The following is a 57,033-nucleotide window of genomic DNA, read 5'->3' on the forward strand; positions in this document are numbered from 1 at the left end:
AGTAAACCTCACATGGACTCCATGGCCGCGGTATAGGCGTACGAAATTGCCGTTGGACTTAGCCTCAGGGTCGAACGGGTCATCAGTACTGGCAAAGGCCACCGCTGCATAGCTCCCCTTCTTCGCCACTTTCTCCAACTGAGAGCGGACTTGTTGAAGAATAGTGGGTTTGACAGGGTCAGACGGATAACGGGAAGCACTCACCATGACCCACTCGGGGCCATCCTTGCCGATAAACCAAATAGAGGGATTGACGTCTGGATTCCCATTCCATGACATCAATTGGAAACCTTCTTTTTTAAGGTGCTGCCGAACGACCTGAACAGCAAAGTCTCGCAACTCCCAATCCGTCATTTCGATGAGTTCTTCGCTCACGAGTTGTGCCGGATTTAGGACTTTACCAGTTCTGGCATCAAACAGACCCCAACCAGAGTGCACTGGGGCCCATCCGCCGAGCGTCTTCTTCATCGACATGATGCACGCATGTCCCTTGCAACCAGTTGCAATGCTAAACAATCCATTGAGGCTACCTGGTGACGGGACTCGGCCATCTGCATCTTCAATTCGAATAAAATAAAGCTGGTTGCCTAACCTGAACGAAAGATGCTCCAGGAATGGAGGTCTGAGGTCGGCTTTTAGCCAGTCGTTCAATCCTCCTCGAGCTTGAACTTCGAGGTGCTGGCCAGCAGCTTGCCAGCACTTTACGAATTCCGCGGTCGTTTCTTGCATCTCGACATGGTGCATCTTCTTTCCCCGTTGAAGACGAGTTGGTTGGCGAATGCGAATTTTTTGACACAGGGGATTGCTTAGTCGTCGAATTTCCAGGAGTCGTTTAAGAAATCCTGTACGTGGCCTGATGCTATGCGCATCGCCTGTTCGATAACGAACTGCGCAATACTAGGGGCACATTTTTCGGCAACGAGGATTGAAGGATGAATTCCTTGTCTCGCCGCTATCTTGCTAGGTCGACAGCAGCATCGGTCAATCTTCATAGAAGAAGGATGAATGCGTTTTCCCTCTAGGTATTGTAGAAGATGTTGAAGCTCCAGCTCCGGCTTCTGCACATTCTCTGTTGGGGCGAGCACGGTTCGCTGTATCGCATAAAGATTTACATGCGAGCTTGGCCTGTTTGAAGCGTTTTCCGCATACTCGGTGTTTCCAAGGCTACGGTCGGGATGCCATCGCACTGCCGCTCTCCGATAAGCGGCTCTCAATTCTTCTGGCGACGCTGACTCAGAAACCCACGATGCCTCGTATAAGCTCCCATCACTGTCCCGATTTTTTCCGATTCTTATCCTAAATTTAGCACCGTTCGAATTCGGTGCAGTGAATCACTGACGTAGATTCACCAAGAGATGCCCTCGACAGGTGACTGGCCCCGTCCCACAACCATTCTAGATGAAATAGAGGGAGCTCCGATTGATTTAGAACAATCGGAGCCTCATAGGCTTTCATGACGGTCCCCTTAAATAATGCGTTGCAACAGGCCCGCTGGCGTCAAACGAATACCCGCGCAAGCGCCTCATCAACGGTGGCGCCGCCGGTACCTGACGACCTTTCCCGCGACATCCCCAAATCGCCGGCCCGTAGGTACATTGACTGGAGCAACCAATGAATTGTGGGAAAAGCGAATTGCAGAAAGCGCTCCACGCACGTAACGAGCGTTTTGTCAGTTCACTCGGCTCGAGTGATAGCTTTACTTCTCCAATGGTGCACGCACACAGTTTAGGATTTATGCGCTGGTGTCAACGCTGAAATGTTCACAGCCGCTGGCGGACCGTGCTGCTGTAGCGCAGATATCGGGAGCGCTGGCAGCGCAGCGCTTAACAATAGCTATACTCGACAAAATCCCGGCACAAATCGAAAAGGCACGGGCGGACGCACTCATCGCGAAGCAGTCGACAGGCGTCATCGAGAAGATTCGTGACCTGATGTCAAAGCACGGCCTGACGACTGCCGACATCGATGACCAGGTCGTCGGTAAGAAGAGCGGACGAAAGCTCTGCTAAGTGAGGTAACCGACTTACGTTTCCAAAACGGCGCTCGGCAAGCAAATGCAAGGAACAAAACGGTAATCCGCTGTTGCCGTGCACCGTTGCCCGCACTTGTGGCTAGCTGCGGAGTTCGAGCTTGTAGAAGAAGTTTTCGATGGCATAGCGCGACTTGTTGAACGAGGCCAAGTCCGTCACCCGGTTTTTTACGTAGACATAGTGGCGACAGTTTTTGTCCTTGCTCACGCGGTCGATACCCTGCATTGCAGACGAGAATTCTTCTCGGGACAATGATGTCCCTCCGCTAAAGCGCGCCATTCCCGGCAGGTTCATGGCGTCAGCTTGTCGCTTTTCGGGCCACGCCGGCGTGACGCGGAGACCGGCCGGCAATATTTCGACAGTGAAAAGAAACTCGACTTTGCCGGTTTGCTCATCTGCCCAGCAAGGCGGGTAGTCGCGGCCGCCGCGCGCCTCAAGACGCGCTTTTCAGGAAGGCGAGCTGGCCCCGAAGGTCAGCGTTTTCCTTCGAAACACCCACGAGCCCACCAGATGTGCTTGCGACGTTTTTGACTTCGTTACGAGCGGCCACGAGTTCTTGCGCGAGCGATTTCTCATCGCCTGCGAAGTAAGGCTCGTGTAACTGGGCGCGCAGTTGTTTTGTCACCTGTTCCTTGAGAGTCAGACCCGCCAATGCTTCTGCGGCGACATCACGCCGTTCAGGTTTCGCTGTCGGGGCGGTGGGCTGTATTCCAGTTGGGGGGCGATTGAACTCGAACAGGAAGCGCAAGTGTCCCCACAGTGGATAGTTGCGCAGAATCGCGTGGCGCTGCTGCGTCAGATCGAACAGGCCGAGCGCGACGAGCGCGAGCGGCACGATGAGCCAGAACCACGCGAGGTGATGCGTGACGGCGAGCGCCGCGCAGACGGCGAGCAGCACGGCTGCGCACCACATGGCGAGATAACGTCGAGAAAACATGGGGACTCCAGTGCAGTGAAGGTCGTCGCGGAGGGATCGCCGGCGCCGTCTGCGCAGACGGAATCCACCGCGAGGGAAAACTGACGGCTGCCTGTTATGGTGATCAGCGTGAAGCTCGCGTCGGCTGTGTGAGCCGGCAGCGTGGCTGCGGTGTGACGGCCGCAACGTTCGGGCGCGACCTGAAGATGACGCATGAAGACGCAGCGCACGGCGCAAGCGTGAAAGTGAAGCAGGCGCGACGGGGAGTGTGGCTGCGTGCACGGCGCCCGCGCCTGTCGCTTAGCGCGCGCTCAGCAGCGCCGCCTTTTGCGGTTGGCGTGCGGCCGGTTGCCCGGTCACCGCATGTTCGATGATGCCACCGCCGAGACACACGTCGCCATCGTAGAGCACCGCTGATTGCCCTGGCGTGACAGCCCATTGCGCGGTGTCGAAAGTCAGTTCGAAGAGGCCTTCGCCCGCCGCACCGTTGCCCGCCGCACTAAACGTGCATGCGGCATCCGCTTGCCGGTATCGCGTTTTCGCGCCGCACGCGAAGCCTTCCGCCGGCGGCTCGCCCGCGACCCAGCTCGTATTGCCCGCGCTCAGCGTATGGCTGAGCAGCCACGGATGATCATGGCCCTGCGCGACACACAGCGTGTTCGACGGAATATCCTTGCCGGCAACGAACCACGGTTCGCCGCTGCCGTCCTTGCTGCCACCGAGGCCGATGCCCTTGCGCTGGCCGAACGTGTAGAACGCGAGGCCGATGTGTTCGCCGATCACCTTGCCGTCGGTGGTCTTCATCGGGCCGGGTTTGGTCGGTAGATAGCGGTTCAGAAAATCGCGGAACGGCCGCTCGCCGATGAAGCAGATACCGGTCGAATCTTTCTTCTTCGCGTTCGGCAGCGCGATCTGCTCAGCGATTTCGCGCACCTTCGTTTTGGGAATCTCGCCCAGCGGAAACAGCGTCTTCGACAGTTGCGCCTGGTTCAGCCGATGCAGGAAGTAAGACTGGTCCTTCGTATGGTCGAACGCCTTCAGCAATTCGAAGCGGCCGTTGTTTTCGCGCACCCGCGCATAGTGGCCGGTCGCGATGGTTTCCGCGCCGAGCGACATCGCGTGGTCGAGGAAAGCCTTGAACTTGATTTCGGCGTTGCACAGCACGTCCGGGTTCGGCGTGCGGCCGGCCGAGTATTCGCGCAGGAATTCGGCGAACACGCGGTCCTTGTATTCCGACGCGAAGTTGACCGCCTCGACGTCGATGCCGATCAGGTCCGCTACCGACACCACGTCGATCCAGTCCTGGCGCGTCGAGCAGTACTCGCTGTCGTCGTCGTCTTCCCAGTTCTTCATGAACAGGCCGACCACGTCGTAGCCCTGTTCCTTCAGCAGCCACGCGGTGACCGACGAATCGACGCCGCCCGACATGCCTACTACGACTTTCTGCTTGCTCATAAGGTGCTCACTGGGTGCTGCATCACTGCATGGATCATTGAATCGTGAAATAGCCGCTCGTGACGGCTACCGCGATATTTACCGTTTGGGCCCGACCGAATGCGTATGCACGAAGTCGAGCGGGAAACGCCGGCCCGCGAGGTAATCGTCGACACATTGCATGACGAGTGGCGTGCGGTGCCGTTCGGGGCAGGCGCGCAATTCGTCGGCGCTCATCCACAGCGTGCGGACGATATCGGGGTCGAGCGCGCGGGCCGCGTCGGGCGCGCCGCTCGTGCCGCAATAGGTGAAGCGCAGGTAGGTGACACCCGCAGTCACGCCCTCATCGCCGGGCCGCTCGAAGTGGGTCATGTACATGCCGACCAGCGCTTCGGGCGCGAACGGATGGGCGGTTTCTTCGAGCGTTTCGCGGATCACCGCTTGCAGAAGCGTTTCGCCCGCCTCCAGGTGGCCGGCGGGCTGATTCAGGCGCAAGCCGTTGGCGGTATGTTCCTCGACCACGAGAAAGCGCCCGTCACGCTCGACGATCGCCGCGACGGTGACGTGCGGCAGCCAGGTTTCCGGTTTCATGGCTGCGCATTTTACCGGTTATGGGCCTGGGCTGCCGGGGAAGGGCCCGCTGCGGGCCCATCGCGGCCCGCACGGGTACCCCCGGATTGTCCCCGATTATTGCGCCCCCCCTGGTTTCGGTTAAAGTGAGGCGTTAGCCGTTGCAGTTGCAGTTGCAAGCCGGCGGGCCTCGTCGGCCAATCTGTCGTCAAACAGGAAGTCGAGGAGGAAAAACGATGCACATCGGAGTGCCAGCCGAGACGCGCGCGCACGAAACCCGCGTTGCCGCCACGCCCGAAACGGTCAAGAAGTACGTGACCCAGGGCCACCGGGTCACGATCCAGAGCGGTGCCGGCGCCGGCGCGAGCTTTCCTGACGAGGCCTTTACGGGCGCCGGCGCGGAGATCGTCGACGCGGCCACCGCCTTTGGCGCCGATCTGGTCCTCAAAGTCCAGTCCCCCACCGACGCCGAGCTGCCGCTTCTGAAGCGCGGCACGACGCTGGTCGGCATGCTCGATCCGTTCAACGCCGACAACGCGCAGAAGCTGGCCGAGGCCGGCGTCACCGCGTTCGCGCTCGAAGCCGCGCCGCGCACCACGCGCGCGCAGAGCCTCGACGTGCTGTCGTCGCAGGCGAACATCGCCGGCTACAAGGCGGTGCTGCTCGCGGCGACCCTCTATCCGCGCTTCATGCCGATGCTGATGACCGCGGCCGGTACCGTGAAAGCTGCCCGAGTACTGATTCTCGGTGCGGGCGTGGCCGGCCTGCAGGCAATCGCGACCGCCAAGCGCCTGGGCGCGGTGATCGAGGCGTCGGACGTGCGCCCGGCCGTGAAAGAGCAGATCGAATCGCTCGGCGCGAAGTTTCTCGACGTGCCCTACGAAACCGATGAGGAGCGCGAAGCCGCGCAAGGCGTCGGCGGCTATGCGCGGCCGATGCCGCCGTCGTGGCTCACGCGCCAGTCGGCGCTGGTCCATGAGCGCGCGAAACAGGCGGACGTGGTGATCTCCACCGCGCTGATTCCTGGCAGGCCTGCGCCGACGCTGATCTCGGTCGAAACCGTGCAGGCGATGAAACCGGGCTCGGTGCTGGTGGACCTCGCGGCGGGCCGCGGCCCGGAGTACGAAGGCCAGCGCGGCGGCAACTGTCCGCTGACCGAAGCGGACAAGGTGGTCGTCAAGCATGGCGTGCAGATCGTCGGCTATACGAACCTGGCTTCAATGGTGCCAGCTGACGCGTCGTCGCTCTACGCGCGCAACCTGCTCGACTTCCTCAAGCTGATCATCACGAAGGAAGGCGCGTTGAACATCGATCTCGCGGACGACATCGTCGCGGCCACGCTGCTGGCCCGTGACGGCGCAGTCACGCGCAAGACCTGAGCAATTAATTGCATGGGACCAGAGTAAGCGCTGAAGCGCTTACTCTGGCCGACATCGAATCAATACATAGGAGAGCGGCGATGGAAGTCATCAACCACACCGTCATCAACCTGATCATCTTCGTGCTGGCGATCTACGTCGGCTACCACGTCGTCTGGAACGTCACGCCCGCCTTGCACACGCCGCTGATGGCCGTGACCAACGCGATTTCGGCGATCGTGATCGTCGGCGCGATGCTCGCGGCCGGGCTCACGCTCGGCGGCCCCGGCAAGTTCTTCGGCACATTGGCCGTCGCGCTCGCGGCGGTTAACGTGTTCGGCGGCTTTCTCGTCACCAGACGAATGCTGGAGATGTTCCGCAAGAAAGAACCGAAGAAGCTCCCCGCAGCTGCCAAGGAGAACGCGTAATGAGTCTGAACGTCGTCACGCTGCTTTATCTGGTCGCGTCGGTCTGTTTCATTCAGGCGCTCAAGGGGCTCTCGAATCCGAAGACGGCGCGCGTCGGCAATACCTTCGGCATGGTCGGGATGGCGATTGCGATCCTCACGACCATCGCGCTGATCGCCAAACAGGCTTCGGCGCTGGGCTCGAACCTCGGTCTGGGACTCGGCCTGCTGCTGGTTGCGCTGGTGATCGGCGGGGCGGTCGGCGCGTTCGTTGCCGCGCGCGTCGAGATGACCAAGATGCCCGAACTGGTCGCGGCGATGCACTCGCTGATCGGTCTCGCCGCAGTCTGCATCGCGTATGCGGTGGTGTCGGAGCCGGCCGCGTTCGGCCTCGTCGATCCCGAATATCCGATTCCGGGCTTTTTGCCTTTCGGCAATCGCATCGAGCTGTTCATCGGCACGTTCGTCGGCGCAATCACGTTCTCGGGTTCGGTGATCGCGTTCGGCAAGCTCTCGGGCAAGTACAAGTTCCGCCTCTTCCAGGGCGCGCCGGTGGTGTACGGCGGCCAGCATCTGATCAACCTGATGCTGGCGATCGCGATGCTCGGCTTCGGCATCATCTTCTTTCTCACGCAGGCGTGGCTGCCGTTCATCATCATGACGATCATCGCGTTCGTGCTCGGCGTGCTGATCATCATCCCGATCGGTGGCGCCGACATGCCGGTGGTGGTGTCGATGCTGAACTCGTACTCGGGCTGGGCGGCGGCGGGCATCGGCTTCTCGCTGAACAATCCGATGCTGATCATCGCGGGCTCGCTGGTGGGTTCTTCGGGTGCGATCCTGTCGTACATCATGTGCCGCGCGATGAACCGTTCGTTCTTCAACGTGATTCTCGGCGGCTTCGGCAACGAGCCGGGCGCGGCGGCCGCAGGCGGCTCGGCGGAGCAGCGTCCGGTGAAATCCGGTTCGGCGGATGACGCGTCGTTCATGCTCGGCAATGCGGAAACCGTGGTGATCGTGCCGGGTTACGGGCTGGCCGTGGCGCGCGCGCAGCATGCGTTGAAGGAGCTGACCGACAAGCTGGTCGAGAAGGGCATCGAGGTGAAGTATGCGATTCACCCGGTGGCCGGACGGATGCCGGGGCACATGAACGTGCTGCTCGCCGAAGCCGAAGTGCCGTACGACATGGTGTTCGAAATGGACGACATCAACGGCGAGTTCGGCCAGGTCGACGTGGTGCTGGTGCTCGGCGCGAACGACGTGGTGAATCCAGCTGCGAAGAACGATCCGAAGTCGCCGATCGCCGGGATGCCGATCATCGAGGCGTATAAGGCGAGGACGGTGATCGTCAACAAGCGTTCGATGGCGGCGGGCTATGCCGGGCTCGACAACGACCTGTTCTACATGGACAAGACGATGATGGTGTTCGGCGACGCGAAGAAGGTGATCGAGGATATGGTGAAGGCGGTGGAGTGATCGCGCGAGGATCGCGGGTCGCGCGACGGCGCGGCCGCGATTTTCGCTTTCTTCATCCGCTGCGCTTCGGCTTCGGGTTCACATGCCGCAGCAGGTCCGCGAGCCGCCGGCCTTCCTGATCGGGATACGGTTCGAGCACCTGAAGATTCTCGATTTTCTCCAGCCCGAAATTGCGGAAGTCGCCGCGCAACTCGCACCACGCGCCAAGCGTCCAGCGCGCGCCCCAATAGGCTAGCGCGAGCGGCCAGACTCGGCGCTCGCTCGCCGCGCCGTTGGCGTCGGTGTAGGCGAAGTGCACCACGTGCCGCGTGTCGATCGCGCGATGCAGCGCATCCAGTTGCGCCGAAAAATTCCCTTTGATATGAAACGACGGCGCGAAGATCGCCAGCTTTTCGAGCGTCGCGCGCTTGTCGGCGGGCATCGCCGAGGCGATTTTCGCGAGCGCGCCACGTGCGCCGCTCGCGAAGCCCGCGCCGCCCCACGATTCGAGCATGCGCGCGCCCGCGGCGAGCGCGGCCAGTTCGTCGGCGGTGAAAGTGAGCGGCGGCAGGCTCGCGGTGCGGCTCAGCCGGTAGCCGATCCCGGCCTCGCCTTCGATTGGGACCCCTGACAATTGCAGATCGCGCACGTCGCGATAGACGGTGCGCAGTGAAATGTTCAGCCAGTCGGCGAGTTGTTGCGCGGTGGTCAGACGCCGTCCGCGCAGCAGTTCGGCGATCTGGAACAGGCGGTCGGCGCGGCGCGTCATCGTGGGCGTCTTGTAGAAGAGGACGGGAACGGTCCCGCGATGATAGCGCCGCATGCCGCGCTCCGCTCGAGGTTCGCCGTGGCGCGCGCTGCCGTGCCGCGCGCCGCGTTGCGAAGTGTTACGTAGAAGTGTTGCTTTGATGTTGCGCGGGTGTTGTGTTGGGTCGGGCCTCAGCCGTTCGTGCGCGAATGTAGGCCGAGGCGATTGCCTTCCGTATCGGTGAAGAACGCGATGTAGCCGATGTCCTCCGGCAGCTTGATGACGGGGCCATCGACCTTGCCGCCGGCTTGCTCGACGCGGGCGAGAGTGGCATCGACGGTCGGCTGCGCGGTCAGATAGACGAGCACGCCGTCGCCGGTCGGCGTCATCGACGGGCTGTGGACGATCGCGCCGCCAGTGGCCGGTTCTTCGTAGCCGAATATGGCAATCTGCTGGCCGCCGATTTCCTGGCGATTGAGTTTGACGTCGAGCGCGGCCTCATAAAAGCGGACGGCGCGATCGAAGTCGACGGACGGAATCTCGAACCATGCAACAACCTTGGATGACGTGGACATGACACTCTCCTGTGGATGCCGGGTAAGCCGTGTAAAGCGCCGGATGGCGTGAGAAGGAGTGTGCGGGGATGCTGCTGACAGCGTGGTGTCAGTAGGGTGTGGCAGTAGCGGGACAACAAACGGCCGGCGCGCGAGCCGCAACGGCGAAAAAAAACCGCGCAACCCAAAGGTTCGCGGTTTTCATTGCAGTGATACGGCGCGTATCAATCGCTCACTCAACCCGCCGGCGTATCGCTCTGCTGTGGCCGCTGACGTACGCTGCCCGCGATCAGATCGAAGCGGAACAGCCGGCATTCGAGCGCGCCGTTAAAGAGCGGTGTCTTGGTCGACTCGCGCAGCCGCAACTGCCCCGGCAGCTTGCGATCCGATGTCAGGATGAACGCATGCCAGCCGGTGAAGCGCTGCTTCAACGCATCGCCGAGCGACTGGAAAAATTCGCTGTCCGGCGTTTCTTCCTGCGCGCGGCGGAAACCATCGTCGTCGCGGCTGTCGCGATTGCCGCGGCCTTCGCGCAGCTCACCGCGCGCGTTGCGGCCGCGCACTTCGATCCGCTCGCCATACGGTGGATTCGCGACGAGGATGCCCGCAGCGGACGTCGGCGGCGTCATACCGCGCGCGTCGACCTGCTTGAGCGGGATCGACGGTAATCCGGCGCGCTGGAAGTTCGCGCGCGCCTTGTCGAGCATGTCGCCTGAAATGTCGCTGCCGAAAATTTGCAGATCGGCGCGCGAGTTGCGCGCGGCGTGCTTTGCGTCGAGCGCGGCCGCCTTCAGCGTCTGCCAGGTCTTGGCGTCGAATTGCTTGAGCTTCTCGAAGCCGAAGCGGCGTTCCGCGCCCGGCGCGATATTCAGCGCCACTTGCGCGGCTTCCGCGAGGAACGTGCCGCTACCGCACATCGGGTCGTACAGCGGCGTGCCGGCGCTCCAGCCGGTCAGGCGCAGAATGCCCGCCGCCAGATTCTCGCGCAGCGGCGCCGCGCCTTTGTCGAGGCGCCAGCCGCGCTTGAACAGCGGGTCGCCGGAGGTGTCGAGGTAGAGCGTGCAGTCGGTGGCGGTGAGAAACGCGAACACGCGCACATCGGGCATGGCGGTGTCGATGTTCGGCCGCGCGCCGCTGACTTCGCGCAGACGGTCGCAGATCGCGTCTTTCACACGCAGCGTCGTGAATTCGAGGCTGCGCAGCGGCGACTTGATCGCGGTGACATCCCCACGCAGCGTTTCGTTCGCCGAAAACCACTGCTCCCAACGCTGTTCGACCGCGAGCGCGTAAATGTCCTGCTCGCTCCGATATGGCCGATGCGCGATCTTCAGCAGCACGCGGCTCGCGAGGCGCGAATGCAGATTGGCGGCCATGCCGGCGGCCCAGCCTCCGCGAAAATGCACGCCGCCCGGCACTTGTGCGCCGGCCGTGAACGGCGCGCCGTTCAGGTGTTTGGCGGCAATTTCGGCGAGTTCGGCCGCGAGCGAGGCTTCAAGGCCGCGTGGGCAAGGGAGGAAGAAATCGAAGGACATTGAGGTTGCCGGAAGGCGTTGGATAAGGCGCTATTGTACGCGGTCGGTGTGGGCCGCCCTGCGCGATTGCATGGCGGCTCCGGCCGCGCGCGCTGACAGGCTCGCGCGGCGAGCCGCCGTTAGCTGCCGCTAGCTGGTTTCGCGCGACGTTTTCGCCGGCCACACCAGTTCGAGCGGATGGCGGCGCACGCGCTGCCAGATCGCGCCGCGCAGCGAGCGCACCGCGTTGCGCCGCAAGTCGCGTGACTTCACGGCCATGTAGAACGCGAGCGCGAAACTCACGGTGACATTGAGTATCGCCATGCTGCCGACCCCCGCCACCGCCCACCACAACTCCGGCCATTTCAGCGCGCTCTCGCCGAGCACGCCGAGCGCGATGCCGATCGAGCCGGCGCTGAGCGTCACGTGACGAACTTCGAACGAAAACGCCAGCGCGCTGACGATTGCCGGCACGAGGCCGAGCATCAGCCCGAGCGTCACATTGCCGACCACCCCGGCGACGTTCGAGCGGCACCAGTGCGCGAGCCGGTTGGCGGCCGCCGCGCCGAGCGTGAGGCGCAGGCGGCGGTTATAGGCGAGCGCGTCGGCCACGCGATGCAGCACGAACCAGTTGTCCGCCCAACCCGCCAGCAGGCTCGACGACCACAGCAGCACACCGGTCAACGCGGCGTAGAACGGCGTCGGTCCCAGCAGCGAGAACGAGACCAGCGTCGCGTGCGCCTTCTGCGGCGAAATGATGTCGGCGTGAAACAGCGTGCGCCACAGCAGCTGCACGCCGAGGCACACCGGCAACACCAGCAGAACGTTGCCGAGCACGGCGGCGGCCTGGGTGCGCATCAGCGCGGTCACCGAACTCACGAAACTGTCGACGCCCGCAGGCGTGCCGACGCCGTCGAGTTCGCGTGCGAGGGTCGGCGCGGTCATCGCCGGCTGCTTGGTGGCGAGCGAGAAGTGCAGGAAGTGCATCAGCAGGAAACTGGCCGCGTAGTTGATGCCGGCCAGCACGCCTTCGAGCATCGCTTGCAGATGCGCGCCCGTGATCGCGAACTTCACGCAGACCGTGACGACGGTGACGAGTCCGCCGCCGGCCGCCATGCGCAGCATCTTCAGATATTCGGCGCGATCGCGGGCGATGTAGTGCTCGCCGGTATCCGCGCTGTACTCGACGACCTTGCGCGCCAGCAGCGAGAAATTGCTGTGCATCAGATGCGCGACGCTCTGGCTGGCGTGATTCGCGCGCACGAGTTCAGCGGTCAGACGCGCGGCGGCGTGCGGATCGTCGTGCGACATCCAGGCGTTCAGCAGATTTTCGGCGCGCACGATGCGCATGCGCATCCGCTCGACCTGGAACACGATGTCGACGCTCACGCCGTTGCGGTAGAGGTGCGCGAACACGTTGTCGGTGGCGGCGCGGCAATCGTCGAGCAGGAGCCGCAGATAGTTGACTTCGCGCAGCAACTGATCTTGCGGCGCGCCAGTCTCGAACGCGTGATGCGCGGCTTCGACGGCCAGCATTGCGCGCGTGAGCCGGTAGAACGGCTGCTTTTCCATCGCGACGCGCACGTCGCTGGTGTCGTGGATGCCGCTGTCGCCGTCGTCGTCGGAACCGGCGCCGCCGAGGCGGCTGCGCACCGTTTGCGACAGGCCCGTCGAGCTGATCTGGCAAGTGAGGTTGTGCAGCGCGGCCAGCAGGTCGAGCGAGAACGGCGTGCTGTCGCGCGGCTGGTCTTCGTGAGCGGTGTAGTCGAACAGCGCGTGGATGCGGATCAGCAGATCGGTGGGCAGTGTGGCGATCCAGTCGGCGTCGCGCTCCGCGTTGAACATCAGCGTGACGATCGCGGTGAGGTCGCGCCGGTTCGGCGCGGGCGGGATGAACGACGCTTCGATGCGCTCGAACAGCGCGCCGAAGAAGCCTGAATGCACCGGCATGCCGGCGTCGCACAGCAGCGAGAGGCCGTCGCTTTCACGCAGCAGCGCGCGCAGGATGCCGGCGACGTCGGCCTTCCACGCGGGGTTGCGATCCAGCACGTGCAGCAGATAGCGGATTCGCTTATGCGCCGCAGGCGAGTGGGATGCAGCGGGTTCGGCGCCTGGGTCGCCAGGGCCGGGCGCGCCGGGCTGCACCGTGCGGCCACGGCGAATCCAGTGCGCGAGTTCGATCAGCCATTCGCTGCGCTCCGGATACGGGGCACTCTGGTCGGCAATGGCGAGCAACGCGTCGAGCTGATGGCCGCCGTCGCGTGATGCGCGCCATTTCTTGATGAATCGTTTGAGCGAGTCGAACATTTTTATCCTGCGTGACGTGTGCGACGTGTCAAAGAATCGCTTAGTTTTCCCTGGCTTTCCCTGATAACGCCAGTCTGAGTGTTGATTATGACTGGGGGCCGGTTTCGCGAAAGGGGTCGTCGTTTGAGAGGAAGAGGAAAGTGGTCAGTATGAGAGTCGGGAAGTTCGTCGATGGCAGGCGCGAAACATCGTTCAGCTTGCCGGTTGTCGTTCTGCGAATTGCCAACGCGGTTTTGCCTGGCGCGGCGCTTGAGCCGCTGGCGACACGTGGTTTGAATGTGCGCCAGGTTATGGAAGCGCAACGCAAAGGATCAAGCTATACGGCGAAGATGAACGTACGAGAGCGCGGCATGGGAAACGAGGTCGTGGTGTCGCTGGAATGATCGCGCGGGCCAGGCGGCGGGTTCGCGAGGCTGCGGGTTTGTCGCTTGCTCGTGTTATCGACGATGGGCGCGCGCGGACGATCGGATACGTTAGCGATACGCGATGCCGGACTCATCGACTCCCCCGTTTCGCGCGTCATTGCTCCTGCTGTTTGCTGCGTGGAGGCGGGCGCGTCGTCTGTCCGCCGCTACTCAACCCGCCTCAGTCCCTTCAGCCGCCAGCCGCCGCCGTCGTTGCAGGCGCAGAAGGACACGCCGGCACAACCGCGCTGGCGCCCTTGCCCGAACTGCCATCCGTCGTACTGCGGGGGGCCGCCGCCATCGCCTGCACCGCCGACGCAATCTGCGCGGAAATCTGCGCCAACGCCCGCCGATGCCCTTCGACCAGCGCGTCATACCCACCGCCGACCGGCTCGCTCACCACGCTGCGGCATGTCATCACCGCGTTGCTGCGCACGGCCCGCACGCTCCACACCGCATCCATCAGCGCATGCGAGCCGGGCCACGACTCGAAGCGCTGCACGTTCATGCTGACGCGATACACCGGCGTCGCATCCGGATGCGCGGTGCCGTACACGTCGATGGTACGGAGCTGCTGCGTCAGACTGGTCGACAGCGCGCGGCGGATTTCGTCGCCGGGCAGCGACGCCCAGCGTTCCTCTTCGAGCACCTTGACCTGGGTCGGACCCGTCTGCACGACCAGCTGATTCTTCGCCACTTGCGGCGGCACGTCGATCGGTGCGACCTCGATCAGCCAGGTCGGCGCCGCCGTGCTCGCGCTGACCGGCGCGGCGGACGCGGCCGCATCGGCGCCCAGCGTATAGAAGCGGCTCGGCGGCGACGCACACGCCGCGAGCACCACTGCCGCGGCCAGCGCGCCGGCGTACACGACGCCGCGCACGAGCGCGCGCGGCGGGCGGGGGAGCCGGGCAAACATCATGGTTTATCTCCTGATTTACCGCGCAACAGCGATTCGGGATGACGTTCCAGATAATCCGACAGCGCGTTCAACGACTGCAACGTGCGCGTCAGTTCCTGCAACGCCTGATGAACATCCGACTGCAACGGCGAGTCCTGCTGCAGCGTCGCCTCGGCCGAGCCGAAGGTCTGCTTCGCCGCCGCGAGCGTGTCGCGCGCCTGCGGCACGACTTCCTTGTCGAGACGCGTGAACAGCTGATCGGCGTTCTTCAGCGCGCTGTTCAGGTTGTCGCCGATCTGGTCGAACGGCACCTTGTCGAGCTTCCTCGCGATGTCGGCGACCTGCACCTGCAACTCGTCGAGCGTGTTCGGGATCGTCGGCAGTTCGAGCGGATCGCTCGAAACGTCGACGGTGGCCGGCGGCGCCTTCGGGAAGATATCCAGCGCGACGTACAACTGGCTCGTGATCAGATTGCCGGTGCGCAACTGGCCGCGCAGTCCATGCTTGACCAGTTGCTGCAACAGGGTCTGGCCGGCGAGGCTGCCCGGCTGCGGCGCGGTTTCGCGGAAGCGCTTGCCAAGGCGGTCCGGGTACAGGTTCATCGTCACCGGCATCGTGAAGCTGCGCGTCTTCGGGTCGTAGTCGATGCCGATATTGGTCACCTGGCCTAGCACGATGCCACGGAAATCAATCGGCGCGCCGATCGACAGCCCGCGCAGCGACTGATTGAAGTTCATCACCACGCGCAGCGGCACGCCGTCCGGGTCGCGCATCGCGTCCGCTTCATCCGACGCGAGGCGGAACGTCATGTTGTTCGGCGCCTGTGCGCCCACGCCCTGGCCGGGCGGCGACTGGAACGACAGGCCGCCCACGATCACCGTCGCGAGCGACTGCGTGTTCAGCTTGAAGCCGCTCGAATCGAGCCGCAGGTCGACGCCGCTCGCATGCCACCAGCGCGAGTTGGTGCCCACGTACTGGTCGAACGGCGCGGACACGAACACCTGCATGGTCACGCCGGTACCGTCCTTGTCGAGCGAGAAGCCGACCACCTGGCCGACCTGCACGCGCCGGTAGAAGATCGGCGAGCCGATGTCGATCGAGCCGAGCGAGTCGCCGTGCAGGACGAACTGATGGCCCTTCTGGTCGCCGGTGATGGGCGGCGGCGTTTCGAGACCGACGAAGTCCTTCTCGGTGTCCGTCGAGCGGCCGGCGTCCGCGCCGATGTACGCGCCGGAGAGCAGCGTGGTCAGACCCGACACGCCGCTCGCGCCGACGCGCGGCCGCACCACCCAGAAGCGCGAATCCTTGACCGCGAATTTTCCGCCTTCCTTGGTCAACTGCACCTGAACCAGCACGTGCGAAAGATCCTGCGACAGCGTGATGGTCTTCACCGAACCGACGTCGACATCCTTGTACTTGACCTTGGTCTTGCCTGGCTCAAGCCCTTCGGCGCTGATGAAGGTGATCGTGATGATCGGGCCTTTCTCGGTCACCGACTTGATCACGAGCGCGAGGCCGATCAGCGCGGCGATGATCGGAATCACCCAGACGAGCGAAGGCAGCCAGCGGCTGCGCGGCTCGATCTCGGGGTCGGGGAGTTGCGGCGGGAGTCTGGGTCCGTTCGAATCGTTGCGCGGCGCATCTTCGGAAGCGGGCGTCGGTCCTTGCGGGCTAGTCATGTTCAAGATCCTGAGGTTTTTGAGTGTTCCCGTCCACGGGGTCCCAGATGAGCCGTGGATCGAATTGCATCGACGCCATCATGGTCAGAATCACCACCGAGCCGAACGCGATCGCGCCCGGTCCGGCCGTGATCACGGCAAGCGATTTGAAACGCACCAGCGCAACTGTCAGCGTGACGACGAACACGTCGAGCATCGACCAGCGGCCGATCCGCTCGACCATCCGGTACAGCGTGATGCGCTGGTCGGGCCGCCAGCGCGAGCGGCGCTGCGCGGTGACGGTGAGCAGCACGAGCACGCTCAGTTTGAGCATCGGCACCATGATGCTGGCGATGAACACGATCACCGCCAGCGGCCAGTCGCCCGAGGTCCAGAAGTACACGACGCCGCTCATGATGGTGTCGTCTTCGGAGCCGAGCAGCGAGGAGGTGTGCATCACCGGCAGCAGGTTCGCGGGAATATACAGCAGCGCGGCGGCGATCAGCAGCGCCCACGTGCGCATCAGACTGTCGGGGTGGCGCGAGTGAAGCCGCGCGCCGCAGCGTCCGCAGTGCTGCGGCGTGATCGAACGGATGCGCGGCTCGACGCGGCCGCACGCATGGCAGGAGACGAGACCCGCGCGTTTCGCGGTGACGTATTTCATCGTCGGCTCATCCCTGACGCGACGCGGGCGGCACGCCCGGCGGCAACGCCGCTTGCACGTCGGCCGGCGTGGGCGGGCCGGCTTGCGAGCCGACGGCCGCCGCCGCGCTATCGGCGGACGTGCGCGGCAGCGGCCGCTGGTCGAGGCCGCTGAGTTCGTCGGCGAGGTCCCACAGCACGCGCGGATCGAACGTGACGACCACCGCGAACATCAGCGTCAGCGTGCCGAACGCGAACAGCGCGGCTTCGGGAATCACGCGCGCGAGGCTGACCATCTTCACGATCGTGATCAGCACGCCGAGCATGAACACTTCGATCATCCCCCACGGGCGCACGAACTGGATCGCGCGCATGACGCGGTTGAACGCAACCGGCACGTAGCCGGCGCGCAGCGGCACCAGCACGTAGAGCAGCGCGACCAGCTCGGTCAACGGGAACAGGATGGTCGAACAAAACACCATCACCGCGACGATCTGCATGTCTTCGTCCCAAAGTGCGACGAGCGCGCCGAACAGCGTGGTCTGCGACGTGATGCCGTTGGTTTCGAGTTCGACGATCGGAAAGCCCTGCGCGATCACGAAGGTGATCAGCGCCGCGAGCGTCATCGCGCAAATGTTGTCGAGCTTGCGCGACACGCCGCGATAGAGCGTCGCGCGGCAGCGCGGACAGCGCGCCGCTGTGCGCCCGACAAGCCGTGGCTTGCGGAACAGCGTATCGCATTCATGGCACGCGATCAGATTGTCATGTTCCATACGGCAGAAGGGCTAACGGAGTGAGAGGCGGCGGGCAACGTCGAATCTTGGGCCGGTCCGGCGATGTGGAGCAATAGTACCAAACGCGGCTTCGCGGCCGCGCCGGCCAGCGCAGGGGGGCGCGGAGCGCGGACCGCGAGCGCCGATCTGGACGGTCTCGGCATTCGGAAGTCTTACACGACTCCGCATGGCTCTGACAGTCTCCGTCCCTTATTGATCAACGGCGGCCGGGCAATGTCGCAAAATTCGGACCCGCCTTGCTCAACACCACTGCAGCCAGCTTTTTGCGCATGGGGTAGCATGGCGGCCTTGGCGTGTACCGCAGCGGACATGTCCTGGCCAGAAGGAGCGATGCCGGTCGCATCGAGGCCCGGGAATAGCAGGGCAAGCTGCGCCGTTAACCTCTCTTAGCTTGCGTTGATCTGTCATGGCACTCAATTCTTCGTTTGGCAGTCGGGAGTCGTACACGCGCACCGCGATCGCGTTTCACTGGCTGATCGCGCTTTTGATCGTGTGCGGCTTCGCGCTCGGCTGGGTGATGACCGATATCCCGGGCTTCACGCCCACCAAGCTGCGCTATTTCTCCTGGCACAAATGGATCGGCGTGACGGTGTTCGCGCTCGCGATCCTGCGCATTCTGTGGCGCGCGACTCACACGGCCCCAACGCTGCCGCGCCGCATGCCGGCCTGGCAGCGCGGCGCCGCGCATCTCGTGCATCTGCTGCTGTACGTGCTGATGATCGCGATTCCCGCTTCCGGCTACCTCTATAGTTCGGCGGCGAATGTGCCGGTGGTGTACCTCGGGCTGATCCCGCTGCCGCGTCTGATCGCGCCGGACCCGCACCTCAAGGAACTGCTGAAGAACCTGCATATCGTGCTGAATTACACGTTGCTCGTGCTGGTCGCGCTGCATGTGGCCGGTGCGCTCAAGCATCAATGGCTGGACCGCGACGGCCTGCTGTCGCGCATGCTCCCTTTCCTCAAATAAGGACAAACATGAAGGTCTCGTTTTATCGCTACATGCTCGCCGCGTTCGCCGCGGCCTCGCTGACCGCGGCCGGCAGCGCGCTCGCGCAGGTGGACGTCGCGAAGAGTTCGGTGACGGCCACTTCGAAGCAGATGAACGTGCCGGTGGAAGGCAAATTCGGCAAATTCACCGCCCAGGTCAAGTTCGATCCGGCCAAACCCGCCGATGGCAGCGCGCAACTCAGCATCGACGTGGCGAGTTACGATCTCGGCGACGAGAGCTACAACGATCAGGTGCGCGGCAAGGAATGGTTCGACGCGAAGACCTATCCGAGCGCCACCTTCGTGTCTAGCGCGATCGCGCCGGCCGGCGGCAATCAGTTCAAGGTGACCGGCAAGCTGACCATCAAAGGCAAATCGCAGACGGTGGTGGTGCCGGTCACGGTGAGCCAGCAGGGTGCGACACAGACCTTCGACGGCTCGTTGCCGATCAAGCGCTCGCAATTCGACATCGGCACCGGCGAATGGAAAGACACGTCTGTGGTCGCCGATGACGTCGTGATCAAGTTTCATATCGTCGCCGCGCACAAGTGACACGTGCGGCGCGCTTGATGTCCGCTGCGCCGCCTGGGCGCGGCCATATTTTCACCGGAACTAGGAGCATGAATTGAAAACATCCATGTTGATCGCGGTTGGCGCACTGGCTTCTTCCTTCTCGCTCGGCGCGTTTGCCGCCGACACCTATCAGCTCGACCCGACCCACACGTATCCGAGCTTCGAGGCGGATCACTTCGGCGGCCTGTCGACGTGGCGCGGCAAGTTCACGAAAAGCTCCGGCACGGTGACGCTCGACCGCGCGGCGAAGACCGGCACCGTGGACGTGACGGTCGATCCCGCTTCGGTCCAGACGGGCAACAGCAAGCTGGACGACCATCTGAAGACGGATGCGTTCTTCGACGTCGCCAAGTACCCGGCGGTGACCTACAAGGGCACTGACATCAAATTCGACGGCGATAAGCCGGTGGAAGTGATCGGCAACCTGACGCTGCGCGGCGTGACCAAGCCGCTGAATCTGAAGATCGAGTCGTTCAAGTGCATGCAGCATCCGGTGCTCAAGCGCGAAGTGTGCGGCGTCGAAGCGAGCGCGCAATTCAACCGCGCCGACTACGGGATGGATTTCGGCACCAAGTACGGCTTCAGCATGGAGACGAAGCTGCATATTCAGTCCGAGGGCATCAAGCAATAAGCGCTTTCAGTGCTTCTCGCGTCTTTGAGTATCGGTATCGAATAGCGTAAGGGCGTTGCGCCGCAACGCAACGCAACGCCAAAAAACCGCTTCGTTCGCTTTGCGACGAAGCGGTTTTTTCTTGTCTGCATGGCGCGCCGGACGCCTTATGCGGCACCGCATCCAATTTGCCGCTCGCGTCGAATTATTTTTCCAGTTAAATAGAGCGCTGGCATCGTACCGGCTATGCGCGTATCCGGTCCGGCAATATCGGGCGCACCAGGCCCGCATCGATAATATTTCGCGCGAACCGGAGATCTGGATGAACGCAACGACAGCAACAGGCATCGTGGGAAGCCGGCGCAATTCATGGCGCGCGGTGATCGCCGCGTCGATCGGCAATGCGCTCGAATGGTTCGACCTGGTGGTGTACGGCTTTTTCGCGGTGACCATCGCGAGGCTGTTTTTTCCGGCTGGCAACGACACGGTCTCGCTGCTGCTGACGCTCGGCACCTTCGGCGTGTCGTTCTTCATGCGGCCGCTCGGGGCGATCGTGATCGGCGCGTATGCGGACCGCGCGGGGCGCAAGGCCGCGCTCACGCTGTCGATCCTGCTGATGATGAGCGGCACGCTGATCATCGCGATCTTGCCGACTTATCAAAGCATCGGCCTCGCCGCGCCGGTGATCCTCGTGATCGCGCGTCTGATGCAGGGCTTTTCGGCCGGCGGCGAGTTCGGCAGCGCGACCGCTTTTCTGGCGGAACACGTGCCGGGGCGGCGCGGCTTCTTCGCGAGCTGGCAGGTGGCGAGCCAAGGTCTGACGACGCTTCTCGCCGCCGGCTTCGGCGTACTGCTCACCGGAAGCCTCGCGCCCGAACAGATGGCGGCCTGGGGCTGGCGCGTGCCGTTCGTCTTCGGTCTGCTGATCGGGCCGGTCGCCTGGTACATTCGCACGAAGCTCGACGAGACGCCTGAGTTCCTCGCTGCGGAAACGACCACGACGCCGTTGCGCGACACCTTCGCGAGCCAGAAGCTGCGGCTGCTGATCGCCATCGGTGTGGTGGTGCTCGGCACCGTATCGACGTATCTGGTGCTGTTCATGCCGACCTATGGCGTGAAGCAGTTGGGGCTCTCGCCGTCGGTGTCGTTCGCCGCGATTGCGCTGACCGGCGTGATCCAGATGATGTTCTCGCCGATGATCGGCCACCTGTCGGACCGGCATGGGCGCACCACGATCATGCTGGTCCCGGCGCTGCTGCTGCTCGTGCTGATCTACCCGGCGTTTCTTTATCTGATCGCGCATCCGAGCTTTGGCACCCTGATCGCGCTGCAGATCGTGTTCGGCTTTCTGATGACCGGCTACTTCGCGGCGCTGCCGGGTTTGCTCTCCGAGATGTTCCCGGTGCAGACGCGTACGACCGGCATGTCGCTCGCGTATAACATCGCCGTGACGATCTTCGGCGGCTTCGGGCCGTTCATTATCGCTTGGCTGATCAGTGCCACGGGTTCGAAGGCTGCGCCGAGCTACTACCTGATTTTTGCCGCGGCGGTGAGTCTCACGGCATTAATGGCGGCGCGTCGCAAGCTGGGGTTTCGCTGACGCAAGGCCACGGCGGCGGTAAACGCAAAAGGCCGGTTCCGAAGAACCGGCCTTTTGCATCAGCGAAATCCGCTGCTACAGCAGAATCAAACTTGCGCACCCGCGTTCGGATCGTTCGGATCGGTGCGGTCCTTCTTGTCCTTCAGCAGATCTTCGCGCTTCACGCCGAGCCACATCGCGAGCGCGGCAGCCACGAACACCGACGAATAGATACCGAACAGAATACCGACCGTCAGTGCCAGAGCGAAGTAGTGCAGCGTCGGGCCGCCGAACAGGAACATCGACAGCACCATCATCTGCGTACAGCCGTGCGTGATGATGGTTCGCGACATCGTGCTGGTGATCGCGTGGTTGATCACCTCGATCACGGTCAGCTTGCGCTCGCGGCGGAAGGTCTCGCGAATCCGGTCGAAGATAACGACCGACTCGTTCACCGAATAGCCGAGCACCGCGAGCACCGCGGCCAGCACCGACAGCGAGAACTCCCACTGGAAGAACGCGAAGAAGCCGAGAATGATTACCACGTCGTGCAAGTTCGCGATCACGCCGGCCACCGCGTACTTCCATTCGAAGCGGAACGACAGGTAGATCACGATGCCGATCACCACGCACGCGAGCGCGAGCAGGCCGTCGGTGGCGAGTTCCTTGCCGACCTGCGGGCCGACGAACTCTACGCGCTGCAACTGCACCTGCGGGGTGTCGGCCTTCAGCGCGCTCATTACCTGGTCGCTCTGTTGCGCGGACGTGTAGCCCTGCTTGAGCGGCAGACGGATCAGCACGTCGCGCGAGGTGCCGAAGTTCTGCACCTGGGCATCAGCGTAACCGAGCTTGGCGAGCGTGCCGCGCACCGGGTCCAGCGGCGCCGCGCCCGGATACTGCACTTCGATCACGGTGCCGCCGGTGAACTCCACCGACAGATGCAGCCCGCGATGTACGAGGAAGAACACAGCGGCAAGGAACGTCAGCAGCGAGATTGCGTTGAAGATCAACGCACGCTGCATGAACGGAATGTCTTTGCGAAAACGGAAAAATTCCATGGTCTTGTTCTCCGGGACTCAGCGGGATGAACCCGGTTTCTGCGGCGTGTTCGACGAACCCGACCCATTGCGGCGACGCACGGTCGGCTTGCCGGCACGCGCCTGCGCGCCGGCCGGGGCCTTCGGCTTCGCCGTGGCCGCAGCGATGGCTTGCGCGGTGTCGGTTGCGGCGTCGTTGTTGCCGAGGTAGGCGGAGGAGCCCGCGGGCGCCGTTTCCGGACGCCATACCTGGCCGATCGCCAGCGTTTTCAGCTTCTTCTTGCCGCCGTACCACCAGTTGACCAAGCCGCGCGAGAAGAACACCGCCGAGAACATCGACGTCAGAATGCCGATACAGTGGACCATCGCGAAGCCGCGCACCGGGCCGGAGCCGAACGCGAGCAGCGCGAGACCGGCGATCAGCGTGGTGACGTTGGAGTCGAGAATCGTCGCCCAGGCATGCGCGTAGCCGTTCTGGATCGCCAACTGCGGCGGCGCGCCGTGGCGCAGCTCTTCACGCACGCGTTCGTTGATCAGCACGTTCGCGTCGATCGCCATACCGAGCGCGAGCGCGATAGCGGCGATACCCGGCAGCGTCAGCGTGGCCTGCAGCATCGACAGCACCGCGATCAGCAGCAGCAGGTTCACGGACAGGCCGATCATCGAGATCACGCCGAACAGCATGTAGTACGCGATCATGAACACGGCGATCGCCGCGAAGCCCCACACCACCGAGTGAAAGCCCTTCTTGATGTTGTCGGCGCCCAGGCTCGGGCCGATCGTGCGTTCTTCGATGATTTCCATCGGCGCGGCGAGCGAACCGGCGCGCAGCAGCAGCGCGAGGTCGGCGGCGGCTTGCGGTGTGGGCTGGCCGGTGATCTGGAAGCGGTCGCCCAGTTCCGACTGGATGGTCGCCACCGTCAGCACTTCGCCCTTGCCGCGCTCGAACAGCACCATCGCCATCGGCTTGCCGATGTTGTCGCGCGACACGCTGCGCAGCGCGCGGCCACCGGCCGAGTCGAGGCGCAGGCTGACCGAGGGACGCTGATGTTCGTCGAAGCCCGCCGACGCGTCGATGATCCGGTCGCCCGTGAAGATGACCTGCTTGCGCAGCAGCACCGGCGTCTGGTTGCCTTGCGTGAACAGCTCGTCGCCCGGCGGCACCGGGTCGGACGGATTCGGATGCGTGTTGACCGGATCGGCGAGGCGCGCTTCGAGCGTCGCCGTGCGGCCGATGATGTCCTTCGCCTTGGCCGTGTCCTGCACGCCCGGCAGCTCGACCACGATGCGGTCCGCGCCTTGCTGCTGGATCACCGGCTCGGCCACGCCGAGTTCGTTCACGCGGTTATGCAGCGTGGTGATGTTCTGCTTGAGCGCGGCGTCCTGTACGGCTCGCTGCACCGCCGGCGTGAACGTGCCGACCAGTTGCAGACCGCCATCCTGGCCAGGTTCCGTGGCCCACTGGAGTTCGCTGATGCTACGGTTGAGCAGCTTGAGCGCCGCGTCTGCCGTGGCCTGATCGGCCAGATTGACCACCACCGACTGGCCCACGCGATTCACGCCGCCGTCGCGCACGTTGTTGTCGCGCAGCATCGTGCGCACGTCCGACGCGTCCGAGTCGAGCTTCTTGTTGAGCGCGCCGGCCATGTCCACTTGCAGCAGGAAGTGCACGCCGCCGCGCAGATCGAGACCGAGGTACATCGGCAGCGCATGCAGCGCGGACAGCCAGGTCGGCGATGCGCTTTGCAGGTTCAGCGCGACGATGAACTGCGGATCGGTCGGATCGCTATTCAGCGACTTTTGCAGCAGGTCCTTGACGCGCAACTGCGTGTCGGTGTCCGGCAGCCGCACGCGAATATTCGCGTTGGTCGTCGAGTTGTCGAACGTGACGGCGGTCGGCTTGATCTGATTGGCGGCGAGCGCGGCTTCGACTGCGGCCAGCGTGGTCGAGTCGAGCCTGACCGTTGCCTTGCCGCTCGACACCTGCACCGCCGGCGCTTCGCCGAACAGGTTGGGCAGCGTGTACACGAGGCCGATGACCAGAGCCACCAGCATCACGGCGTATTTCCAGAGGGGGTAGCGATTCATGAGTGGTCCAACGGGAAGGTTGGCTTGGAAGCGATGCGTCCGGCGATGAGCGCGGGCGATTCAGCACTGGATTGCGTGGATCGCCGGCGAGGCCGCGCCGGACGCGAGAGAGCAGGCCTTACAGCGACTTGATCGTGCCCTTCGGGAGAATCGTCGTGACCGACGCTTTTTGCACGGTGATTTCCGTGCCTTCCGAGATTTCGACGCCGACGTAAGCTTCACCCACCTTGGTCACCTTGCCGACGATGCCGCCGTTCGTCACCACTTCGTCGCCCTTGGCCATCGCGGCGAGCATGTTGCGATGCTCCTTCTGGCGCTTCATTTGCGGGCGAATCATGATGAAGTACAGCACGCCGAACATCAGGATCAGCGGCAGGAAACTCATCAGGTTCGATTCAATGCCACCTGTTGCTGTGCCTTGGGCAAAGGCATTGGAAATGAACGACACGTTGGTCTCTCCGTTATCAGTCAAACGATCAAAAAAATCAGCCGATTATTCTACCACCGGCCAGACGCGGGTCGACGCGGCGAATCGGCTTTGCGATCAAACGTTTAAAGCCTTTTGCGCCGGGTCGCGAAAGTTGATTGTAAGGTTTTCGTCGTCAGGCGCGCGGATTCTTCGGTTGAATCCGCCGCCGGAGGCCGTCATGGCGCCTGTTCGACGCCGCGCGCGCGGTTCTCGTGGAAGCGTTTGCGGAACGGCTCGAACATTTTCGCGTCGATCGCGTCGCGGATTTCCTGCATCAGTTCGAGGTAGTAATGCAGGTTGTGGATCGTGTTCAGCTGCGCGCCGAGGATTTCGCCGACGCGGTGCAGGTGATGCAGATAGCCGCGCGTGAAATTGCGGCAGGTGTAGCAGCCGCATTGCTCGTCGAGCGGGCGCAGCGAATTCTTGTGGGTGGCGTTGCGGATCTTGAGGTCGCCGAAACGCGTGAACAGCCAGCCGTTGCGCGCGTTGCGGGTCGGCATCACGCAGTCGAACATGTCGACGCCGGCCGCGACCCCTGCCACCAGGTCTTCCGGCGTGCCGACGCCCATCAGGTAGTGCGGCTTGTCGGCCGGCAGCTTCGGGCCGATGTGGTTCAGCACGCGCATCATGTCTTCCTTCGGCTCGCCGACCGACAGCCCGCCGATCGCGAGGCCGTGAAAGTCCTTTTCCGCGAGGCCCGCCAGCGACTCGTCGCGCAGGTCCTCGAACATGCCGCCCTGGACGATGCCGAACAGCGCATTCGGATTGCCTAGCCGCCTGAACTCGTCGATCGAGCGCTGCGCCCAGCGCATCGACATGCGCATCGAATCGGCTGCTTCCTTGTGCGAGGTCGGCACGTTGTTGGTCGCGTACGGCGTGCATTCGTCGAACTGCATCACGATGTCCGAGTTCAGCACCTTCTGGATCTGCATCGATACTTCGGGCGACAGGAACAGCTTGTCGCCATTGATCGGCGACGCGAACGTGACGCCGTCTTCGGTGATCTTGCGCAGGTCGCCGAGCGAGAACACCTGGAAGCCGCCGGAGTCCGTCAGGATCGGCTTTTTCCAGCCCATGAAGCCGTGCAGGCCGCCGTGCGCCTCGATGGTCTCCAGACCGGGGCGCAGCCACAGGTGGAAGGTGTTGCCGAGGATGATCTGCGCGTGCATTTCCTCGAGCTCGCGCGGCTGGACCGCCTTCACCGTGCCGTAGGTGCCGACCGGCATGAAGATCGGCGTTTCCACCACGCCGTGATTGAGCGTGACGCGGCCGCGGCGCGCCTGGCCGTCGGTGCCGAGCAGTTCGAATTTGAGGCCGTTGGCGGGGCGCTCGGTGGTCGTTGTTTGTTGCGATTGATGACCGGGGGTCATGAATAACTCCAGTGCTACCGGAAGACAGTCCGGCGCAAATGTTGAAACGCCGCAGGAAGGGTTCGCGGCGGCACAGGGAACTGCAAAAACTTCAAAACGGAGGGGGCGGTTTCAGACGTCGCGCCGCGTGAGCAGCATCGCGTCGCCGTAACTGAAGAACCGGTAACGCTGCTCGATCGCGTGACGATACGCCGCGCGAATCGTCTCGACGCCGGCGAACGCCGATACCAGCATGAGCAACGTCGACTTCGGCAAATGGAAATTGGTCACCAGCCGGTCGACCACCCGGAACCTGTAGCCCGGCGTGATGAAGATGTCGGTTTCCGTGCTGGCCGCGGCAAGCGGGCGGCCGGCGGCTTCGGCGTCGCGCGCGGCGGCTTCGAGCGCGCGCATCGAGGTCGTGCCCACCGCGATCACGCGGTTGCCGCGTGCGCGCGTCGCCGCGATCTTGTCGGCAAGCGATTGCGGCAGGTGATACCACTCGCTGTGCATCTTGTGCTCGGCGAGATTCTCGACCCGCACCGGCTGGAAGGTGCCCGCGCCGACGTGCAGCGTCAGCGTCGCGCGCTCCACGCCGCGGGCGTCGAGTTGCGCGAGCAGCGTGTCGTCGAAATGCAGGCCGGCGGTGGGCGCGGCCACCGCGCCGGGGTTCTGCGCGAACACGGTCTGGTAGCGGGTCTCGTCGGTCGAGTCGGGATCGTGCTCGATGTACGGCGGCAACGGCAGGCGGCCAAATTGCTCGATCAGCGTCAGGCAGTCGTCGGGGAAGTGCAGCGTGTAGAACGGCTCGACCCGCTCGCCGACCGTGACGTCGAACGCGTCCGCGAGACGGATCGTGGTGCCCGGCTGCGGGCTCTTGCTCGCGCGAATCTGCGCGAGCGCCGTACGCTCGCCGGTGAGGCGCTCCACCAGCACTTCGATCTTGCCGCCACTGGCCTTCTGGCCGAGGAACCGCGCCTTCAGGACTTTGGTATCGTTGAAGACCAGCAGATCGCCGGGCTCGATGCACTCGGGCAGGTTGCCGAAGCGCCGGTCGATCAGACGCGCGGCGTCGCCCGTGTTGTCCACTTCGAGCAGACGGCTGGCGCTGCGCTCGGGCAGCGCGACTTGCGCGATCAGCTCGGGCGGCAGATCGAAATCGAAATCGGAAAGCGTAAACATGCGAACGACTGGAAGCGAATTGAAACTGAATTGAGCCGAAGCCGGAACCGGGCGGCTATGATTGCGGGACGCCAGAGCGGCCCGCGCGCCCGCGCGCTGTATGGCGGCGAAACCTTTGACAGCCGATATTGTACTTGCGAAGCAGCCCATGCCTTTGTCCGACCGCCGATTGTCCTCCGCTACCGATGAAGCGGGCGCCGAACCTAAGCGCCGCGTCGCACGGGGCAGCGCGGCGGCGCAGGTGAGCGAGGCCGGCGCCGACGTATTGGCGACGCAAAAGGCGAGCGCCGGGTCTGAAGGTGAAGCCGCGGGTGAAAACCTGGGCGAAAACGCCGGTGAGAAGCCCGCTGATCCGTTCGGTGACAAGCCCGCCGGCAAGCCCGCTGGCAAAGCCACCGCGAAGCCGGCCGCCAAGGGCGCCGTCAAAACCACCGACAAGCTCGCCAAACTCGGCCTCACGCGCGACATCGACCTCGTGCTGCATCTGCCGATGCGCTACGAGGACGAAACCTCGCTGACGCCAATCGGCCAACTGCTGCCGGGCGGCATCGCGCAAACCGAAGGCGTCGTGTTCGACAACGAGATCGCGTACCGGCCGCGCCGGCAGTTGCTGGTGAAGCTGCACGACGACGCAGGCGACGAACTCGTGCTGCGTTTTCTGAACTTCTACGGCTCGCAGGTCAAGCAGATGGCGATCGGCGCGCGGCTGCGGGTGCGCGGCGATGTGCGCGGCGGCTTCTTCGGGATGGAGATGGTGCATCCGGCGGTGCGCGTCGTCGACGAAGATACGCCGCTGCCGCAGGCGCTCACGCCGGTCTACCCGAGCACCGCGGGCGTCACGCAGGCGTATCTGCGCAAATCGATCGACAACGCATTGGCGCGCACGTCGCTGCCGGAGTTGCTGCCCGAGCCGGTCGCGCAAGCGTTCCTGCAGCCGCTCGGCGTGCCGTCGCTGATGGACGCCGTGCGCACGCTGCATCATCCGGGCGCGCAATCCGACGAGACCGCGCTGATCGACGGCACGCATCCGGCGTGGGTGCGCATCAAGTTCGAGGAGCTGCTCGCGCAGCAGATGTCGCTCAAGCGCGCGCACGAAGAGCGCCGCACGCGCGCCGCGCCCGCCATGCCGCGCCGCAAGCTGGGCGACGAGTCCGCGCTGGTGGCGCGCCTGCTGAAGGCGCTGCCGTTTTCGCTGACGGCGGCGCAGGAGCGCGTCGGCGGCGAGATCGCGCTCGATCTGACGCAGCCTCATCCGATGCAGCGGCTGCTGCAAGGCGACGTCGGCAGCGGCAAGACGATCGTCGCCGCGCTGGCCGCCGCGCAGGCCATCGACGCCGGCTACCAGGCCGCGCTGATGGCGCCGACCGAAATCCTCGCCGAGCAGCACGCGCGCAAGCTGCGCGGCTGGCTGGAGCCGCTCGGCGTGAGTGTCGCGTGGCTGGCGGGCAGTCTGAAGACCAAGGAAAAGCGCGCCGCAATCGAAGCCGCCGCGCTCGGCACCGCGCAGCTCGTGATCGGTACCCACGCGATCATTCAGGACGCGGTGGAGTTCGCCCGCCTCGGGCTCGTGATCGTCGACGAACAGCACCGCTTCGGCGTCGCGCAACGGCTCGCGCTGCGCGCCAAGGCGCAAAACGCCGCCGACGGCGCGAGCGACTTCCAGCCGCATCAACTGATGATGTCCGCGACGCCGATTCCGCGCACGCTCGCGATGACCTATTACGCCGACCTCGATGTGTCGACCATCGACGAATTGCCCCCCGGACGCACGCCGATCCTGACCAAGCTCGTGTCCGACGCGCGGCGCGACGAGGTGACTGGCCGCGTGCGCGAGGCGGCGTTGACGGGGCGTCAGGTGTACTGGGTGTGTCCGCTGATCGAGGAAAGCGAGACCTTGCAGTTGCAGACCGCAGTCGAGACTTACGAGACGCTGGTCGCCGCGCTGCCCGAGCTGAATGTCGGCCTCGTGCACGGGCGTCTTACGCCCGCCGAGAAGGCGGCCGTGATGGAGGCGTTCACCCGCAACGAAGTGCAGCTGCTGGTCGCGACCACGGTGATCGAAGTGGGGGTCGACGTGCCGAATGCGTCGCTGATGGTGATCGAGCATGCGGAGCGCTTCGGCCTTGCGCAGCTGCATCAGCTGCGCGGCAGGGTGGGGCGCGGTAGCGCGGCGTCGGTGTGCGTGCTGCTTTACACGGGACCGCTGTCGATGACAGCGCGTGCCCGCTTGCAGACCATGCGCGAGACGACCGACGGCTTCGAGATCGCGCGGCGCGACCTCGAGATTCGCGGACCGGGCGAGTTTCTGGGCGCTCGCCAGTCGGGAGCGGCGATGCTGCGGTTTGCCGATCTCGAAAACGACCAGTGGTTGATCGACCCCGCCCGCGAGGCAGCCGCGGTTTTGCTCGACAAATATCCCGAGGTGGTGCTGCGGCATCTGGCGCGGTGGCTCGGCGCGCGTGAGCAGTACCTGAAGGCGTGATTCTGGTTTGATGTCGGCCAGCGTGCGGGTGGCTGTCGGAAGGATCTTCCCCTAAGTCAGCCCGCCCGCCAAAAAACCAGAGGTTGGCGAACCGACCCTATAGGTGTATAACTAGAACCTATCAAATTCATCGCACTGATTGGTCCCCGAATGACGCTCACCGAATTGAAATACATCGTTGCAGTTGCCCGCGAGCGGCACTTCGGCCGGGCCGCTGAAGCGTGCTTCGTCAGCCAGCCGACTCTGTCGGTGGCGATCAAGAAGCTCGAAGACGAACTGAACGTGCAGATTTTCGAGCGCGGCACCAGCGAAGTCAGTGTCACGCCGATCGGCGAGCAGATCGTCACGCAAGCCCAGCGCGTGCTCGAACAGACGCTCGCAATCAAGGAAATCGCCAAACAGGGCAAAGACCCGCTGGTCGGGCCGCTGCGGCTCGGCGTGATCTACACAATCGGGCCGTACCTGTTGCCCACGTTCGTCAAGCAGATGATCAAGCGCGTCCCGCAGATGCCGTTGATGCTGCAGGAAAATTACACGCTCAAGCTGATCGAACTGCTCAAGCAGGGCGAAATCGACGTCGCGGTCATGGCGCTGCCGTTCCCTGAAACGGGTCTGATGCTGCGTCCGCTGTATGACGAACCGTTCGTCGTCGCGCTGCCGTCCGGCCACGCGTGGGAAAACCGCCAGAAAATCGACGCCGACGATCTGAAGCAGGAAACCATGCTGCTGCTCGGCAGCGGCCACTGTTTCCGCGACCACGTGCTCGGCGTGTGCCCGGAACTGATGCGTTTTTCGCAGAACGCCGACGGCATCCAGAAGACTTTCGAAGGGTCGTCGCTGGAGACCATCCGTCATATGGTCGCGAGCGGCGTCGGGATTACCGTGCTGCCGCGCATGTCGGTGCATGAGGTCAAGCCGCATGCGGGCGGCATCGACGCGGGCCTGCTCAGCTACGTCGCGTTCGACGAACCCGTGCCGGATCGCCGCGTCGTGCTGGCGTGGCGCAAGAGCTTTACGCGCATGCCCGCGATCGACGCCATTTGCGACGCGATCAGCGCCTGCGAACTGCCTGGCGTGAAGAAGCTCGATCTGCCCGCCGCCGTCAGTTGAGATTTCGCATCTCTTGTAGCAACGCTGGCTGCGGGTGCGGACGCCCGCAGCCAGCTTGGCGCCCGTTCCGCGCGTGCGGAAAACCGCGAAGCCTATCGAATAGATAGAATCAATCAACCACTAGTATTTAATAGCGTTGCTATAGTTTCCTCCATGGATCGCCCGATCCCTTATTTGTTCGATAAGACCGGAGGACATCATGACGCAGCCGAATTCGCAGCCAATCCACGCTCTCTTTGCTCAACCGGTCGGCGCCGTTGCCGGCGGCGTGAGCGCATTGGCGCCAGGCATGCGCACCGTCGCGTTCTCCCTGCTGGTCGATCGGGCCTTGTCCGCCTGACGCATCAGTTCGCAACAGATTCCGGCATCCGTGTGCCGCGGCTCTTTCCCTATTCGTTTCGATAAACCCCACAGGAGTGACGCATGTCCGAACGTAAGCTCACCAATGCTGGCGGCGCACCCGTCGCCGACAATCAGAACTCGATGACCGCCGGCGCGCGCGGCCCGGTCGTCTTGCAAGACGTCTGGTTGCTCGAAAAGCTCGCCCATTTCGATCGCGAAGTGATTCCCGAACGCCGCGTGCACGCCAAGGGTTCGGGCGCCTTCGGCACGCTGAAGGTCACGCACGACATCTCGCGCTACACGAAGGCCAAGGTATTCGCGCAAGTCGGCAAGGAAACGCCGCTTTTCATGCGCTTTTCGACGGTGGCCGGCGAACGCGGCGCGGCCGACGCGGAACGCGATGTGCGCGGCTTCTCGATCAAGTTCTACACGGAGGAGGGCAACTGGGACGTGGTCGGCAACAACACGCCGGTGTTCTTCATTCGCGATCCGCTGAAGTTTCCGGACTTCATCCACACGCAAAAGCGCGATCCGTACACCAACATGCGCAGCAATGTCGCCGCGTGGGATTTCTGGTCGCGTCATCCGGAGTCGCTGCATCAGGTCACGATTCTGATGAGCGACCGCGGCATTCCGCGCAATTACCGGCAGATGCACGGCTTCGGTTCGCACACGTACTCGTTTATCAACGCGAACAACGAGCGCTTCTGGGTGAAGTTCCACTTCAAGTCGCTGCAAGGCATCGAAAACTTCACCGATGCCGAAGCGGCACAGGTGGTCGCGCAAGACCGTGAAAGCGCGCAACGCGATCTGGTCGGCAATATCGACGCGGGCAACTTCCCGAAATGGCGCTTCGCGATTCAGGTGATGCCCGAAGCGGAAGCGGCGAACTATCGCTTCAATCCGTTCGACATCACGAAAGTGTGGTCGCAAAAGGACTATCCGTTGATCGATGTCGGCACGATCGAGCTGAACCGCAATGCCGCGAACTATTTCGCGGATGTGGAGCAGGCGGCATTCACGCCGGCCAACGTGGTGCCCGGCATCGGCTTCTCGCCGGACCGTCTGTTGCAAGGCCGGCTGTTCTCGTACGGCGACACGCAGCGCTATCGCCTCGGCATCAATCACCACCAGATTCCGGTGAATGCCCCGCGCGTGCCGAGCCCGCATTCGTTCCATCGCGACGGCGCGATGCGCTCGGACGGCAATCTCGGCGGCAACGTGAACTACGAGCCGAACCGCTTCGGCGACTTCGCGCAGGACCCGAACGCGTCGGAGCCGCCGCTCGCGGCGGGCGCGGTGGATCGCTACGATCATCGCGCGGACGATGACTACTACACGCAGCCGGGCATGTTGTTCGCGCTGTTCGACGCGGCGCAACGGCAGCGTCTGTTCGGCAACATCGCGCGGCATATCGACGGTGTGCCGCAGGACATCGTCGCACGGCAGATCGAGCATTTCCGCCGCGCCGATCCGGCTTACGCGGAAGGTGTGATCGCCGCTATGGCCGAGCTGGCCGAAGGCCGGAAGAAGTAATCAACTAGCGGCTGAAACTGGTTGAAGTGCTGCAGTAAAGCGGGACGCGTCCGCGTCCCGCTGGTAACGATACGAAGCAATACGAAGCGGGAGTACGGTCATGATCCAGACGATGATTGCCGCGCCAGGCGGCTCGCGGGCCGCACGCGGTGCGCAAGGGCAACAGACGTTCATGCTGCGCAAGGCGGTCGGTTTCGCGATCGTCGCGAGCGGCCTCGCGGTGCTTGTCGTGCAGGCGTTGCAGCACGCGCTGGGCGGCTGATCGCAGCCCGGCCGCCCATGCGGCAGGCGAGCGCACGTCACGCGAACGCAGCGGATTTCCAGGCTAAACTGTCGAGCGTTCGATGTTTCGCGTTTACCATCCGCAAAACCGCCACTTTGCCGACCGGTTCGTATCACTCTTCAAAGGAGTCATCATGGCCAAGAAAGAAGCCGCAGTCGTACAGCACGTCAATATCGGGATCAGCGACAAGGATCGCAAGAAGATTGCAGAAGGGCTGTCGCGTTTGCTCGCCGACACCTACACGTTGTACCTGAAGACCCACAACTTCCACTGGAACGTCACGGGTCCGATGTTCAATACGCTGCACCTGATGTTCGAAACGCAATACAACGAACTCGCGCTGGCAGTCGATTCGATCGCCGAACGCATCCGCGCGCTGGGTGTGCATGCCCCGGGCAGCTACAAGGATTTCGCGAAGCTGTCGTCGATTCCGGAAGCGGACGGCGTGCCGGCCGCAGAAGAAATGATCCGCCAACTGGTGGAAGGCCAGGAAGCCGTCGTGCGTACCGCACGCGAGATTTTCCCGTCGACGGAAGCCGCCAACGACGAGCCGACCGCCGATCTGCTGACGCAACGCATGCAGACGCACGAAAAGACCGCCTGGATGTTGCGCTCGATGCTGGCCTAAGCATTACCGCGCCGCTCAACTTGATGAGCGAGCCGCCTTCATTCAGGCGCTCACGTGTCGCACTGAAACAGAACCAAGCCTTCCCTTGCGGAAGGCTTTGTTTTTTCGGCGGCAGTTGGCAGGCCGCTCTCTGAATGAAAGGCGGCCTTTTCGCACCAGGCCAGCGCGGAAGCTTGCCGCCGCCGGCATCCCGTAAAATAGTCGCACCGTCTTCGCACTTCACCGATTCCGCCCATGTTCGCCCGACTTCCTCTGTATCTGCGGCTCGTCCGCATGGACAAGCCGATCGGCAGCCTGCTGCTGCTGTGGCCGACGCTCAACGCACTGTGGATCGCATCCGACGGTCATCCGTCGTGGCCGCTGCTGGTGATCTTCACCGTGGGCACGGTACTGATGCGCTCGGCGGGCTGCGCGATCAACGACTACGCGGATCGTGATTTCGACCGCTACGTGAAGCGCACGGAAAATCGTCCGATCACGTCGGGCAAGATCAAGGCATGGGAAGCGGTCGTGCTGGCGGCGGGATTGTCGCTGCTCGCGTTTCTGCTGATCCTGCCGCTGAATTCGCTGACCAAGGAGCTTTCGGTGGCCGCGTTGTTCGTCGCCGGTTCGTATCCGTTCACCAAGCGTTTCTTTGCGATTCCGCAGGCTTATCTCGGCATCGCGTTCGGCTTTGGCATTCCGATGGCGTTCGCTGCGATTCAGGACCACGTGCCGATGCTTGCGTGGGTGATGCTGCTTGCCAACGTATTCTGGTCGGTCGCGTACGACACCGAATATGCGATGGTCGATCGCGACGACGACATCAAGATCGGCATCCGCACTTCGGCGTTGACGTTCGGCCGCTTCGACGTGGCCGCGATCATGCTGTGCTATGCGGTGACGCTGGGGATTTACGTCGGCATCGGCGTGATGCTCGGTTTCGGCGTGCTGTACTGGCTGGGCTGGGCGGGGGCGGTGGGCTGCGCGGTCTACCACTACACGCTGATTCGTAACCGCGAGCGGATGGCGTGCTTCGCCGCGTTCAGGCATAACAACTGGCTAGGCGGCGCGTTGTTTGCGGGGATTGCCGCGCATTATGCGGTGGCTTCGTTCTGATTCTTGCCGCGCGTCGTGGGCGGCTGCCTGCCTACTTCCGCCTTCTACTCGACACAGATGCCGCAGCGGTTTGTGGCGACACGGCGCGTCGCGTTAATCCTGTTGCGCGGCATCCGCGCTTTTCCATGCCGTAGGCGCCCGCCCAATTCGAACTCGGGCGTTGCGTCCTACGAAGTACTTCCTTTCCCGCCAGGCGAAAGCGTTATCAGGCGCAGTCGCAACTCAAGCTAAAAGCGCCGCGCCAAACGCGCTCACTGCTTGCCGAACTCGTCGCCCATTTCGCGCGCGCGCGCATCGGCGGCGAGCGCGCCGCGCACGATCGCATCCTTGATGCCGCTCGCGTCGAACGACGCCAGCGCCGCGGCCGTCGTGCCGCCCTTCGACGTCACCCGTTCGCGCAACACGCTCGGCGGCTCGTCGGAATTCGCCGCCAGTTGGGCCGCACCGGTGAAGGTCGCGACGGCCAGCGCGCGGCCTTGCGCTTCATCCATGCCGAGCTGGCGCGCGGCTTCCTGCAACGCTTCGATGAAATAGAACACGTAGGCCGGCCCGCTGCCCGAGATCGCGGTGACAGCGTCGATCTTCGCTTCTTCGTCGAACCAGACCGTTTCGCCGACCGCGCCGAGCACCTGCGAAGCGAGCGTGCGGCCCGCTTCGTCGACGCTGCCGGTCGCGACGAGGCCCGTCACCCCCATGCCGATCAGCGCCGGCGTATTCGGCATCACGCGCACGATGCGGCCGTGGCCATTCAGCCAGCGTGACATGTCGCCCATGCGAATGCCCGCGACGATGCTGATCGCCAGTTGCGACGCGCTCAGATGCGGCGCCAGCGCTTGCGCGACGCTCTTCAGGATCTGCGGCTTCACCGCCAGCACGACGGCGTCGTATTCGGCGAGCGCGGCGTCGGCGGCTGCGCCGGTGCGGATGCCGAACTGCTGCTCATTGCGCTTGCGCGCCTCTTCGTTGGGGTCGATCGCGTAGAGGTCTGCGGGGGCGACGCCACGCTTGATGAGGCCGCCGATCAATGCCGCGGCCATGTTGCCGCCGCCGATAAAAGCAATTTTCATGATGTTCCGAATGAGGTTCGGTGAAGAGCCCGCGGAGGCTCGGAAAGGTCAGTGAGAGTAGTCGCGTGCGCCGAAGATCGCGGTGCCGATGCGCACGATCGTCGCGCCTTCGAGCACGGCCGCTTCGAGGTCGCTGGACATGCCCATCGACAGCGTGTCGAGTTCGAGTCCGTCGGCGCGCAGACGCTCGAACAGCTCGCGCAACTGGCGATGCGGTGCACGTTGCGCGTCCGTGTCGCCGGCCGGCTCGGGAATCGACATCAGCCCGCGCAACGTCAGCTTCGGCAACGCGGCGATCTGCTGCGCGACTTCGACCGCCTCGGCAATGCCGACGCCGCTTTTCGATGCCTCGCCGCTGATGTTGACCTGCAAACACACGTTCAGCGGCGGCAGATTGTCAGGGCGCTGCTCGGAGAGCCGTTGGGCGATCTTCAGGCGATCGACCGAATGCACCCAGTCGAAATGCTCGGCGACTGCCCGCGTCTTGTTCGATTGCAAAGGACCGATGAAGTGCCATTCGAGCGACGCGCGCAGATCGGCGAGCGTCTCGATCTTGGCCAGGGCTTCCTGCACGTAGTTCTCGCCGAACGCGCGCTGGCCGGCGGCGTGCGCGGCGCGTACATCGTTGGCGGGGAAGGTCTTCGAGACCGCGAGCAGCGTGACCGAGCACGCGTCGCGCCCGGCCGCGTGCGCGGCCGAGGCGATGCGTTGCCGCACCGCTTCGAGGTTGTGAGTCAGATCGGGCATGGAACGGAACCGGTAGTTCAGCGAATGGCGATCACCGGATTATACGGACAGCATGTGCTCGACCAATTCGATCCAATGCGCGACCGGCGTCGACGTGCCGCTTTGCAGATGCGCAATGCAGCCGACGTTTGCCGACACGATCAACTGCGGCTCCTGTGCGTGCAACCGCTCGAGCTTCTGATCGCGCAGCGCATACGAGAGCCTCGGCTGCGTGAGCGAGTAAGTGCCGGCCGAGCCGCAGCACAGGTGACTGTCCGCGGGCAGGCGCACTTCGACGCCGAGTGCGGTGAGCAGATGCTCGACCTGGCCGCGCACCTGCTGACCATGTTGCAGCGTGCAGGGCGGATGAAACGCCACCGTATGAACCGAGCGGCGGCGCGTGATCGCAGTCAGCGCTTCTTCGAACTCGGGCAGGATCTCCGAGATATCACGCGTCAATTCGACGATGCGGCGCGCCCTTTCCGCATACGCCGGATCGTGGCGCAACAGGTGCGCGTACTCCTTGACCGTCGCGCCGCAGCCGGACGCGTTCATCACGATCGCCTCGACGCCCTGCTCGACATACGGCCACCATGCGTCGATGTTGGCGCGCAGGTCGTCGAGCGCTTCGTCGTTGAAGCCCAGATGCAGGCGGATCGCGCCGCAGCAGCCGGCATCCGGCGCGATCACGGTTTCCACGCCGAGCGCATCGAGCACCCGCGCGGTCGCGATGTTGACGTTCGGCATCATCGACGGTTGCACGCATCCCGCTAGCATCAGCATCTTGCGCGGGTGTTTCGCGCTCGGCCATTCCAGTGGACGCTGCCGCGCGGGCACCTTGTCGCGCAGTTTCTTCGGCAGGACGCGGCGGAAGTGCTGGCCGATGCGCATGGTCGGCGTGAACACCGCGCTGTTCGGCACGAAGGTCGCGAGCAGCCGCCGCGTGAGCCGCTGGCCCAGCGGACGGGTGACTTTCTCTTCAGTGAGCTTGCGGCCGATTTCCACCAGCCGGCCGTATTGCACGCCGGACGGACACGTGGTTTCGCAGGCGCGGCAAGTTAGGCAGCGGTCCAGATGGATCTGGGTGCTGCGCGTGACCGGCGCGCCTTCGACCATCTGCTTGATCAGATAGATGCGCCCGCGCGGGCCGTCGAGTTCGTCGCCGAGCAACTGGTAGGTCGGGCAGGTGGCAGTGCAGAAACCGCAATGCACGCAATTGCGCAGAATGGCGTCGGCTTCGTCGCCATCAGGCGTATTGCGAATGAAGTCCGCGAGGTTGGTTTGCATCGCGTCGCTCAGAAGTCGGGGTAGAGACGGCCGCGATTGAAGATGCGGGCCGGGTCGAAAGCGCTTTTCAGACCGCGATGGATTTTCATCAGCGGCGCGGGCAGCGGGGTGAACACGCCGGCGCTGCGGTCGTAGCCGTGGCCGGTGCGAAAGATCGTGGCATGACCGCCGGCCTGCTTCGCGCTGATGCGCACGGTTTGCGCGTCGGCGTCGGTGATCCACCAGCGCTGGCCGCCGCCCCATTCCATCAATTGGGCGCCGGGCAGTTGCATCGGCTCGGTGATGGACGGCAGCGCGAGACGCCAGAGCGCAGCTTTCGGCGGGATGGCCGCGAAGAACGAGTCGGTCTGCTCGCGCAAGCCGGCCCAGAAACGTTCCGCTTCGACCGCATCCACCACTTCGCCGCCAAGCGATGTGCGCGCCGACTTAACCGCCGCTTCGGCCCCCGCCAGGCGCACTGCGAGCGTACCGTGACGCCACGCGCTCGCGGAGATCGGCAGCGGCCGGCCGCCCCATTCGTTCAGCTTACGAACCGCATCGGTGCCGTTCATGTCGAACTTGAGCGTGGCTTCGGCCTGCGGCAGCGGCAGCACCTTGATCGACAATTCGAGGATCAAACCGAGCGTGCCGAGCGAGCCGGCCATCAGACGCGAAACGTCGTAGCCGGCGACGTTCTTCACCACCTGACCGCCGAAGTGCAATTCCTGCCCCTGACCGTTCATGATGACCGCGCCCAGCACGAAGTCGCGTGCCGCGCCAGCCGCGGCGCGGCGCGGACCGGCGATGCCGGCGGCGATGCAGCCGCCGAAGGTGGCCTGCGGCCCGAAGTGCGGCGGCTCGAAGGCGAGCATCTGATCGTGATCGGCCAGGGCGGCTTCGATCTCCAGCAGGGGCGTGCCCGCACGCGCGGTGATGACCAGTTCCGCCGGATCGTACGCGATGATGCCGCGATAAGCGCGCGTGTCGAGGATGTCACCTTCCAGCGTCTGACCATACCAGTCTTTGGTGCCGCCGCCACGGATGCGCAACGCGTGTCCCTCGGCGCTGGCCGAACGTACGCGTTCCGACCATACGGCGACGATGTCGTCCTCTTCCATGGTGTCCTGCTTCGTTGTGTTTCGTTTGATTGTACCGGGCGGGGGCTCGCTGGCAACCAGGAGCGGACCCGCATCGGGTAATCAGGGTAGGCACCGTGAAACGCCGCCGAAGCGGCCTGGTCATGCGCGGTGGGTACGCTAGAAACGCGGCAGTTCGGGGTGAGGCAGCAGGCCGCCGCGCACGTGCATCTTGCCGTACTCGGCGCAGCGCGCTCGCGTGGGAATGCCCTTGTCGGGGTTCAGCAGGCCAGGTGCGTCGAAGGCTCGCTTGACCGCGTGGAACGTGTCGCGCTCTTCGGGCGAAAACTGCACGCACATCGAATTGATCTTCTCGATGCCGACGCCATGCTCGCCCGTCACCGTGCCGCCCAGTTCGACGCAGGCTTCGAGGATGTCGCAACCGAACGCCTCGGCGCGGTGCCACTCGTCCTGGTCGTTGCCGTTGAAGAGGATCAACGGGTGCATGTTGCCGTCGCCGGCGTGGAACACGTTGATGCAGCGCAGGCGATAGGTTTTCTCCATCGCTTCGATGCGTGCGAGCAGCGGGCCGATACTGCGGCGCGGCACGGTGCCGTCCATGCAGTAGTAGTCCGGTGAAATGCGGCCGGCGGCCGGAAACGCATTTTTGCGGCCGGACCAGAAGCGCAGCCGCTCGGCTTCCGAGCGCGAAATCTGGATGCGAGTGGCGCCCTGTTCGCGCAGCACCGCGGTCATGCGCACGATTTCGTCGGCGACTTCTTCGGGCGTGCCGTCCGACTCGCATAGCAGGATCGCGGCCGCGTCGAGGTCGTAGCCCGCGTTGACGAATTGCTCGACGGCGCGCGTGGCGGGCTTGTCCATCATCTCCAGCCCCGCCGGGATGATGCCCGCGGCGATAATGCCGGCGACCGCGTCGCCGCCTTTCACGACGTCGTCGAAACTGGCCATGATGACCTGCGCGGTTTGCGGCTTCGGGATCAGCTTGACGGTGACCTCGGTGACGATCGCGAACATGCCCTCGCTGCCGATCAGCACGGCGAGCAGATCGAGACCGGGCGCGTCCGGCGCGAGCGAGCCGAATTCGACGACCTCGCCTTCCATCGTCACGGCGCGCACGCGCAATACGTTGTGCACGGTGAGGCCGTACTTGAGGCAATGCACGCCGCCGGAGTTCTCCGACACGTTGCCGCCGATCGTGCAGGCGATCTGCGACGACGGGTCGGGCGCGTAGTACAGCCCATACGGCGCGGCGGCTTCGGAAATCGACAGATTGCGCACGCCCGGCTGCACCGTGGCGGTTCGCGCATACGAGTCGACTTCGACGATCTTCCGGAAGCGCGCGAGCGACACCACCACGCCGTGACGGATCGGCATCGCGCCGCCGGACAAGCCGGTGCCCGCGCCGCGCGGCACGATCGGCACGTCGAGCCGGTGGCAGATCTGCACGATGCGCTGGACCTGCGATTCCGTTTCCGGCAATGCGACCGCGAGCGGCAGACGCCGGTAGGCGGCGAGGCCGTCGCATTCGTAGGCGACGGTGTCTTCCTCGCGGTACAGAAGACAGTGGGTCGGCAACACGGCCATCAGCGCCTGCACGACTTCGCGCTGGCGCTGGGCGAGTACTTCAGGCGTCAGTTCAGCGGGTGCGTTCATGTGACTTGTCTCCTCGTGCCTTTCGCCCATCTTGCTCTTGTTGCGAGCTGTTTTATTTCGCAGGCGGCGCTGCCACGTCGCAACGCCGCCGTGCCTGACAATGCGTCAAGCCGCCCAGGCGAATATCTTGCCCGGGTTCATCAGATTGCGCGGATCGAGTGCATGCTTGATGGAGCGCATGGTGTCGACGGCGACGTCGCCGTGCTCTTCGAGCAGGAAGCCCATCTTGTGCAGGCCGACGCCATGCTCGCCGGTGCAGGTGCCGTCCATGCGCAGCGCGCGTTGCACGATGCGATGATTCAGGCGCTCGGCTTCTTCGAGCTCTTCGGGCTTGTCCGGGTCGATCAGGATTGCGACGTGGAAGTTGCCGTCGCCGACATGGCCGACGATCGGGCAGGGCAGCGGCGATGCTCGCAGGTCCTGCTCCGTTTCCACCACGCATTCGGCAAGGCGCGAGATCGGCACGCAGACGTCGGTCGTGACCGCGCGGCAGCTGGGCTTCAGCTGCAGCATCGCGAAGTAGGCGTTGTGACGCGCGTTCCACAGGCGGCTGCGGTCTTCCGGACGCGTCGCCCATTCGAAGCCTTCGCCGGCATTCTGCGCGGCGATCTCCTCTACCAGTTCGGCCTGCTCTTTCACGCCCGCTTCGGTGCCGTGGAATTCGAAGAACAGCGTGGGCGCTTCGCGCAGTGTCAGATTCGAATGGCGGTTGATCGAGCGGATCGCGAGCGAGTCGACGAACTCCACGCGCGCGATCGGCACGCCGATCTGGATCGTTTCGATGACCGCGCGCACCGCGTCGCCCATCGACGGAAACGCGCACACCGCGGCGGAGACCGCTTCCGGTTGTGGATACAGACGCACAGTGATTTCGGTGATCACGCCGAGCGTGCCTTCCGAGCCGACGAACAGACGCGTGAGGTCGTAACCCGCCGACGATTTGCGTGCCCGCGTACCGGTCTTGATCACGCGGCCGTCGGCCAGCACGACGGTCAGGCCGAGCACGTTCTCGCGCATCGTGCCGTAGCGCACGGCGTTGGTGCCCGAAGCACGCGTGGCCGACATGCCGCCGATGCTCGCGTCCGCGCCGGGGTCGATTGGGAAGAACAGGCCCGTGTCGCGCAGCGCCTCGTTCAACTGCTTGCGCGAGATGCCGGGCTCGACGGTGACGGTGAGGTCTTCGGCGTTGATGGACAGCACGCGGTTCATTTCCGACAGGTCGATCGACACGCCGCCTTGCACCGCGAGCAGATGGCCTTCGAGCGACGAACCATTGCCGTACGGAATGATCGGCACGTTGTACTGGCCGCACAGTTTGACGGCAGCTTGCACGTCTTCGGTGTTGCGTGCGAACACGACCGCGTCGGGCAGTTGGGGATCGAACGGCGATTCGTCGCGGCCATGATGGGCGCGCACGGCTTCGGCGACCGACACGCGCTCGCCGAAGACGCCCTTGAGCGCGTCGAGCAATTCAGCGGGAAACGGCCGGCGCAGCGGGGCCGGCGGCACGGGATGATTCACGCATGTCTCCTGATATTTGGGGCAGGGCTGGTTTGCAGCAGGTGTTTCATTTTACGCCGGTCGCCCGTGGGCCGGCGTCGGGCCGGGCCATCGCTCCTATAATGGCGGCGACTTTACGATGCGCGCAATATGGATAAACGCGGTGGCCGAAGGGGCGCTTGTGCTTCTTCACGCTGCTGCACGCTTTTCAAGCCATGTTGGACGGACGCATCGTCACTGAACGCCAGGGAGACATCATGGGCAACCGCTTGAGCAAGATCGCAACCCGCACCGGCGACGACGGCACCACGGGGCTCGGCGACGGCCGCCGCGTGCGCAAGGTCAGCGCGCGCATTGCCGCGATCGGCGACGTCGACGAACTCAATTCGAATCTGGGCGTGCTGTTGTGCGAAGCGCTGCCCGACAAGGTGCGCGCGGCGCTGGTGGCGATCCAGCATGATTTGTTCGATCTTGGCGGTGAACTGTGCATTCCCGGCCACACGATGATTACCGACCGGCATCTCGCTCAACTCGACGACTGGCTCGCCGATTACAACGCCGCATTGCCCCCGCTAAAGGAGTTCATTCTGCCGGGAGGCTCACGCGCGGCGGCGCTCGCGCACGTGTGTCGCACAGTCTGCCGGCGTGCCGAACGGACGATTGTTGCGGTGGGAGAACTCGAGCCGATCAACGCGGCGCCGCGCCAATATGTGAACCGGCTATCCGACCTGTTGTTCGTCCTTGCGCGCGTGCTCAATCGCGCTGATGGCGGTACTGACGTGCTGTGGCAACACGAGCGCAGCGCAGGCTAGAATGCGCAGCGGTTATTCACGTGAGTCAACGCCCCGCGTTAACCGACGGCCAGCGTGACTGGTTTGCCGATCCGGCTCATCATTTCGACCAGCGTGTCGATGGTGAACTTGGTGGTTTTCTTATTGACCACGTCGGACACGCGCGGGCGCGACACCATCAGGATTTCGGCGGCTTCGGCCTGCTTCAGGTGATGTTGCTCGATCCAGCTGGACAGCTCAGTCATCAGTTGCTCTTTGAGCAGCCGCGTGTCGTTGATCTGCTTTTGCGAGGCGGCGTAGAGACGCTTTGCTTCGTCGACTGAAAAACCCAGTTCAAGGAACAGATTTGCACCGGGCTTTGTTACGTGCCGGACTTTGGTGTCGACTGTCATTTGTTAAGTTTTCCTATCATTAACGATGGCGCGGTAGCGCGTTGCGGCGATCGTCCTGTCGTGCGGCGTCAGCTTTTGGGTTTTCTTCTGGAAGCAGTGCAGCACATACAGCGCTTCGACGTACTTGGTCACATACATCACGCGAAAAATGCCGTCAGGGTCTCTGATACGGATTTCGCGCGTTCCCGCGCCGATCGAGTCAAACGGTTTCCAGTCGTCAGGGTCGAGTCCTGCCTGGATCTTGCCGAGCTGAAACCCTGCGCGACGACGCGGTTCTTCGGGAAAGGCGAGTAAATCGGGATAGCTGGAACCTAGCCAGCGAATTTCTTTCTCGTGCTCCATAAGCGCCTTTCTGTACAAAATCTTATACGTAACGTCCACCTCCGTCAAGTCATTCGCGACGAGGTGATGAGTTGTTACCGTACAGAGACGCTTGATGAAGCACCATTCGTCCGTTTGGCTAAAAAAAACCCGGCCGACGAGCCGGGTTTTTCTACGGACCACTAAAAACACACTGTGAACAGCAGGGCAGGGTGTTAGTTGCCGCTGCCGCGCGCGACGCGGCGTTGCTTGACCGCGTCGGCGAGACCTTCGAGCACGGCGACGCTTTCGTCCCAGCCGATGCAGGCATCGGTAATGCTCTGGCCGTACGTCAGCGCGCAGCCTTCCTGCAGATCCTGGCGACCCGCCACCAGGTGCGATTCCACCATCACGCCGACAATCCGTTCGTCGCCCGAAGCAATCTGGCGGCCGATGTCCGCGCATACCGGAATCTGATTCTCGTGTTTCTTCGAGCTGTTCGCGTGGCTCGCGTCGATCATCAGACGCGCCGCGAGACCAGCCTTGCCGATGTCCGCGCAAGCGGCGTTGACGCTGTCCGCATCGTAGTTCGGCGTTTTGCCGCCACGCAGGATGATGTGGCAGTCCTCGTTGCCCGCGGTCGACACGATCGCCGAGTGGCCGCCCTTGGTGACCGACAGGAAATGGTGCGGCTGCGAGGCGGCCTTGATCGCGTCGACGGCGATCTTGACGTTGCCGTCCGTGCCGTTCTTGAAGCCGACCGGGCACGACAGTCCCGAAGCGAGTTCGCGGTGCACCTGCGACTCGGTGGTGCGCGCGCCGATCGCACCCCACGAGATCAGATCGGCGATGTATTGCGGGCTGATCATGTCGAGGTATTCGGTGCCGGCCGGCAGGCCCAGCTCGTTGATGCGCAACAACAGTTCGCGCGCGGTGCGCAGGCCGTCGTTGATCTTGAAGCTGTTGTCCATGTGCGGGTCGTTGATGAGACCCTTCCAGCCGACCGTCGTGCGCGGCTTTTCGAAGTACACGCGCATCACGATTTCGAGTTCGCCGGCGAAGCGCTTGCGCTGCTCGATCAGACGCCCGGCGTATTCCATCGCCGCCTTTGGATCGTGGATCGAACAGGGTCCGATGATGACGATCAGACGATCTTCCATGCCGTGCAGAATGCGATGCATCGCGTTGCGCGAGTTGTAGATAACGTCGGACACCGTTTCGTCGCAGGCGAATTCGCGGATCAGATGAGCGGGCGGCGTGAGTTCTTTCAATTCGCGAATGCGGACATCGTCGGTATTGTGCGGGGGCATGTTGTTCTCCTGAATCGGTTCGTAGCGTGTTCGCGCGGGCAACGAAGGCTGTGATGAGGCAGCGATGCCAGAGCGGACAACAATCAAAAAATGTTCAACGACAAAAGGTTCGGTTGCGGTTCAAAAGCGTGAGGCGAAAAAAAACCGCCAGGCTGGCTGGCGGTTTTTCGGGAATTCCTGGTGTCCTGCGTGCACTAACACCCCTCTCGATCCGCCAGCGGTCTGAGATACCAAAAAAAGTAAAAGTAAAGCTTGGCGGACATGGCGAAATGAGGTTGCTGGTCAAAAAGGGTGAGTGACTTTATAACCCGCTCAGGCTCGGCTGACAAGCTTGAGCGGACAAAAATGCGGAAAATCCGCACACTTCGCGTATTGCATGCACGAAGTGTGCGTTTCGGTCCGGATCAGGCCGTGCCGCCCACCGTCATCCGGTCGATGCGCAGCGTCGGCTGTCCGACTCCCACTGGCACGCTCTGGCCTTCCTTGCCGCATACGCCGACGCCCGAATCGAGCTTCATGTCGTTGCCGATCATGCTGACGTACTTGAGCGATTCCGGACCGCTGCCGATCAGCGTCGCCCCCTTGACCGGATAGGTGATCTTGCCGTTCTCGATCATGTACGCCTCGGAGGCCGAGAACACGAACTTGCCATTGGTGATATCCACCTGGCCGCCGCCGAAATTCACCGCGTACAAACCGTTTTTCACGGACTCGAGGATTTCCTGCGGGTCCTTGTCGCCGTTGAGCATGTACGTGTTGGTCATGCGCGGCATCGGCAGCGCCGCGTACGATTCGCGGCGCGCGTTGCCGGTGACCGGCATCTTCATCAGCCGAGCGTTCAGCGTGTCCTGGATATAGCCCTTCAGAATGCCGTCCTCGATCAGCGTCGTGCACTGGGTCGGGTTGCCTTCGTCGTCGATATTGAGCGAGCCGCGGCGGTTCGGCAGCGTGCCGTCGTCGACCACCGTCACGCCCTTCGCCGCGACCTGCTCGCCGATCCGGCCCGCGAACGCTGACGAGCCCTTGCGGTTGAAGTCGCCCTCCAGTCCGTGGCCGATCGCCTCGTGCAGCAGCACGCCAGGCCAGCCCGGTCCGAGCACGACGGTCATCGCGCCGGCCGGCGCCGGACGGGCGTCGAGGTTCACCAGCGCCGCGTGCACGGCATCGTCGACGTAGCGCGACAGCACTTCGTCGGTGAAATAGCCGTAGTCGAAGCGACCGCCGCCGCCGCCGCTGCCGATTTCGCGGCGGCCGTTCTGCTCGGCGATCACCGTGACCGACACGCGCACGAGCGGCCGGATGTCGGCCGCGAAGCCGCCGTCGCTGCGCGCGACCAGCACCACGTCGTATTCGCCGGCGAGACCCGCCATCACCTGCTGAATGCGCGGATCGCGACCGCGCGCCATCTGCTCGATGCGCTCGAGCAGCTTGACCTTCGCGGTGGCGTCGAGCGAATGGAGCGGATCGGACGGCAGGTACAGATCGCGCCCGGCAATGCCAGTCAGCGAGGAGGCCGCCTTGATCTTCTGCTTGCCGCCGCCCGCCTTGGCAATCGAGCGGGTGGCGAGCGCGGCCTGACGAATCGCTTCGGGCGACAGATCGTCCGAGTACGCGAAAGCGGTGCGGTCGCCCGACACGGCGCGCACGCCGACACCCTGGTCGATGCTGAAGCTGCCCGACTTCACGATGCCTTCTTCGAGACTCCACGCTTCGCTGCGCGTGTACTGGAAGTACAGGTCCGCGTAGTCGATCTTGTGCGTGAAGATTTCGGCGAGCGTGCGGGTGAGCAGGGATTCGTCGAGACCATAGGGCGTCAGGAGGGTGTCCTTGGCGGTGGCGAGATTACGGATACCGGGTTCGATAATGTTCATGCGAAGTATGTTCTGCTCGATACGGAGGATTCGGTTAGCGCCCGAGTCACTCTACGTGAGTGCGGGGCGCCGCAGTTTCAATGTCGGCGTTCAACTGAGCACACGATGACGCCAGGCGGGCAGGCTCTGTCGCACTTCGTCGATGCGCGCACGCTCGAGATTGCCGGCAACCACGCCGGCGCCTTCGTCGCGCACTGCGACGATTTCGCCCCATGGGTCGATCAGCATGCTGTGGCCCCACGTGCGGCGGCCGTTTTCGTGTTTGCCGCCTTGCGCCGCGGCCAGCACGTAACACTGGTTTTCGACCGCCCGGGCGCGCAACAGCATTTCCCAATGCGCGCGGCCGGTGGTGTAGGTGAAGGCCGACGGCACTACGATCAGCGCGCAGTCGCCCATACGCCGGTACAGCTCCGGAAAGCGCAGATCGTAGCAGACCGACAGGCCGACACGGCCGAACGGCGCCTCGAAGCTGCGGACCTCGCCGCCGGGGCAGATGGTGCGCGCCTCGTCGAATGATTCTTCGCCTTTTTCGAAGTTGAACAGGTGGATCTTGTCGTAGCGCGCGGCTTCGTTGCCTTGCGGGTCGAATACCAAGGTGGTGTTCAGCACGCGCGACGCTTCCGGCGCGGTGATCGGCAGCGTGCCGCCGATCACCCAGATCTGGTGACGGCGCGCGGCGTCGGCGAGAAACCGCTGGATCGGGCCGTCCCGATAGGGTTCGCGCACGGCCAGCTTGTCCGTGTCCTTGAAGCCCATGAAGCAGAAGTATTCGGGCAGCAGCGCGAGTTGCGCGCCGTCGGCGGCGGCTTCGGCGATCAGGCGCTGCGCGTCGGCCAGATTGCGTTCGCGATCCGGCGTGCTCACCATCTGCAGCGCGGCAACCCGGAACGTACTTGCTGAGGGACCGCTGGACGCCGCGGCGGACGGAGATGAGAAGGCGTGTGTTTCGCTCATGAGCGTTTCGGAAGACTCCCGGCAAGGCGGCGGCGCGAACCGCTGGCGCCGCTGACGTCGTTCAGGGTTGACTGGGGCCGCCGTTGCGGTGCTGGGCTGCTCCGGCCGAATAAAGAATAAAGAGCCCGGGCCGGATAAAACTCAGTGCGCTTCCACGGTCGAAGCCGGAACGTCCATCTTACCGCGATCGTCCGTCACCCGCTCGACGTGCGGTTTCGACCACGACCCGGTGATCGCATACTCGCGCGCGAACACGTGTGAAACCGAATGGCTGAACGCCAGATCGGCCATGAACGCGCCCAGGCCGAGCAGTGGATTGATGACCGCCACGGCGATCACCGCGGCGCCGGCGCTGATGGTCGGCGTGACGTGCAGGTGCACGTCCTGGGTCTTCTGTGCGAGATCGACCGAACCCGCCATGTCGACACGCGCCGGCGCGGTCACCATCTTGAAGTTATCCGTGTGGCCGATGCCGTTGTGGATCTGCGCGGTGCCGGTGACGCTCGAGAACGGCAGCCCTTCGCCGATCACGTCGCGGAAATCCAGTGTGGCAATGCGCGCAAGGCTCTGCAGGCTGAGCACACCCAGCAGCGTGGCGACGCCGGGGTCGATCTTGAGAATTTGCCCGTGATGCAGGTCCATGGCCAGATTGCCGTTGAGCGTCGGGTAGTCGATCGTGGCCGGCCCGCCGAGCCACACCACCTTGCCCGTCAGCGAGCCGCTGCCGCCCTTGATCGTGCGCGGCTGGCCGAGCCGTTCGAGCAGCGCGCCGGCGTCCTTGACGTCGAGCTTGAAATCGAACACGGTGCGGCGCGATGTGGCTTCGTCGGCGGCGCTGCCCAGTTCCGTCGAGGTGCGCCAGTTCGCGGTGGCGGTCAGCGTGGCGGCGGAGTTCGTGATGTCGAGCTTGTCGAGTTGCCAGACTGGCACACCGTCTTCCTCGAAGTTGTGCGCGTCGACTTCGAGGCGGCCGATGTTGCGATCCCGCACGATCAGTTCGTTGACCACCAGATCGATCGACGGCATGTTCTGCGCGGGCGCCGACATCGCCGGGCCGAGCAGGTCCTTGTCGGCCACCGACGGAATCACGATGCGCGCAAAGCGCGCCTGCAGCGTGCCCGGAGACCCGCGGGTGGCGCCCGGCAGCCACGCGACGTGACCGGACACCTGGTTCGACGCGACGTTCGCCTGCCAATTGCCGTCCGTGTGCGACGCGCCGACGATCACGTCGTCCCAGTGGCGCTTGAGCAGCGTCAGCGTGTCGATGTGCAGCGCGAAGCGGTTCGGCAGGAATTGTGTGACGGCGGGATTCGGCGGGGCCGGCGGCGTGGCCGCCGTGGGCGCGGCGGGTGCTGTGGCCGCGCCCTGGTTGCGCATCTGGGTGACGACCGCGCGCCATGCGTCGGCGTCGAACGCGGGCACGTCGACGGCGGCAACCACGCCTTCGGACGGCAGGTCGGCTGGCCGGTTCACGCCGATCGCGCCGCGCACGACCGTCGGCGGCGCTTTCGGCCGGTAGCGCAGCAGATACGCGGCGGCAATCGGCCCAAAGGTGAGATCGGCGCGTTCGAGGCCCGCTTCGCCCGGCGTCGCGGACGGGCTGACGGCGAAGCGCAGCGGCATCGGCGTGCCGGCCTGCTTGTTGAACGGCGCGGGGAAGTCCAGCGCGAGGCCGGTCAGATCGGAGTTCGCGGTCACTTCAGGCAAGCGTCCCTTCGCGCCGCGCACGTTCAGCGCGTAGGGCGCGCTGCCGCTCATGCGCGTGAGCACCTGCGCGGCCGGGCCATGCAGATCAAGGCCGCGCGCGGCATCGACGGCGATATGGCCGCCGAGCGCCAGCGCATATGTGCCGTCCTGACGCAGCCCGCCGTTCGCATGGACGTCGCCGCCGAGGAACTGCCCGGAGAGCCGGTCGACCTGGGCGGTGCGCTCGGTGAACCGCACTCTGCCGTTCAGCTGCGACAGCGGCGGCACGTGCGGGACGCTCAAGCGGTTATTCAGGAAGCCGACCGCGGCCTCCACGCCGATATGCGGTTTCGGCGTGCGCGGCACCGTCAGCTTGAGCGCGAGCGAGGCGGGCCCCTCGGCGCGGATCTTCTCGGTCTGATGCCGGGCCATGATGCCGAGCGAACTGTCGTTCACGTAGTCGAGCATGTCGGCGAGCGGCCCGCGCCCGTTGCCCTGGATCACGAGGTTCGAGCCCCGGTTGCCGAGGTCGTCGATCTTGCCGTTGACGCCGGTCAGCGCGACGCGCTTGTACCGCCCGCGGTCGATATCGAAGCGCAGCACGTTCTGCTTGAGCTCGAACACGCCGTCGATGCCGTCGAGCGGCGGCCATACGTTCGGCGTGCCGTTCCTCATATTGCGCGGCGGGTAGGGTGAGGGGTCGAACTTGCCGCCCTTGAACGGCGCGACGATATGGAAGAGGCCGGCGTCGGGATCGCGCGAGTAGGGGAATTTGGTCAGGTCGCCGTGCACTTCGATCGTCGCGCCGTGCGACACGCCGGCCTGCAGCCCGTGGCCCAGATAGATGCGCAGCTTTTCGCTGATGCTGGTCGGCAGATAGCGGGCGATGCGCCTTACCTGCGCGCGCTGGAAATCGGCTTTGAGGTCGAGCGAGCCGCGGCCGTGTCCGGGGTTGCTGTAGTCGGCGCTGGCGGTGGCCGCGACATCCGCGTTCGAAACGCTGAAATCGGCCAGCTTCACGGTGAAGCCCCGGCGGTTTTCGCCTGGCGCCTTCGGCTTCACGGTCCAGTCGGCGCGGCCATGCAGGTGGTCGAGCTTCAGACGCGGATCGTCGAACACGCCGGGCAGCGTGAGCGCCACATTCGAGGTGTCGAGGAGCGCGGTGCCGTGGTTCTCGTCAGCGTCGACGCGGCCCCACAGGTTTTCGATGCCCGGTATGCCCGCGCGCGGGTGATTGCGCGGGGTGAGTCCCGGCGGCGGTTCCTGGGCGGCCACGCTGATGCCTTGCAGGTCGCCGTTGAAGCGATAGTGCTCGATCGGCTCCGTGCCGCTCGAGCGACGGTCGCTGCCCGCCTCGCCGGACTCCGGTTTGCCGCGCTCGATTTCGATCACATAGTTGGCGACGAGGCCACGCGGGTTGAAGCGCACGAGACCGTTCAGCAGACGCCGCGGCAGCGGCAGCGCCCGCATGAATTCCGCGAGAATGCCCAGGTCGACGCGATCGCCGTTGACGCTGAAGAGCTGCCCATGCTGTTGCGATGTGGTCCGGTAGCGGGCATTCAGCGTCGAGAACGTCAGCGTGCGCGTGAGCGGCGTGCCGTCGTCGAGCGGCGGCTGGCCCAGATCGGCGCGCAGGTCGGTCAGCTGCAGCCGGTAGTCGCCCTGGCCGGCGTCGAGGCGCCACGAGAAATGGGCGATCGGCAGCAGCAGTTTCGGCTGCGTGGGACGCACTCGCAGCGCGACGTCCGTGCCGGCCAGCTGTCCGTACGCCGTTTTCATCTGGCCGTCGGTGAAGTCGATCCAGATTGCATTGTCGACACGGCCCGCAAACGTCTCGATCGGGAAGTTGATGTAGCGCGCGAGCGTCGGCAGATCGACCGGACCCGTCGACACATACACCTGGCCGGTCCAGTTGATCGGCTTGCCCATCGCGGAGAGCGGAGTGTGCCGGAAGTGTGTGCGGAAATCGATCGGGCCGTGCAGCACCTGGCCGTCGGCGGGCGCTTGCATCGCGAGCTGGTGGTTGTAGCCGTCGTTGAGAATGGCGATCCGGATGTCGCGCAGCGCGAGTTCCGGCGCGTCGTGCGTTGCATCGCGCCAGCGCAGCACGCCGCCGCGCACCACGATCGCCTGCTGGCGCAATAGCCAGGTGGATAAGGTGTCGTTGCCGCTGTGGCCGGTCGGCACCGGCACGCCCGCCACGAACAGCACGCCGTCGTCGCTGCGTGACACCAGCACGTCGGGCTGCTCGACGATCAGGCTGGAGAGCGCCGGATGAAAGAGCCAGAGCGAGCGCCACGAAACCGTGGCGGTGGCGCGCGGGATCGTCAGCGCGGCCTTGCCTTCGTGATCGCGGATGACCAGATTGGTGACGTCGACGCCCGGTTGAAAGCCGCTCCAATGCGGCGCCAGCTTGCCGATGGTGAACTGCGTGTGCAGCTTGTCGGAGACGGCGGCCTCGATCTGCGGGCGGAACGAGTCGACGCGCGGCAGCACCACGTAGCGCAAGCCGAGAAACAAACCCGTCGCAATGAAATAGAGGACGAGCGCGAGCGTCAGGACCACGTGCAAAATGCGACGCAGCACGATGTGGTCGTTTCCGCTCACGGGCCGGACCTGCCCGGTTTCGTGCGGGTCGGCGGATTCGTTTCGCTCGGACATGCTGCGGCGGGTGGGCGTATGGTAGTTTTGCGAATTAACGACGAAATGTAACACACGCGATAGGGTCGGCGGACTTCTTGCAAACCCTGTCTGCATACCGCCTCACGCCCTGCGCCGGGGCGCTGGATCGTAGTGTTACAGCGAACTGAACAACGCCATTCAGGCAACGAGCGAGCCAGATCCTTGATGACCGACGCCACTCTATTGAGTTCCACCTATTCGCACTACGCCGCGCGCGCCGCGGCGGCCCGTCCGCAACTCGTGGCGCAGGTGGCCGCGCTTGCGTCCAGGCCGCTGACCCGCGAGCGCCTCGACGCGCGCCTCGACGCGTTGTGCGCGCAAGCCGCCGGCGCGGCCGGCGCGCCATTGAGCGAGGATGCACTCAAACGGGCATTACGCCAACTGCGCACCGAGGTGTTTTGCGCGGTGATGGAGCGTGATCTGGCGGGGGAGGCGGACGTCGCCGAAGTCACCGGCGCGATGACCGATCTGGCGGAGGCGACCATCCAGCGCGCGCTCGCGGTTCTGTCCGCGGAGTTCGAAGCGCTGTACGGCGAGCCGCGTGGTCCGCACGGCGAGCGGCTCGTGCTTGGCGTGGTAGGCATGGGCAAGCTGGGCGGGCGCGAGCTGAACGTGTCGTCGGACATCGATCTGATCTTCGTCTATGAAGAGGATGGCGAGACCGCGGGCGGCCAGCGTTCGCCGATTGCGACGCAGGACTTCTTCACGCGGCTCGGCAAGCGCCTGATCGGCGCGCTCGCCGAAGTGACCGCCGACGGCTACGTGTTCCGGGTCGACATGCGTCTGCGGCCGAACGGCGACTCGGGGCCGCTCGTGTGCAGCCTCGGCATGCTCGAAGAGTATTTCTACGTGCAGGGCCGCGAGTGGGAGCGCTATGCGTGGATCAAGGGCCGCCTCGTGTCCGAAGGCGCGAGCGACGCCGCGCAACGGTTGCAGAAGCAACTCGACGCGATCGTCACGCCGTTCGTCTACCGCCGCTATCTCGACTTCGGCGTGATCAGCGCGATCCGCGCGCTGCATCTGCAGATTCGCCAGGAGGCGCAGCGCCGTGCGTCGATGCGGCCCGACAAGGCCGACGACATCAAGCTCGGGCGCGGCGGCATCCGCGAAATCGAATTCAGCGCGCAGGTGTTCCAGCTGATTCGCGGCGGCCAGGACGCGGGCTTTCGCGTGCGGCCGACGCTCGCCGTGCTACGGCACGCGGCCACGCACGGGCTGCTGGATACGTCGGTGTGCGTGAAGCTCTCGCAGGCTTACCGGTTTCTGCGAGAGCTGGAGCATCGGCTGCAATACCGCAACGATGCGCAAACCCACGCGATGCCGGTCGATCCCGACGAGCGCGCTGCGCTCGCTCAGGCGATGGGTTGCGACGACTACGCCGCCCTGATGGAAAAGCTCGACGCGCATCGCGAATTCGTCGAACAGCAGTTTGACCAGATTTTCGCGGACAAGGTGAGTGGCCGCGACGGCTGTGGCGCGCCCGAAGACGGCGCGGCCGCGTGGGTCTGGAGCAGCGCGCTCGCCGACGACAGCGCCGGCGACGCGCTGCGCGCGCGCCTGATCGAACTCGGCGTGGCCGAGCCGGGCGATCTGCTCGCGCGCTTGCGGGCGGTGTGGCAATCGTCGCGTTACGCTGGGCTCGCCGAGCGCAGCCGGCAACGTTTCGACATCGTCGCGCAGCGCGCGCTGGAAGCCGCGCGCACGCTCGAGCCGCCAGAGCGGCGCGGCGACACCGTCGCGCGCTTCTTCGATCTGCTCGAAGCGGTGAGCCGGCGCGGCGCCTACCTCGCGCTGCTGACCGAATATCCGCAGGCGCTGCATCAGGTGCTGTCGGTGCTGGGCGGCTCGCGCTGGGCCGCCGGCTATCTGATTCGCCATCCGCAACTGCTCGACGAACTGCTGGACGCCGAAGCGATCAACAGTCCGTTCGACTGGCCCGAGTTCAAGCGCACGCTGCGCTTGCGGCTGGCCGCCGCCGACGGCGTCGAGCAACAGATGGATCTGCTGCGCCATGCTCACCAGGCCGAGGTGTTCCGCATTCTGCTGATCGATCTCGCCGGCAAGCTGAGCGTCGAACATGTGAGCGACCGGCTGTCCGAACTGGCTGACGCCGTGCTCGACGTCACGCTCGAAGCCGTCTGGAAGCAACTGCCGAAACGCCACCGCGAGGTGCCGCGTTTCGCGGTGATCGCGTACGGCAAGCTGGGAGGCAAGGAACTGGGCTACGCGTCCGACCTCGACGTGATCTTTCTGTACGACGATCCCGACGACGCCGCGGCCGATGTCTACGCGACCTACACCCGCCGCCTGATCACCTGGCTGACCACCGCGACCGGCGCCGGCACGTTGTTCGACGTCGACCTGCGCCTGCGGCCGAACGGCGAGTCGGGCCTGCTCGTCACCGATCTCGACGCGTTCCGCCGCTACCAGTTGCGCGAAGGCGACGCGGCCAACACCGCGTGGGTCTGGGAGCACCAGGCATTGAGCCGCGCGCGTTACTGCGCGGGCGATGCCGAGATCGGCGCGAAGTTCGAGGCGATCCGCGAGCAGGTGTTGACCACGCCGCGCGAAGCGGCGCCGCTCGCGAAGGAGATCGCCGAGATGCGCGAGCGGGTCGAGGCGGGGCACCCGAACCACACGCCGGCGCTGTTCGATCTGAAGCACGACCGCGGCGGCATGGTCGATATCGAATTCACCGTGCAGTATTGGGTGCTGTTGCACGCGGCCAGCGATCCCGAGCTGGTCCGTAATACCGGCAACATAGCGTTGCTGCGGGAAGTGTCGCGCTTCGGTCTGATGAGCGAGGCGGAAGCGGAGACGGTCGGCGCGGCGTATCGCATATACCGCAAGTTGCAGCACACGCTGCGTCTGGACGGGATGGAGAAGGCGCGGGTCGATCCGGCGCTGGTCAGCACCGAGCGTGAAGCGGTGCTGGCGCTGTGGAAGCGGGTGTTCGGGTGACGGACTGTTGGCTGAATTGACCGTGAAGAAGGCGGGTGCAAGGCCCGCCTTCGCTGTCATCCCTTGATGGAGTGACGTATTCCCGATGGCCCGGACGATCGGGTCAGCGGCCACTTCGCGTTAGGCGGCCAGCATTTCCTTCGCGTGCTTGCGGGTGGTCGCGGTGATTTCCAGGCCGCCGAGCATCCGCGCGACTTCCTCGACACGGCTCGCCTTGTCGAGCGAAATCACGCTGCTCACCGTGCCGCCCTTGCCGTTCCCGGCTTTCGCGACCTGGAAATGGTGGTCGCCGCGCGCGGCGACTTGCGGCAAGTGAGTTACGCACAACACCTGGCGCGCTTGTCCAAGCTGATGCAGCAGCCGTCCGACTACTTCGGCCACGCCCCCGCCAATGCCCGTATCCACTTCGTCGAAGATCAGCGTGGGGGTCGGGCTGGCGGCGCTGGCGATTACCGCGAGCGCAAGGCTGATACGCGCCAGTTCGCCGCCCGAGGCGACCTTGGCGAGCGGCCGCAGCGGCACCCCGGCATGACCCGCGACGCGGAATTCGACCTGTTCGAGTCCATGCGCGCCGCCTTCGGGCAGCGGCACCAGCGCGACTTCGAAGCTGCCGCCTTTCATCGACAGCTCCTGCATCCCGGTGGTGACCGCCGCGCCCAGCGCGGTGCCGGCCTTGGCGCGTGCTTTCGAGAGCTTTTTCGCCTCGGTCAGGAATGCTTCTTTAGCCTTGGCTTCGGCTGCGTGCAGGCTGTCGAGATCGGCGGCGGCATCGAGCGCGGCCAGTTGCGCGCGCCGCGCCTCGTGTTCGTCGGGCAGCGTTTCGGGTTGCAGACGGAATTTGCGTGCGGCCGAATGCAACGCGTCGAGGCGCTTTTCGACTTGCGCAAGGCGGTCCGGATCGAGTTCGAGTTTTTGCGCGTAATGACTCAGCGAATACGCCGCTTCCTGCAACTGGATTTCGGCCGGTTCGAGCGCGGCCAGAACGTCGTTCAACGCCGGGTCGATCTCCGCGAGGTCGCGCACCTTCGACACGATCGACGCGAGGTGCGTGATCATCGCCTCGTCCGATTCGGACAGCGCGCCGAGCGCGCCTTGCACGCCGTCGATCAGATTGGCCGAGTGCGACAGCCGCCGGTGCTCGCTATTGACCTCTTCCCATTCGCCTGGCTGCGGCGCGAGTTTGTCTAGTTCGGTGAGCTGCCACGCGAGGCGCTCGCGCTCCAGCTGCAACTCGCGGTCGCGTGTCTGCGCGTGCTCGACCGCCTGCACTTTCTCGCGCCACGTGCGCCACGACCGCGTGACGTTGGCCGCGACGTCCGAAAGGCCGGCATGGGTATCGAACAGTTCGCGTTGCGCGTCCGGGCGCATCAGCAACTGGTGCGCGTGCTGGCCGTGAATATCCACCAGCATCTCGCCGACCTCGCGCAACTGCGCGAGCGTCGCCGCCGTGCCGTTGATGAAAGCGCGCGAGCGGCCGTTGGCGTCCACCACTCGCCGCAGCATGACCGTGCCGCCGTGCTCGTCGTTCTCGGCGGTCGCGCCGAGCGCCTGGTCGTCGAGCCATTGTTCGACCTGCGCATGGGTCTCGAATTCTGCGGTGATGTCCGCGCGGCTCTCGCCCGTGCGCACGACGCTCGCATCAGCGCGAGCACCAAGCGCTAGCGCCAGCGCGTCGATCAGGATCGACTTGCCGGCGCCGGTTTCGCCCGAGAAAACAGTAAAGCCGCTGTCGAATTCGA

Annotated in this window: 49 protein-coding genes and 1 pseudogene (1 of these 50 only partly in view); 18 read left to right on the forward strand and 32 right to left on the reverse strand. The window is 64.4% G+C overall.

Translation table 11 applies throughout. The annotated features are described in order from the left end of the window. Both P0D89_RS10980 and P0D89_RS10985 read right to left on the reverse strand, forming a co-directional pair. A partial coding sequence (locus P0D89_RS10980) for a DUF8840 domain-containing protein (protein ID WP_408376520.1) occupies window positions 1-744 on the reverse strand: 744 nt, incomplete at its 3' end. 62 nt (window positions 745-806) lie between these two features. Further along, window positions 807-1,295, reverse strand: coding sequence for a DnaJ domain-containing protein (locus P0D89_RS10985; RefSeq protein ID WP_408376612.1), 489 nt, complete (start codon window positions 1,293-1,295; stop codon window positions 807-809). A 447-nt stretch (window positions 1,296-1,742) separates the two neighbouring features. Between P0D89_RS10985 and P0D89_RS10990 the strand changes: the two genes are divergently transcribed. After that, on the forward strand, window positions 1,743-2,009 hold the full coding sequence (locus P0D89_RS10990) for a hypothetical protein (RefSeq protein ID WP_408376521.1): 267 nt from the start codon (window positions 1,743-1,745) through the stop codon (window positions 2,007-2,009). A gap of 102 nt (window positions 2,010-2,111) precedes the next feature. Here the strand turns inward: P0D89_RS10990 and P0D89_RS10995 are convergent, their stop codons facing one another. The 4 genes and pseudogenes from P0D89_RS10995 to P0D89_RS11010 form a co-directional block, all read right to left on the reverse strand. Then, window positions 2,112-2,324: a hypothetical protein gene (locus tag P0D89_RS10995; RefSeq protein WP_408355153.1), complete on the reverse strand. Its 213-nt coding sequence runs from the start codon at window positions 2,322-2,324 to the stop codon at window positions 2,112-2,114. A gap of 424 nt (window positions 2,325-2,748) precedes the next feature. Continuing rightward, a pseudogene (locus tag P0D89_RS11000) lies at window positions 2,749-2,967 on the reverse strand (FMN-binding glutamate synthase family protein); the annotation flags it as partial. Window positions 2,968-3,246: 279 nt separating this feature from the next. Next, on the reverse strand, window positions 3,247-4,401 hold the full coding sequence (gene mnmA, locus P0D89_RS11005; RefSeq protein ID WP_408355156.1) for a tRNA 2-thiouridine(34) synthase MnmA: 1,155 nt from the start codon (window positions 4,399-4,401) through the stop codon (window positions 3,247-3,249). Window positions 4,402-4,479: 78 nt separating this feature from the next. After that, window positions 4,480-4,971 (reverse strand): NUDIX hydrolase, encoded by a 492-nt coding sequence (locus P0D89_RS11010; protein WP_408355159.1) that lies wholly within the window; start codon window positions 4,969-4,971, stop codon window positions 4,480-4,482. Between the two features lie 215 nt (window positions 4,972-5,186). Between P0D89_RS11010 and P0D89_RS11015 the strand changes: the two genes are divergently transcribed. From P0D89_RS11015 to P0D89_RS11025, 3 genes are all read left to right on the forward strand, one after another. Then, window positions 5,187-6,329, forward strand: a complete 1,143-nt coding sequence (locus P0D89_RS11015; RefSeq protein WP_408355162.1) for a Re/Si-specific NAD(P)(+) transhydrogenase subunit alpha — start codon at window positions 5,187-5,189, stop codon at window positions 6,327-6,329. An 80-nt stretch (window positions 6,330-6,409) separates the two neighbouring features. After that, window positions 6,410-6,736, forward strand: a complete 327-nt coding sequence (locus tag P0D89_RS11020) for an NAD(P) transhydrogenase subunit alpha part 2 (RefSeq protein WP_149672885.1) — start codon at window positions 6,410-6,412, stop codon at window positions 6,734-6,736. Then, window positions 6,736-8,190, forward strand: a complete 1,455-nt coding sequence (locus tag P0D89_RS11025; RefSeq protein WP_408229993.1) for an NAD(P)(+) transhydrogenase (Re/Si-specific) subunit beta — start codon at window positions 6,736-6,738, stop codon at window positions 8,188-8,190. The genes P0D89_RS11020 and P0D89_RS11025 overlap by 1 nt, the downstream gene beginning before the upstream one ends. Before the next feature lie 52 nt (window positions 8,191-8,242). Here P0D89_RS11025 and P0D89_RS11030 read toward each other — a convergent pair whose 3' ends face one another. The 4 genes from P0D89_RS11030 to P0D89_RS11045 form a co-directional block, all read right to left on the reverse strand. Further along, window positions 8,243-8,992 carry a helix-turn-helix transcriptional regulator gene (locus P0D89_RS11030; protein ID WP_408376522.1) on the reverse strand — a complete coding sequence of 250 codons (750 nt, stop codon included), beginning with the start codon at window positions 8,990-8,992 and terminating at the stop codon, window positions 8,243-8,245. Between the two features lie 116 nt (window positions 8,993-9,108). Continuing rightward, window positions 9,109-9,492: a VOC family protein gene (locus P0D89_RS11035; protein ID WP_408376523.1), complete on the reverse strand. Its 384-nt coding sequence runs from the start codon at window positions 9,490-9,492 to the stop codon at window positions 9,109-9,111. A gap of 215 nt (window positions 9,493-9,707) precedes the next feature. Then, window positions 9,708-11,003 (reverse strand): THUMP domain-containing class I SAM-dependent RNA methyltransferase, encoded by a 1,296-nt coding sequence (locus tag P0D89_RS11040; RefSeq protein ID WP_408376525.1) that lies wholly within the window; start codon window positions 11,001-11,003, stop codon window positions 9,708-9,710. A gap of 129 nt (window positions 11,004-11,132) precedes the next feature. Then, the gene (locus P0D89_RS11045) at window positions 11,133-13,289 is read right to left on the reverse strand and encodes a site-specific recombinase (RefSeq protein ID WP_408376526.1); all 2,157 of its coding nucleotides are present in this window, start codon (window positions 13,287-13,289) and stop codon (window positions 11,133-11,135) included. 149 nt (window positions 13,290-13,438) lie between these two features. Here P0D89_RS11045 and P0D89_RS11050 point away from each other — a divergent pair, with 149 nt between their 5' ends. After that, window positions 13,439-13,672, forward strand: a complete 234-nt coding sequence (locus P0D89_RS11050) for a hypothetical protein (RefSeq protein ID WP_408376527.1) — start codon at window positions 13,439-13,441, stop codon at window positions 13,670-13,672. A 211-nt stretch (window positions 13,673-13,883) separates the two neighbouring features. On the opposite strand, the gene P0D89_RS11055 is transcribed toward P0D89_RS11050, so the two are convergent. The 4 genes from P0D89_RS11055 to P0D89_RS11070 are packed head-to-tail and all read right to left on the reverse strand — an operon-like array spanning window position 13,884 to window position 17,664. After that, window positions 13,884-14,612: a PqiC family protein gene (locus P0D89_RS11055; protein ID WP_408376528.1), complete on the reverse strand. Its 729-nt coding sequence runs from the start codon at window positions 14,610-14,612 to the stop codon at window positions 13,884-13,886. Continuing rightward, a complete protein-coding gene (locus P0D89_RS11060) occupies window positions 14,609-16,270 on the reverse strand; it encodes a PqiB family protein (protein WP_408355182.1) in 1,662 nt (553 codons plus the stop codon). The genes P0D89_RS11055 and P0D89_RS11060 overlap by 4 nt, the downstream gene beginning before the upstream one ends. Beyond that, window positions 16,263-16,913: a paraquat-inducible protein A gene (locus tag P0D89_RS11065; RefSeq protein ID WP_408376529.1), complete on the reverse strand. Its 651-nt coding sequence runs from the start codon at window positions 16,911-16,913 to the stop codon at window positions 16,263-16,265. Before P0D89_RS11065 ends, P0D89_RS11060 begins: the two co-directional genes overlap by 8 nt. 7 nt (window positions 16,914-16,920) lie before the next feature. Further along, window positions 16,921-17,664, reverse strand: coding sequence for a paraquat-inducible protein A (locus P0D89_RS11070; RefSeq protein WP_408376530.1), 744 nt, complete (start codon window positions 17,662-17,664; stop codon window positions 16,921-16,923). Window positions 17,665-18,091: 427 nt separating this feature from the next. Between P0D89_RS11070 and P0D89_RS11075 the strand changes: the two genes are divergently transcribed. From P0D89_RS11075 to P0D89_RS11090, 4 genes are all read left to right on the forward strand, one after another. Then, window positions 18,092-18,652: a cytochrome b gene (locus P0D89_RS11075; protein WP_408376531.1), complete on the forward strand. Its 561-nt coding sequence runs from the start codon at window positions 18,092-18,094 to the stop codon at window positions 18,650-18,652. Between the two features lie 8 nt (window positions 18,653-18,660). Continuing rightward, window positions 18,661-19,224, forward strand: a complete 564-nt coding sequence (locus P0D89_RS11080; RefSeq protein ID WP_408376532.1) for a YceI family protein — start codon at window positions 18,661-18,663, stop codon at window positions 19,222-19,224. A gap of 85 nt (window positions 19,225-19,309) precedes the next feature. Then, window positions 19,310-19,876: a YceI family protein gene (locus tag P0D89_RS11085; RefSeq protein ID WP_408376613.1), complete on the forward strand. Its 567-nt coding sequence runs from the start codon at window positions 19,310-19,312 to the stop codon at window positions 19,874-19,876. Window positions 19,877-20,177: 301 nt separating this feature from the next. Then, on the forward strand, window positions 20,178-21,455 hold the full coding sequence (locus P0D89_RS11090) for an MFS transporter (RefSeq protein ID WP_408376533.1): 1,278 nt from the start codon (window positions 20,178-20,180) through the stop codon (window positions 21,453-21,455). Window positions 21,456-21,541: 86 nt separating this feature from the next. Here the strand turns inward: P0D89_RS11090 and secF are convergent, their stop codons facing one another. The 5 genes from secF to queA form a co-directional block, all read right to left on the reverse strand. Then, complete coding sequence (gene secF, locus P0D89_RS11095; RefSeq protein WP_408355201.1) at window positions 21,542-22,492, reverse strand: protein translocase subunit SecF; 951 nt, start codon at window positions 22,490-22,492, stop codon at window positions 21,542-21,544. Between the two features lie 18 nt (window positions 22,493-22,510). After that, entirely contained in the window at window positions 22,511-24,559 is a 2,049-nt protein-coding gene (secD, locus tag P0D89_RS11100; protein ID WP_408355204.1) for a protein translocase subunit SecD, read from the reverse strand. Window positions 24,560-24,677: 118 nt separating this feature from the next. After that, window positions 24,678-25,007 (reverse strand): preprotein translocase subunit YajC, encoded by a 330-nt coding sequence (yajC, locus tag P0D89_RS11105; RefSeq protein WP_007179286.1) that lies wholly within the window; start codon window positions 25,005-25,007, stop codon window positions 24,678-24,680. Window positions 25,008-25,204: 197 nt separating this feature from the next. Then, window positions 25,205-26,398: a tRNA guanosine(34) transglycosylase Tgt gene (tgt, locus tag P0D89_RS11110; protein ID WP_408376534.1), complete on the reverse strand. Its 1,194-nt coding sequence runs from the start codon at window positions 26,396-26,398 to the stop codon at window positions 25,205-25,207. Window positions 26,399-26,509: 111 nt separating this feature from the next. After that, entirely contained in the window at window positions 26,510-27,559 is a 1,050-nt protein-coding gene (queA, locus tag P0D89_RS11115) for a tRNA preQ1(34) S-adenosylmethionine ribosyltransferase-isomerase QueA (RefSeq protein ID WP_408376535.1), read from the reverse strand. Window positions 27,560-27,707: 148 nt separating this feature from the next. Here queA and recG point away from each other — a divergent pair, with 148 nt between their 5' ends. From recG to ubiA, 7 genes are all read left to right on the forward strand, one after another. After that, the gene (gene recG, locus P0D89_RS11120) at window positions 27,708-30,041 is read left to right on the forward strand and encodes an ATP-dependent DNA helicase RecG (protein ID WP_408376536.1); all 2,334 of its coding nucleotides are present in this window, start codon (window positions 27,708-27,710) and stop codon (window positions 30,039-30,041) included. Between the two features lie 150 nt (window positions 30,042-30,191). Beyond that, on the forward strand, window positions 30,192-31,151 hold the full coding sequence (locus P0D89_RS11125) for a LysR substrate-binding domain-containing protein (RefSeq protein ID WP_408376537.1): 960 nt from the start codon (window positions 30,192-30,194) through the stop codon (window positions 31,149-31,151). 199 nt (window positions 31,152-31,350) lie between these two features. After that, entirely contained in the window at window positions 31,351-31,491 is a 141-nt protein-coding gene (locus P0D89_RS11130) for a hypothetical protein (protein ID WP_408376538.1), read from the forward strand. An 83-nt stretch (window positions 31,492-31,574) separates the two neighbouring features. Continuing rightward, window positions 31,575-33,029, forward strand: a complete 1,455-nt coding sequence (locus P0D89_RS11135) for a catalase (RefSeq protein ID WP_408376539.1) — start codon at window positions 31,575-31,577, stop codon at window positions 33,027-33,029. Between the two features lie 100 nt (window positions 33,030-33,129). Then, the gene (locus P0D89_RS11140; protein ID WP_408376541.1) at window positions 33,130-33,291 is read left to right on the forward strand and encodes a hypothetical protein; all 162 of its coding nucleotides are present in this window, start codon (window positions 33,130-33,132) and stop codon (window positions 33,289-33,291) included. A 154-nt stretch (window positions 33,292-33,445) separates the two neighbouring features. Continuing rightward, on the forward strand, window positions 33,446-33,940 hold the full coding sequence (locus tag P0D89_RS11145; protein WP_408355227.1) for a Dps family protein: 495 nt from the start codon (window positions 33,446-33,448) through the stop codon (window positions 33,938-33,940). Between the two features lie 234 nt (window positions 33,941-34,174). After that, window positions 34,175-35,038 carry a 4-hydroxybenzoate octaprenyltransferase gene (gene ubiA, locus P0D89_RS11150; protein ID WP_408355230.1) on the forward strand — a complete coding sequence of 288 codons (864 nt, stop codon included), beginning with the start codon at window positions 34,175-34,177 and terminating at the stop codon, window positions 35,036-35,038. Between the two features lie 251 nt (window positions 35,039-35,289). On the opposite strand, the gene proC is transcribed toward ubiA, so the two are convergent. From proC to P0D89_RS11180, 6 genes are all read right to left on the reverse strand, one after another. Continuing rightward, a complete protein-coding gene (gene proC, locus P0D89_RS11155) occupies window positions 35,290-36,105 on the reverse strand; it encodes a pyrroline-5-carboxylate reductase (protein ID WP_408376542.1) in 816 nt (271 codons plus the stop codon). A 48-nt stretch (window positions 36,106-36,153) separates the two neighbouring features. Then, a complete protein-coding gene (locus tag P0D89_RS11160; RefSeq protein ID WP_408376544.1) occupies window positions 36,154-36,852 on the reverse strand; it encodes a YggS family pyridoxal phosphate-dependent enzyme in 699 nt (232 codons plus the stop codon). A gap of 39 nt (window positions 36,853-36,891) precedes the next feature. Continuing rightward, window positions 36,892-38,118, reverse strand: coding sequence for a glycolate oxidase subunit GlcF (glcF, locus tag P0D89_RS11165; RefSeq protein WP_408376545.1), 1,227 nt, complete (start codon window positions 38,116-38,118; stop codon window positions 36,892-36,894). Window positions 38,119-38,126: 8 nt separating this feature from the next. Then, the gene (gene glcE / locus P0D89_RS11170; protein WP_408376546.1) at window positions 38,127-39,215 is read right to left on the reverse strand and encodes a glycolate oxidase subunit GlcE; all 1,089 of its coding nucleotides are present in this window, start codon (window positions 39,213-39,215) and stop codon (window positions 38,127-38,129) included. Between the two features lie 138 nt (window positions 39,216-39,353). Beyond that, on the reverse strand, window positions 39,354-40,847 hold the full coding sequence (locus tag P0D89_RS11175; protein WP_408376547.1) for an FAD-linked oxidase C-terminal domain-containing protein: 1,494 nt from the start codon (window positions 40,845-40,847) through the stop codon (window positions 39,354-39,356). Between the two features lie 105 nt (window positions 40,848-40,952). Next, window positions 40,953-42,368, reverse strand: coding sequence for an FAD-linked oxidase C-terminal domain-containing protein (locus P0D89_RS11180; RefSeq protein ID WP_408376548.1), 1,416 nt, complete (start codon window positions 42,366-42,368; stop codon window positions 40,953-40,955). 236 nt (window positions 42,369-42,604) lie between these two features. Between P0D89_RS11180 and P0D89_RS11185 the strand changes: the two genes are divergently transcribed. Next, a complete protein-coding gene (locus P0D89_RS11185; RefSeq protein ID WP_408376549.1) occupies window positions 42,605-43,159 on the forward strand; it encodes a cob(I)yrinic acid a,c-diamide adenosyltransferase in 555 nt (184 codons plus the stop codon). 38 nt (window positions 43,160-43,197) lie between these two features. Here P0D89_RS11185 and P0D89_RS11190 read toward each other — a convergent pair whose 3' ends face one another. The 6 genes from P0D89_RS11190 to P0D89_RS11215 form a co-directional block, all read right to left on the reverse strand. Further along, the gene (locus P0D89_RS11190) at window positions 43,198-43,530 is read right to left on the reverse strand and encodes a helix-turn-helix domain-containing protein (protein WP_408376550.1); all 333 of its coding nucleotides are present in this window, start codon (window positions 43,528-43,530) and stop codon (window positions 43,198-43,200) included. Between the two features lie 3 nt (window positions 43,531-43,533). Continuing rightward, window positions 43,534-43,872, reverse strand: coding sequence for a type II toxin-antitoxin system RelE/ParE family toxin (locus P0D89_RS11195; protein ID WP_408376551.1), 339 nt, complete (start codon window positions 43,870-43,872; stop codon window positions 43,534-43,536). Between the two features lie 194 nt (window positions 43,873-44,066). Next, on the reverse strand, window positions 44,067-45,140 hold the full coding sequence (aroG, locus tag P0D89_RS11200; protein WP_408355259.1) for a 3-deoxy-7-phosphoheptulonate synthase AroG: 1,074 nt from the start codon (window positions 45,138-45,140) through the stop codon (window positions 44,067-44,069). A 404-nt stretch (window positions 45,141-45,544) separates the two neighbouring features. Next, on the reverse strand, window positions 45,545-47,011 hold the full coding sequence (tldD, locus tag P0D89_RS11205; protein WP_408376552.1) for a metalloprotease TldD: 1,467 nt from the start codon (window positions 47,009-47,011) through the stop codon (window positions 45,545-45,547). 90 nt (window positions 47,012-47,101) lie between these two features. Next, on the reverse strand, window positions 47,102-47,965 hold the full coding sequence (locus P0D89_RS11210) for a carbon-nitrogen hydrolase family protein (protein ID WP_408376553.1): 864 nt from the start codon (window positions 47,963-47,965) through the stop codon (window positions 47,102-47,104). A gap of 141 nt (window positions 47,966-48,106) precedes the next feature. Continuing rightward, window positions 48,107-52,312, reverse strand: a complete 4,206-nt coding sequence (locus P0D89_RS11215) for a YhdP family protein (RefSeq protein WP_408376554.1) — start codon at window positions 52,310-52,312, stop codon at window positions 48,107-48,109. Between the two features lie 132 nt (window positions 52,313-52,444). On the opposite strand from P0D89_RS11215, the gene glnE reads away from it, so the two are divergent. Next, on the forward strand, window positions 52,445-55,294 hold the full coding sequence (glnE, locus tag P0D89_RS11220) for a bifunctional [glutamate--ammonia ligase]-adenylyl-L-tyrosine phosphorylase/[glutamate--ammonia-ligase] adenylyltransferase (RefSeq protein ID WP_408355271.1): 2,850 nt from the start codon (window positions 52,445-52,447) through the stop codon (window positions 55,292-55,294). 120 nt (window positions 55,295-55,414) lie between these two features. Here glnE and recN read toward each other — a convergent pair whose 3' ends face one another. Further along, window positions 55,415-57,033, reverse strand: partial view of a DNA repair protein RecN gene (recN, locus tag P0D89_RS11225; RefSeq protein WP_408376555.1) — the 3' portion only. Its footprint extends 52 nt past the window's final position; 1,619 of the gene's 1,671 nt are visible here — the last part of the coding sequence; its start codon lies off the right edge, out of view; its stop codon occupies window positions 55,415-55,417.

Source organism: Paraburkholderia sp. RL18-085-BIA-A (assembly GCF_046027075.1).
Classification (GTDB): domain Bacteria; phylum Pseudomonadota; class Gammaproteobacteria; order Burkholderiales; family Burkholderiaceae; genus Paraburkholderia.

What these genes read in the sequence shown, in the direction of transcription:
- P0D89_RS10995 (WP_408355153.1), bottom strand. Translation starts at nt 2,324, where the DNA reads ATGAACCTGCCGGGAATGGCGCGCTTTAGCGGAGGGACATCATTGTCC.
- mnmA (WP_408355156.1), bottom strand. Translation starts at nt 4,401, where the DNA reads ATGAGCAAGCAGAAAGTCGTAGTAGGCATGTCGGGCGGCGTCGATTCG.
- P0D89_RS11010 (WP_408355159.1), bottom strand. Translation starts at nt 4,971, where the DNA reads ATGAAACCGGAAACCTGGCTGCCGCACGTCACCGTCGCGGCGATCGTC.
- P0D89_RS11015 (WP_408355162.1), top strand. Translation starts at nt 5,187, where the DNA reads ATGCACATCGGAGTGCCAGCCGAGACGCGCGCGCACGAAACCCGCGTT.
- P0D89_RS11020 (WP_149672885.1), top strand. Translation starts at nt 6,410, where the DNA reads ATGGAAGTCATCAACCACACCGTCATCAACCTGATCATCTTCGTGCTG.
- P0D89_RS11025 (WP_408229993.1), top strand. Translation starts at nt 6,736, where the DNA reads ATGAGTCTGAACGTCGTCACGCTGCTTTATCTGGTCGCGTCGGTCTGT.
- P0D89_RS11030 (WP_408376522.1), bottom strand. Translation starts at nt 8,992, where the DNA reads ATGCGGCGCTATCATCGCGGGACCGTTCCCGTCCTCTTCTACAAGACG.
- P0D89_RS11035 (WP_408376523.1), bottom strand. Translation starts at nt 9,492, where the DNA reads ATGTCCACGTCATCCAAGGTTGTTGCATGGTTCGAGATTCCGTCCGTC.
- P0D89_RS11040 (WP_408376525.1), bottom strand. Translation starts at nt 11,003, where the DNA reads ATGTCCTTCGATTTCTTCCTCCCTTGCCCACGCGGCCTTGAAGCCTCG.
- P0D89_RS11045 (WP_408376526.1), bottom strand. Translation starts at nt 13,289, where the DNA reads ATGTTCGACTCGCTCAAACGATTCATCAAGAAATGGCGCGCATCACGC.
- P0D89_RS11050 (WP_408376527.1), top strand. Translation starts at nt 13,439, where the DNA reads ATGAGAGTCGGGAAGTTCGTCGATGGCAGGCGCGAAACATCGTTCAGC.
- P0D89_RS11055 (WP_408376528.1), bottom strand. Translation starts at nt 14,612, where the DNA reads ATGATGTTTGCCCGGCTCCCCCGCCCGCCGCGCGCGCTCGTGCGCGGC.
- P0D89_RS11060 (WP_408355182.1), bottom strand. Translation starts at nt 16,270, where the DNA reads ATGACTAGCCCGCAAGGACCGACGCCCGCTTCCGAAGATGCGCCGCGC.
- P0D89_RS11065 (WP_408376529.1), bottom strand. Translation starts at nt 16,913, where the DNA reads ATGAAATACGTCACCGCGAAACGCGCGGGTCTCGTCTCCTGCCATGCG.
- P0D89_RS11070 (WP_408376530.1), bottom strand. Translation starts at nt 17,664, where the DNA reads ATGGAACATGACAATCTGATCGCGTGCCATGAATGCGATACGCTGTTC.
- P0D89_RS11075 (WP_408376531.1), top strand. Translation starts at nt 18,092, where the DNA reads ATGGCACTCAATTCTTCGTTTGGCAGTCGGGAGTCGTACACGCGCACC.
- P0D89_RS11080 (WP_408376532.1), top strand. Translation starts at nt 18,661, where the DNA reads ATGAAGGTCTCGTTTTATCGCTACATGCTCGCCGCGTTCGCCGCGGCC.
- P0D89_RS11085 (WP_408376613.1), top strand. Translation starts at nt 19,310, where the DNA reads ATGTTGATCGCGGTTGGCGCACTGGCTTCTTCCTTCTCGCTCGGCGCG.
- P0D89_RS11090 (WP_408376533.1), top strand. Translation starts at nt 20,178, where the DNA reads ATGAACGCAACGACAGCAACAGGCATCGTGGGAAGCCGGCGCAATTCA.
- secF (WP_408355201.1), bottom strand. Translation starts at nt 22,492, where the DNA reads ATGGAATTTTTCCGTTTTCGCAAAGACATTCCGTTCATGCAGCGTGCG.
- secD (WP_408355204.1), bottom strand. Translation starts at nt 24,559, where the DNA reads ATGAATCGCTACCCCCTCTGGAAATACGCCGTGATGCTGGTGGCTCTG.
- tgt (WP_408376534.1), bottom strand. Translation starts at nt 26,398, where the DNA reads ATGACCCCCGGTCATCAATCGCAACAAACAACGACCACCGAGCGCCCC.
- queA (WP_408376535.1), bottom strand. Translation starts at nt 27,559, where the DNA reads ATGTTTACGCTTTCCGATTTCGATTTCGATCTGCCGCCCGAGCTGATC.
- recG (WP_408376536.1), top strand. Translation starts at nt 27,708, where the DNA reads ATGCCTTTGTCCGACCGCCGATTGTCCTCCGCTACCGATGAAGCGGGC.
- P0D89_RS11125 (WP_408376537.1), top strand. Translation starts at nt 30,192, where the DNA reads ATGACGCTCACCGAATTGAAATACATCGTTGCAGTTGCCCGCGAGCGG.
- P0D89_RS11130 (WP_408376538.1), top strand. Translation starts at nt 31,351, where the DNA reads ATGACGCAGCCGAATTCGCAGCCAATCCACGCTCTCTTTGCTCAACCG.
- P0D89_RS11135 (WP_408376539.1), top strand. Translation starts at nt 31,575, where the DNA reads ATGTCCGAACGTAAGCTCACCAATGCTGGCGGCGCACCCGTCGCCGAC.
- P0D89_RS11140 (WP_408376541.1), top strand. Translation starts at nt 33,130, where the DNA reads ATGATCCAGACGATGATTGCCGCGCCAGGCGGCTCGCGGGCCGCACGC.
- P0D89_RS11145 (WP_408355227.1), top strand. Translation starts at nt 33,446, where the DNA reads ATGGCCAAGAAAGAAGCCGCAGTCGTACAGCACGTCAATATCGGGATC.
- ubiA (WP_408355230.1), top strand. Translation starts at nt 34,175, where the DNA reads ATGTTCGCCCGACTTCCTCTGTATCTGCGGCTCGTCCGCATGGACAAG.
- proC (WP_408376542.1), bottom strand. Translation starts at nt 36,105, where the DNA reads ATGAAAATTGCTTTTATCGGCGGCGGCAACATGGCCGCGGCATTGATC.
- P0D89_RS11160 (WP_408376544.1), bottom strand. Translation starts at nt 36,852, where the DNA reads ATGCCCGATCTGACTCACAACCTCGAAGCGGTGCGGCAACGCATCGCC.
- glcF (WP_408376545.1), bottom strand. Translation starts at nt 38,118, where the DNA reads ATGCAAACCAACCTCGCGGACTTCATTCGCAATACGCCTGATGGCGAC.
- glcE (WP_408376546.1), bottom strand. Translation starts at nt 39,215, where the DNA reads ATGGAAGAGGACGACATCGTCGCCGTATGGTCGGAACGCGTACGTTCG.
- P0D89_RS11175 (WP_408376547.1), bottom strand. Translation starts at nt 40,847, where the DNA reads ATGAACGCACCCGCTGAACTGACGCCTGAAGTACTCGCCCAGCGCCAG.
- P0D89_RS11185 (WP_408376549.1), top strand. Translation starts at nt 42,605, where the DNA reads ATGGGCAACCGCTTGAGCAAGATCGCAACCCGCACCGGCGACGACGGC.
- P0D89_RS11190 (WP_408376550.1), bottom strand. Translation starts at nt 43,530, where the DNA reads ATGACAGTCGACACCAAAGTCCGGCACGTAACAAAGCCCGGTGCAAAT.
- P0D89_RS11195 (WP_408376551.1), bottom strand. Translation starts at nt 43,872, where the DNA reads ATGGAGCACGAGAAAGAAATTCGCTGGCTAGGTTCCAGCTATCCCGAT.
- aroG (WP_408355259.1), bottom strand. Translation starts at nt 45,140, where the DNA reads ATGCCCCCGCACAATACCGACGATGTCCGCATTCGCGAATTGAAAGAA.
- tldD (WP_408376552.1), bottom strand. Translation starts at nt 47,011, where the DNA reads ATGAACATTATCGAACCCGGTATCCGTAATCTCGCCACCGCCAAGGAC.
- P0D89_RS11210 (WP_408376553.1), bottom strand. Translation starts at nt 47,965, where the DNA reads ATGAGCGAAACACACGCCTTCTCATCTCCGTCCGCCGCGGCGTCCAGC.
- P0D89_RS11215 (WP_408376554.1), bottom strand. Translation starts at nt 52,312, where the DNA reads ATGTCCGAGCGAAACGAATCCGCCGACCCGCACGAAACCGGGCAGGTC.